Here is a 43782-nt window from a genome sequence, read left to right on the forward strand (position 1 = left end):
CCGGTGGTGCCTTGGCCGGTGGTGCCTTGGTGGGTGGCGCCCTGGTCGCCGCCTACGGGCGCGGAGCCGTTCTGATCTCTCGCGACGGACTCTCTCGCGATGGCGGAGGCGGAACGTCCCCTGGTACGCAGGTCGAGGTCGAAGCCCTCACGGCGCATGCGCCTGTCCATGTAGAGGAGGGCGATCACACCGGCGTCGAAGGGGAGCACCACCGACCAACTGACGATGCGGCCCACCGTGTCGACCGCGAGAGCGCCCATCGTCGCGTCGCTGCCAGAGGAGTCGCCGAAAAAGATCAGTTGGACGACGAGGAACGGGATCCGCAGTGCGAAGAAGCCCATGAACACGGTGATGAGCATGGCGAGCAGCAGCGTCCCGAACGTGCGGAACCAGCGCCCCTTGGACAGCGCGACGGCCCGGCGCAGCGCGCCCGTCACCGTCTGCCGTTCGAGGACGACCGCCGGGACGGCCTGGACGAACAACAGGTAGAGCCACACCATCAGCCCGATGCCGATGGGGAAACCGAGCACGCCCGCGAGCACGTCCAGCGCCGGATGCGCCCCGCCCATCACGAGCAGGGTGAACGGGACGACGGGCAACACCAGCGCGCCCAACGAGATGCCTATGACGGCGGCGGCCGTGACGATCAGGCGGATCAAGCGGGGCTTGGTGTCTCGCCATACCTGCCTGGGCGCGATCGGCATCCCCACGAGCTCACGGCCAAGGAGCGGTGCGAGCATTCCCGAAAGGAGCAGAATCCCGTAGGCGGACAGGACAAGGCTCATCACAGTAAGGGTGAGCTGCGCGCCCAGCGACTCCAGCAGCACGTCCGGGGTGACCTCGTCGCGGGCCTCGTCCCCGATGAAGAAGTAGGCGGCGACGGAGCTCGCCACCTGGATGACCGTGCTGATCGCCGCCGCCAGGCCCAGGGACGTGCGCGGACGCCGCCGGATCCCGGCGATGGCACCGTCCAGCATCTCGGACATGGACATGGGACGGAACGGGACGCCCTGCACGCCATCGGCGTCCATGTCGTCGTCCCAGCCGTCCGGTCCCGGCATCTCGGCTCCCTGCGGTGTGTGGCGGGGGTCTGCCGGCGCGTCCCCCTGGGCCCCCGCGGGCCCCGGCGCCCTCGCCGGTCACGTCATCCTGTCACGGGCGAGGTGCCGGGTTTGCCGTCTACCAACCTGTGGATAACGTTCCGGGACGCCACGGGCCCCGAGGGACGTCCGGTTCATGCCGATCTTGTCCCATCCCGCGCGGGTTTCGGGAGCACCCCCTACAATTCCGTGCGCCCACCATCCTGGGAGAGCCATGTACGACACAAACGCGGGTAACCTTGCACGCCAAGGCATATCTCTCCCTGGCGAGGTGGGGCCGAGCCATCGCGCCTCCGAGGACGTACCGTCCGCCGCACCGCGCGCCGGCGCCCGCCAGCCATGGCGGAGCTGAAACGTGCTCACTCCACCGAACCCCGACTTTGCGACGATGAGGGCCATGAGAGGACGTGTACTGGTCGTCGACGACGACCTCGCGCTCGCCGAGATGCTCGGCATCGTGCTGAGGGGTGAGGGTTTCGAGCCCTCCTTCGTGCACGATGGCGACAAGGCGCTTGAGGCGTTCCGGGAGACCCGGCCCGACCTCGTGCTGCTCGACCTGATGCTGCCGGGGGCGGACGGGATCGACGTGTGCCGCCAGATCCGCGCAGAGTCCGGCGTGCCGATCGTCATGCTGACCGCCAAGAGCGACACGGTGGACGTCGTCCTCGGCCTGGAGTCGGGCGCCGACGACTACATCGTCAAGCCGTTCAAGCCCAAGGAGCTGGTGGCGCGTGTGCGCGCGCGCCTGCGCCGCACCGACGAGCCCGCCCCCGAGACCCTGCAGATAGGCGACATCACCATCGACGTCGCCGGACACTCCGTGAAGCGCGGAGACAAGCACATCCCGCTGACGCCGCTGGAGTTCGACCTCCTGGTGGCCCTCGCCCGCAAGCCCCGCCAGGTGTTCACCCGTGAAGTCCTCTTGGAGCAGGTCTGGGGTTACCGGCACGCCGCCGACACCCGCCTGGTGAACGTCCACGTGCAGCGCCTCCGCGCCAAGATCGAGAAGGACCCGGAGCGCCCCGAGATCGTCGTCACCGTCCGCGGTGTCGGCTACAAGGCGGGGCCGGCCTGACGCCGGACCACCCATGAACGGCGGCATGGCGAGGGCGAAGCGGTCCGTCCGGCGTGGGCTCGGCGCCGTCCACCGCGCCCTGCGCAGCGCCGTCCGGACCGGGTACACGCGGTGGCGCCGCTCGATCCAGGTGCGCATCGTCACCTCGACGCTGTTCATCTCCGCGATCGTGGTGGCGATCCTGGGCGCGTTCCTCATGCAGCAGGTGTCGTCCGCCCTGATGGACGGGAAGGTCAAGGCCGCACGCCTCCAACTGGACGACGGTCTGGCGCAGGTACAGCGCGACCTGGGCAACTCGCCCGGGGACGGCAGCATGCTCAACGCGACCATCGACAGGTTGAAGTCCCGTAGCGGGCCGTCCGGTCTGTACGAGGTCTATATCCGCGACACCACGGAACAGTACTTCGACGGGTATACGACCAATGAGCTGCGGGAAGAGAGCGTCCCGCGACGGCTCCGGGAAGAGTTGAAGAACGCTCCGGCGGGTGCGAGCGCCTACACCTACGGAAAGCTCTCCTATGTCGGCGACCGTCCGTCCGAGCGCGGCCTCATCGTGGGCGGCAAGACCGGCCAATTCGAGCTCTACTACCTGTTCCCCCTGGAAGAGGAACAGCGGACGCTGACCAACGTGGGGCGGTCCCTGGCCGGGGTGGGCGTCGTCCTGGTGCTGCTCTTGGCGGCGATCGCGGCGCTGGTGACGAGACAGGTCGTCCTACCGGTGCGGCTGGCCGCGCAAGGGGCGCAGCGGCTCGCCGCCGGACGCCTCGAAGAGCGCATGAGGGTCCGCGGAGAGGACGACCTGGCCCGTCTCGCCCGTTCGTTCAACGACATGGCCGCGAACCTGCAAGAGAAGATCGGGGAACTGGAAGACCTGTCGCAGGTGCAGCGCCAGTTCGTCTCGGACGTGTCCCACGAACTACGCACGCCCCTGACCACCATCAGGATCGCGGCGGACATGCTCTACGAGAACCGCGACACCTTCGACGATCCCGCGGTCGGACGCTCCGCGGAACTGCTCCAGAGCCAGTTGGAGCGGTTCGAGTCCCTCTTGGCCGACCTGTTGGAGATCAGCAGGCACGACGCGGGGGCGGCGACGCTCGACGCCGAGTCCCTGGACATGCGCGACCTCGTCCTGCGCGTGGTCGGGGACATCCAGGGCCTGGCCGAGCGCAAGGGCAGCAAGGTCGTCCTGCAACTGCCCGGCGAGCCTTGCATGGCCGAGGTGGATCGGCGCAGGGTCGAACGCATCCTGCGCAACCTGCTCGTCAACGCCGTGGAGCACGGCGAGGGCGAGGACATCGTCGTTTCCGTGGCCGCCGACCGCGACGCCGTCGCGGTGGCCGTCCGCGACCACGGCGTCGGGCTCAAACCGGGAGAGGGGCAGATGGTGTTCGACCGGTTCTGGCGCGCGGACCCCGCGCGCGCCCGCACCACCGGCGGCACCGGCCTCGGCCTGTCGATCTCCCGGGAGGACGCGCAGCTGCACGGCGGATGGCTGCAGGCGTGGGGAGAGCCCGGCGCGGGCTCCCAGTTCCGCCTCTCGCTGCCTCGCGTGGCCGGGGCCGAACTCAGGGGCTCGCCGCTTCCGCTCGTCCCTCCTGGGGCCGGTGACGCCCGTCCGCTGTACGCGGAGCTGGAGGCCGGGGAGTGATGAAGCGGGGCACGTGTCTTCTCGCGGGAGGGCTCTTCGTGCTCGGCGGCGCGGGGTGCGCGACGGTCCCGAGCGGGGGCCAGGTCGTGACCGGCAGGCCCGCGGAACGCGCGGAACGCGTCGACGACCCGTACGTGCGGCTGATCCCGGTGAAACCGCGCCCGGAGTGGGGACCGGCCCAGATCGTCTCCGGGTTCCTCGCCGCGTCCGCCAGCTTCGACGACAACCACCACGTCGCGAAGACGTACCTCAGCCCGCAGACGTCCTGGAACCCGGGCCTGCGCCCGTTCGTGACCGTCCTGTCCAGCCGCGTCATCGCCCCGCAGGTGGTCAAGACGGCCGGTGACCAGGCGACGGTCAGGGTCAGCGGCGACGAACTGGGCACGATCACGTCCGACGGGCAGTACACCGCGTCCCCGAAGAGGCTCGACACCACGTTCCAGTTGGCCAAGACCCAGCAGGGCGTATGGCGCATCACCGGGATGCCGGGCGACGACAAGGGCGGGCTGCTCCTCTCCAAGGACGACGTCGAGCGCGCCATGCGCACCGTCAACCTGTTCTTCTTCGCTCCCGATCAGCAGACCCTCGTCCCCAACGGAATCTTCCTGCCGGTGGTCAACAGGCAGACGCTGCCTACGCAGCTCGTCCAGGCGTTGCTGGCGGGGCCCACGTCCTGGTTGAACGGTGCCGTCCGTACCGCCTTCCCGCCTCGCACGCGGCTGCGCCATGGCGTCCACATCGAGAAGGACGTCGCCACGGTCGATCTCTCCGGAGAGGCCCACGCGGGCAACATCGAACGGATGTCCGCGCAACTCAGCTGGACGATGCGGCAGCTCTCGGAGATCAAACGGTGGCGGCTCCAGATCGACGGTGAGACCGTCATCGCCCAGGACATGGAAGCCACGCAGCCCGTGCACGCATGGGAGGGCAACTCCCCTGACGGGCAGGTGCCGCACGGCGAAACCCACCAGAACGCCTACGTGGTGGGCCCGTCCGGGTACCTGGGCACGTTGCAGGGCGACCGTGCGCAGCCCATCGTGACGGGCTCCGGCGGTCGTCTCTCCCGTCCCTCCATCGCCCCCGACTACCAGGAGTTCGCCGGGCTCAGCGCCACGGCCCGCCAGGTCTACGTCGCGGCCCCCGTCACTGGAGCGCCCGCCCCGCGCGTCCTGCTGACCGCGCAGAACGGGGCTCATTTCACCGCTCCGTCCTGGAGCAACGACGGCACCCTGTGGGTCGTGGAGACCCGGCGGGACGAATCCTGGCTGTGGGTACGCCCGCGCGGCCGTCCAGCCGTGCGAGCCGCCCACTGGGGCCTGGGCGGACGTGAGGTGCTGGCCTTCCGCGTCGCCCGCGACGGTGTCCGCGCAGCCGTCATCGCGCGGATCGACGGCCGTCCCCAGGTGCAGCTAGGCCGCATCGCCCACGCTCCGGACGGTTCCCTCGACGTCGGCTCGTTCCTGCCGGTGAGTTCCGAACTCCAGGACGCGGTCGACCTCGCCTGGCGTGACTACAACACCCTCGCCGTCTTGGGGCGTGCCAAGCGCGACTCGCAAACACTGCCGTTCCTGATGCCGATCAGCGGTAGCGCCATCACGTCCCTGGGGGTCGGCTCCCTGGGCGAGCCCCGCACGATCGCCGCCGCGCCCGGTGCCCCGATCCTCATCGGCACACGCTCGTCCGGCAGGGACCAGGTCTGCCGCCAGCGCGCCCCGAGCAACTCCTACAGCCCCTGGATCTGCCCCACCGCGGCCAAGGACCCGAGCTACCCCCGCTGACGCGCCGCCGACGCGCCGCCGGCGAAGTTATCCACAACTCGCGGATCTTGGGCTCCGGGCGCCTCGGGGGCGGCATCGTCGAGGCCATGAGCTTCTTCGCCGACCTGATCGAGCTGCTGCTCCCCGACCGCTGCGCCGGCTGCGGCGCGGCCCCCGTCCTGCTGTGCGAGAGGTGCGGGGCGCCGCTGCTCGCCCCCGCCAGACCCGCCAGGACGGCCCCGGACGGCCTGCCGCCTCCGTGGGCCGTCGCCGCCTACGAGGGCCCTCTCCGCGCGATCCTGTCCGCCTACAAGGAACACGGCCGCACGGCCTTAGCCGTCCCCTTAGGCGAGGCCCTGGCCACCGCCATCCGAGCCGCCCTGAACCCCGCGCCTTTCACCCCGTCGCCCAAGGCGGGCCTTGCCACAACCCGTCCAACGACAGCCACCCTCCCCACCCCCACGGAAGGGGCCCGTACCGCGCGGGCGTCCGACCGGAGACCGGCGCGGGCCGTTCGGGCGCCCGACCAGCCGGTGGCCGTCGTCTGGGTGCCGTCGGCGCGCGGGGCGGTGCGTCGACGCGGGCACGACCCCTTGCGGGGAGCGGTCGCCGTCGCGGTTCGGCGCCTGCGCGCGGAGGGCCTGCCGGTGACCGCCGTCCCCGCCCTACGGCAACGCGGCCGCGTGGCCGATCAGGCCGGGCTCACGGCCACGCAACGAATCGCCAACCTGAAAGGAGCCCTGGAAGTGACGCCGGCCACGGACCTCACCGGCCACCGCATCGTCCTGGTGGACGACGTGATGACCACAGGCGCCTCCCTCGCGGAGGCGGCCCGCGCCCTCCGCAACGCCGGAGCGGACCCGTCAGCCGCCGCCACGATCGCCACCACCCCGCGCCGCCACAGACAGCGCTAGCACCCGGGGCGTGGCGGTGGGGCTGTCGCTTTCGATGGTTCGAAGGGGGGCTTTGTGAATTGGGGGTGGTGTAGGCGGCGGTGTGACGGGATGGGTTGGGGCGTTCCGGGCCTTGGGGGTGGTTGGTGACTTTCTTCACGTTGGGGAGAAGTGCGGGCAGGTAGCTACCTTCCGTAGTCGGCGATTTGGGGGACGCAAGGCCGGTGTATGGGGCACGTCTTGATGGCGGGGCAGCGGAGATTTCTCAAACTCGCCGGAGGGAGAGGCTCGTCTGACCTGCGAGGGCGGAGGGGGTGCGACAGGCGCGTCCTTGGGGGCTCGCGGCGATCGGTGGGGTGCTTGAACCGGGGCGGGGTACCCGATGCGACAGTCTCCGATGACGGTCCGTGAGTTTTTCCTCCGTCCACCCCCCTGACATTCGTGGCGTAAGGGGTTAGCGTTCCTGACATGGCACCCGCCCGGGTCCGTGGTTGCGTTGGATCGCAGCGCTCGTCAGGAGCGCGTCAGCCGGTCCGGCTAGCCGATGCCAGGCGCAGGCGAAACGGCCCACGTAAGGCGACTTCTCGTCGACCGATCACGGTGCGCCTTAGAGGTAAGTCCTGCCCCGGCGGGGGATCCGACATCCCCCGCATAGGGAGAAGGGCAGTAGTGGCGAAAGCGCCGCGAGGCCTTCAGCAGGCGGATGTGGGGACGAAGACCAGGTCGGCCGGGCGGGTGCGACCCACCGTCCTGTGGTGCCGTCCGGGGGCGGACAGGAGATCCCCGGTCGGCCGGAACACAACCGGGAGAAGGGGGGTCCCCGCGTGAACATCACCGTTAGGGGCCGGCACACCGATGTCAACGACAGGTTCCGTCGGCATGTCGACAACAAACTGGCCAAGATCGAGCGGCTCAACCAGAAGGTCATCCGCGTGGATGTGGAGGTGTCCGAGGAGCGCAACCCACGGCTCGCCGACCAGCGCGAAAGGGTGGAGCTGACGATCCGCTCCCGCGGCCCGGTGATCCGGGCCGAGGCCGCCGCCGACGACCGGTACGGCGCCCTCGACCTCGCGCTCGACAAGCTGGAGTCACGCCTGCGCCGCGACTCCGAACGGCGCAAGGGGCACGGCGGGAAGGGACGTGCCAAGCTCGCGACCATGGAGCCGCTCCCGGAGGCGCTCCCCGAACCCCCGGAGCCCGTCACGCGGCCCGCCCCGCCCGCCAGGGACGAACCCGAGGCCGTGAAGGTCTCGCCGGACGAGAACCTCGTCCCGATCCCCATGGACGGCGACGGCCCCGTCGTCGTCCGCGAGAAGTTCCACAAGGCCGAACCGATGGGCATCGAGCAGGCACTGTTCGAGATGGAGCTCGTCGGTCACGACTTCTACCTGTACCGCGACAAGGCCACCGGTCACCCGTCCGTCGTGTACCGCAGACGAGGCTGGGACTACGGGGTCATCAGGCTCGTCGAAGAGTGATGCGGCACTCGCGTCACGTCACCGTCCGAACCATGCCATGATCTGAAAAGGCGTACCAGCCGAACCGCGGACGCGGTGGTCCGGGGGAGGGTCCGGTGCGGCGCCGAGCGCCACTCGGCCGTCCCGGAGCCGGCCCGGCCCCGCGCCGCGGCGGCGGTCCCGCCGGGTCCCCGGACCCGCGGCGGCCACCCCGGGAACCTCCCGGGACGCACAGCAGTTCACCGGAGGACACCCCGGCCCGAAATCCCCCGGGTCCGTCCCCGGAACCCGTAGGTTCCCCAGAACGACACCGTCGGAGAGCAGCCAACCCTCCGGTGGTCGCAGATCGCTGAATGCTGAATATTGAAGATTGAAGGGGGGAAGCGGCGTCTTCTCCACGCCGCGACTCTGGTGAGCGAGAATCCCGAGGCTCGCGACGCCGCGGCGGTACCCCGTCAGGCCGGCGCAACCCCCGCCGGCCCTGAGGCGGCCCAGCCCGCCGACCCGATCCGCGTGCTCATCGTCGACGACCACGCGCTGTTCCGCCGCGGGCTGGAGATGGTCCTGCAGGCGGAGAGCGACATCGAGGTCATCGGCGAGGGCGGCGACGGGCACGAGGCGGTCGAGATGGCCGGCGACCTGCTGCCCGACGTCGTCCTGATGGACATCAGGATGCCCCGCCGCAGCGGCATCGAGGCGTGCACCGCGATCAAGGACGCGGCGCCCAGCGCCAAGATCGTCATGCTGACGATCAGCGACGAGGAGGAGGACCTCTTCGAGGCGATCAAGGCCGGGGCCAGCGGCTACCTGCTCAAGGAGATCTCGATCGACGAGGTGCCGCAGGCGGTCCGCGCGGTGCACGGCGGGCAGTCGCTGATCAGCCCGTCCATGGCGTCCAAGCTCATCACCGAGTTCGCCGCGCTGGCGAAGCGCAGCGAGGAGCGGACGCAGCAGGTCCCCGCGCCGCGCCTCACCGAGCGCGAGATGGAGGTGCTGCGGCTCGTCGCGCGCGGCCTCGGCAACCGGGAGATCGCCCGGGAGCTGTTCATCTCCGAGAACACGGTGAAGAACCACGTCCGCAACATCCTGGAGAAGCTGCAGCTCCACTCCCGGATGGAGGCCGTGGTGTACGCCGTCCGGGAGAAGCTGCTGGAGATCACCTGAGTCCGTCGCGACCGGCAATCCGCTTTTGTCGGTGTCGTGTCGTAGCATCGCCCACGTGATCGAGGCAGAGCTCACCGCGGACGAGGCACGACGGCTCCAGCTGCGTGCCCAGGGTTTCATCGGCGCGCGCTCGAAGGGCGGCGTCCCGGCGATGCTGGAACGGCTGGGCGCCGTCCAGCTCGACACGATCTCCGTCCTCGCCCGCTCCCACGAACTCGTCCCCTACGCCCGCCTGGGCCCAATCGGCCGAGGCACGATAGAAGCCGCCTACTGGGGCAACGGCCACCCCCCAGGCACCACAACCCCACCCACCCAACCCCCCACCCCCACCCCGCCCGGACACGCTGGCGCGCCCGCTTTGGACGGGCGCGCCGCCACCCCGGGCGGACACGCCGACGCCGCCGCCCCGGCGGGAGGCGCGGGTGCCGCCGCCTCGGCGGAGGGTGCAACTGCGCCCGCTCTTGGTGGACGCGCTGACGCCGCCACCCCTGGCGGAGGTGCTGGTGCTGGCGCTCTGGCAGGGGGCGGGGGTGCGTCTGCTTCGGATGGGCGTGTTGGTGTCGCGCCTTTGGTGGCGGGTGCTGCCGTCCAAAGTGGACTCGGTGGTGGCGCTGTTTCGGGGTCTTCTGGTGGACGGGGTGTAGGCGCGGCCAAGGGCGAGCGTGTCGGCGGCGGTGGGTTCGGGACGTTTGAGTATTGGGCGCATGCGGCTTCGTTGCTGCCGTTGGGCGACTGGCCATTGTTCGCATTTCGTCGACGGGCGTACATACAGCGGGGGTGGCGTTGGCACAAAGTGCCCGAAGGGGTCTGTGACGAGATCCGTGCCCGGTTGAGGGCGGACGGTCCGCTCACCACCAAGGAGCTCGGCGGGGCCAAGGCGAGCGCCGAATGGTGGGACTGGAGCGACCACAAGATCGGCATCGAGTGGCTGCTGGACATCGGCGAGGTCGTCTGCGTCCAGCGCGTCGGCTGGCGGCGGGTGTACGACCTGGCGGAGCGGGCCGTCCCGGCGGAGCTGCTCGCGCAAGAACTCGACGACGACGCGTGCCTGACCGCGCTCGTCGCCCGCGCCGGGCGGGCCCTCGGCGTCGGAACCAAGGCCGATCTCGCCGACTACTACCGGCTCAAGCAGGACCAGGTGGAGCGGGTCGTCGAGGCGACCGGACTGGTGCCGGTCAAGGTCGCGGGCTGGACGCAGCGGGCCTGGGCCGACCCCGACGCGCTGGCCGAACTGCCGGGCCTGCGCGGCAGGCACGCCACCACGCTGCTGTCACCGTTCGACTCGCTCGTCTGGGACAGGGCCCGCACGTCCCGCGTGTTCGGGTTCGACCACCGCCTTGAGGCGTATGTCCCGAAGGCGAAGCGCGTCCACGGCTATTTCGCGATGCCGCTCCTGGCCGGGGGCCGTCTGCTCGGACGTGTCGACCCCGCCAGGGAGGGCCGCACCCTCATCGCCCGGCAGGTTTCCATGGAGGACCGGGCGACCAGCACGCCGTCGCGGACGGAGTCGTCCGCCGCGGCCCTCGCCACGGCGCTGTGGCGGGCCGCCTCCTGGGTCGGCTGCGACGACGTCCGCGTCGAACGGTCCGATCTGCCGCGGGACGTCCTCGACTCCGCCCTGAAGAACGCCACCCCGTCCTGACCCACCCTCCCCGAGCCACCGAAACGACGAACCCCTCCAGCACGGCCCGTCGCGAGCGCCCCGGACCGGCCACGCACGCCTCGGCTTGTTGTGTTTGCTTGGTCGCTGGGGCTGGTGCCGTTGGTTTGGTGTGGCTGGGGTGGGTGTCGGGGTGTCGGGGTGTTGGGTGGGGCGTTGGTGACGCTTTGGCGTAGGGGTGATTGCTTGGAGTGACGTTCCCGGGGCGGCTTGGGGGCCTTGGGAATGGGGCTGGTTTCGGGCTTGTTGTTATGCGACGAAAGAGATGCTCCAATTCCGGGGAATTCTGATCTTCGTTCGGAACGTCAGCCGTGCGGGGTGTGCTGGGGATCGGTCGCGATGGGACGGTCCAACGCCTCGCCCTGCACCCCGCCGCGCCGCTTCGCCGTCCGCCTGCCGAACAGCGAGTAGTCGACGATCTCCGGGATGACGCGGGGCGCGTCCACCACCACGTCGGCGAACAGGTGGACGAAAGCGCTGATGACCATGCCCAGCACGACCACGCCGACGCCCACCCAGAACATGATCCACTGGGGGCCGAGGCACAGCGCGACGCCGCCGACGACGAACCCGGCGAAGATGACGGCCACGGCGAACCACGACTTCAGCGCGCCCGCGTGCGAGCCGTGCGGCTCGTGGGTCGCGTGCGAACCGTGCGACGACCGCGCGTCCGGCGATTTCTGAGATCCGCCGGAGCCGTCCCCTCCGGCCGTGCGCGGCTCTCCTGACTGCGATTCTTCGGACACAGCGCCTCCCTCCGACTGCTGTTGGGGATCCTCTCCGGCACCCGGAATGTCAAACGGGGGCCGTTGTGGATTGCGCTGTGGAGTGACCTAGACCATTCTGGGTCTCGCCTACGATGGGCATCGTACGTGTGGTGTGCGCGCCGCCTGGAGCGGTGAACCACGATCTGCAAGGAGCCTTCGAGAGTGCCGCCAGTCATCGACAAGATCCTTCGTGCGGGCGAGGGAAAGACCCTGCGCAAGCTCAAGAAGCTCGCGGATCAGGTCAACTCGATCGAGGAGGACTTCCTCGAGATGAGCGACGCCGAGTTGCGCGAGCTGACCGACAAGTACCGAGAACGGCTCGCCGACGGCGAGACTCTGGACGACCTGCTCCCCGAGGCGTTCGCGACCGCTCGCGAGGCCGCCAAGCGCGTGCTCGGGCAGCGCCACTTCGACGTCCAGATCATGGGCGGGGCCGCGCTGCATCTCGGCAACATCGCCGAGATGAAGACGGGGGAGGGCAAGACCCTCACCGCCGTCCTGCCGGCCTATCTGAACGCCCTGTCCGGCGACGGCGTCCATGTGGTCACGGTCAACGACTATCTGGCCAAACGTGACGCCGAGTGGATGGGCCGCGTCCACCAGTTCCTCGGGCTGGAGGTCGGCGTCGTCCTGGCGCAGATGACGCCCGAGGAGCGGCGCGCGGCCTACGAGGCCGACATCACGTATGGCACGAACAATGAGTTCGGCTTCGACTACCTGCGCGACAACATGGCGTGGAGCCTGGACGAGTGCGTCCAGCGCGGCCACAACTTCGCCATCGTCGACGAGGTCGACTCCATCCTGATCGACGAGGCCAGGACCCCGCTGATCATCTCGGGACCCGCCGAGCAGAACTCCAAGTGGTACGGCGAGTTCGCCAAGATCGCCCCGCGCCTGAAGCGCGCCGAGCTGGTCAGCACGGCGGGCCAGGTCGACGAGTACGGCCCGGGCGACTACGAGGTCAACGAGAAGAAGCGCACGGTCGGCATCACCGAGTCGGGCGTCGAGAAGGTCGAGGACTGGCTCGGCATCGACAACCTGTACGACTCGGTCAACACGCCCCTGGTCAGCTTCCTGAACAACGCCCTGAAGGCCAAGGAGCTCTACAAGCGCGACAAGGACTACGTCGTCATGAACGGCGAGGTCCTGATCGTGGACGAGTTCACCGGCCGAATCCTCCACGGCCGCCGCTACAACGAGGGCATGCACCAGGCCATCGAGGCCAAGGAGGGCGTGGCGATCAAGGACGAGAACCAGACGCTGGCCACGATCACCCTGCAGAACTACTTCCGCCTCTACTCGAAGCTGTCCGGGATGACCGGTACCGCCGAGACCGAGGCGGCGGAGTTCAACAAGACCTACAAGATCGGCGTCGTGCCGATCCCGACGAACAAGCCGATGATCCGCGAGGACGTCGCGGACGTCGTCTACAAGACCGAGCAGGCCAAGTTCGAGGCCGTCGTCGACGACATCGCCGAGCGGCACGAGAAGGGCCAGCCGGTCCTCGTCGGCACCACGTCCGTGGAGAAGTCCGAGAAGCTGAGCAAGATGCTCAAGCGGCGCGGCATCCCGCACCAGGTGCTGAACGCCAAGCACCACGAGCAGGAGTCGGCGATCGTCGCGGAGGCGGGCCGCAAGGGCGGCGTCACCGTCGCGACGAACATGGCCGGTCGCGGCACCGACATCATGCTCGGCGGCAACCCCGACTTCCGCGCCGACCTGGAGCTGCACCAGCGCGGGCTGTCCCCGCTGGAGACGCCCGAGGAGTACGAGGCCGCCTGGCCGGAGGCGCTGGAGAAGGCCAAGGAGGCCGTGAAGGGCGAGCACGAGGAGGTCGTCGAGATCGGCGGCCTGTACGTCCTCGCGACCGAGCGGCACGAGTCGCGGCGCATCGACAACCAGCTCCGCGGCCGCTCCGGCCGCCAGGGCGACCCGGGCGAGTCCCGGTTCTACCTGTCCCTTGAGGACGACCTGATGCGGCTGTTCAACTCCGCCCGGGTCGAAGCGATCATGAACCGGCTGAACATCCCGGACGAGCAGCCGATCGAGTCGAAGATCGTCTCGAACGCGATCAAGTCGGCGCAGAGCCAGGTCGAGCAGCAGAACTTCGAGATGCGCAAGAACGTCTTGAAGTACGACGAGGTGCTGAACCGGCAGCGCAAGGTCATCTACGCCGAGCGCCGCAAGGTGCTGGAGGGCGCCGACCTCCACGAGCAGGTCCGCAACATGATCGACGAGGTCGTCGCGGGCTACGTCGCGGGCGCCACCGGCGAGGGCTTCGCCGAGGAGTGGGACCTCGACAAGCTGTGGAAGGCGTTCAAGCAGCTCTACCCGATCTCCATCACGGTGGACGAGCTGGTCGAGGACGCCGCCGACGGCGACATCTCCGGCCTGGACGCCGAGACCCTCGCGGCGAAGATCCGCGAGGACGCGCACGCCTGCTACGACAAGCGCGAGGAGGAGCTCGGCACCGAGGTGATGCGGGAGCTGGAGCGCCGCGTCGTGCTGAACGTCCTCGACCGCAAGTGGCGCGAGCACCTCTACGAGATGGACTACCTCCAGGAGGGCATCGGCCTGCGGGCCATGGCGCAGCGCGACCCGCTGGTCGAGTACCAGCGCGAGGGCTACGACATGTTCAACGCGATGCTCGACGGCATCAAGGAGGAGTCGGTCGGCTACCTGTTCAACCTGGAGGTCCAGGTCGAGGAGCAGCCGGAGGCCCCGGTCGTCGGCGCCGCGCCCGTGTCGGTCGCGAAGTCGGCGGGCGACGTCGAGACCCTCTCGCTGGACGACGTCGAGGAGGTCGAGGAGGCCCCCGCGGAGGCCCCGGCCATCAAGGCGAAGGGGCTGGAGAAGCCGTCGCGTCCGTCGAAGCTGGAGTACTCGGCCCCGACCGTCGACGGCGAGGGCGGCGTCGAGCACCACAGCGAGGAAGTCGACGACGAGTACGCGGGCGTGAACCGCAACGACCCGTGCCCCTGCGGCTCGGGCAAGAAGTTCAAGCGCTGCCACGGCGACCCGCGCAGCCGCGCCAAGTAGCCACGTAGCACCGCTTCGACGGCGGCCTCCCGGAGAGATCCGGGAGGCCGCCGTCGTTTACTGGGCGGTCGTTTCGAGGGCGGTGCAGCGCCAGCGGCCCCGGGTGTGGTCGAGGCGCAGCGCCAGGGCGTGGACGCGTCCGGCGACGACCACGACGGCGGTCGTCTCGGCGACCGCCGGTGCGGGACGCTGCGTCCGGCACGACAGGACCCTCGGCGGGGCGACCCGTCGTCCGGTGCGGCCTGGCGCGGTCCGGTGGAGCAACTCGCGGCAGACCGCCGGGACGGCCACCAGGGAGAGCTGGTGCGCCGGACGGGTGCCCGCGAGGACCTCCACGACCACCCGTACGGCGGCGTCCGCGACGGCTCTGACCTCGGCTTCCACACCGTCCGCCGGACGGACCAGGCGCAGCCCCGGCGGCCGTGCCGGGCGCGCCTCGGGCGTCGCGGGCCGCAGCGCCAGCGCGCCCCGCGTGGCGGGCATCGGACGGTACCGGACGAATCGCACCGCAGCCTGCTTGTCCGTACGTCGCCGCATGAAAGACCTCCTGTCTCGGTTCAGTGACAGGAGTCGCGAGAGCCACGAAAAATACGTCCTGGCCGAATTAGGACTGATATCTCCGAACAGGCCGGATATCCACCACCAAAGCGATAAGCGCCCTACCCGCACGCCAAGACGACCCGGAACCGAAAGCCAACCCCAACAAACCAACCGCCGAAGGCGAAGGCGAGGGGACGGCGAGGGCAGGGCCGAGAGCAAGGGCGGGATGAAGGTGAAGGCGGGGCGAGGGCGGGGCAAGAGGTGGGGGCTTGGGGGGAAGGAGAAGGCGGCGGGACGCTGGGGCGTCCCGCCGCCTTCTTGGAGCGGGCCCCGGACGGGTGCGGGGGCGCCGGGGCCCGGGAGCGGGGCCGGTGGGCTGACCGGCCCGGGGAGGGGGCCGCCGCGGGCGCGCGGCGACCCGGGGGCCGTCAGCCGGTGGCGGCGGAGCCCTGCGGCTTGCCGCGCTTCTTGCCGCCGCCGGTCCCGCCGGTGCCGCCGCTTCCGGCGAGCTCCGGGTCGGCGGTCGGGTCGGCGATGCTCGACTCCTCGCCCTCGGGTTCGCGTCCCGGCGTCGCGAAGTTGAACTTCACGATCATGAACTTGAAGACGAAGTAGTAGATGAAGAAGTACAGGACTCCCATGCCGAGGATGAGCGGGAGCCCCTTCGTGTTGTCCTTCGAGGCGTTGAGCAGCAGGTCGATCCCGCCCGCCGAGAAGCCGAAGCCGAGCTTGGCCCCGGCGGCCTCAAGGACCGCCATCGAGATGCCGGTGAGGATGACGTGCACCCCGTACAGGACGGGCGCGACGAACATGAACGCGAACTCGATCGGCTCGGTGACGCCGGTGACGAACGCGGTCAGCGCGGCGGAGACCATGATGCCGCCGACGGCGGGACGGCGGTGCGGCGGCGCGGCCCGCCAGATGGCGAGCGCGGCGCCGGGCAGGCCGAACATCAGGACGGGGAAGTACCCGGCGAGCAGGCCGCCCGCGTGGGGGTCGCCAGCGAGGTAGCGGTTGATCTCGCCGTGGACGGTGCCGTCCGGGCCGTTGTAGGTGCCGAAGACGAACCAGATGAGCGAGTTCGGGATGTGGTGCAGGCCGAACGGGATCAGCAGCCGGTTGATGACGCCGTAGACGCCCGCGCCGAGCGCGCCCGCGCCGGTGATCCAGTCGCCGAAGTCGGTGAGCCAGCCGCCGAGCACCGGCCAGATGAAGCCGATCAGGACGCCGAGCACGAGGCCGGCGAGCGCGGTGACGATCGGGACGAACCGGCGGCCGCCGAAGAACGCCAGGTAGGTGGGCAGCTTCACGCGGTAGAAGCGCTGGTAGAGCAGCGCCGCGGTGAGGCCGATGAGGATGCCGCCGAGCACCTGGGTCGGGTTCGTGGCGCCCCAGTCGATGGTCGGCGTCGGCTTGCCGTCCTTCAGCTGCGTGATGAGGACGGTGCCCTGGAGGTCGTCGGAGTGCGAGAACATCGTCTTCGAGACGTGGTCGAAGACGAGGTACCCGACCACCGCGGCGAGGGCGGTGGAGCCGTCGGACTTCTTGGCGAAGCCGATCGCCACGCCGACCGCGAAGAGCAGGGGCAGGCTCATGAACAGCGCGTTGCCGGCGTTGCCGACGACTTCGGCGACGCGGTTCCATTCGAGGCCGTCCTTGCCGAGCATGTCGGGCTGGCCGAAGCGGAGCAGCAGTGCGGCGGCGGGCAGCACGGCGATCGGCAGCATGAGGCTGCGGCCGATCCGCTGCAGCACCGCGAGGATGCTCGACCCGCGCCGTGGCGCGGAGTCCACTGTCGTGGCGGTCATCGCGAGGTTCCTCCTCAGGGGTTACAGGAGTTCTCAGGGGTGGTCGGGGCGGAACTATTCAGGGGCCGGACTTTCAGGGGCCGGGCTATTCAGGGGTGAGACTTCTCAGAGACTGAGACTTCTCAAGGGCTGAGACTTCTCATGGACGGGGCTCTCAGGGGTGGGGATGTTCAGGGGTGGTTTCGCGGGGCTGGGTCAGGGCTGCTGCGCCGGGGGGTTCCCCAGGGCGGTGTGGATCTGGTACCGGTCCGCCCGGTAGGTCGACACGCCCAGTTCGGCGCACACGCCTCCGGTGTAGGAGCGGCGTTGCAGGTGCAGGACGGCACTGCCGCGGGGGATCAGCAGGTGCCTGGCGTCGGTCGCGTCGGCGAGACCGGCGTCGATGGTCTGGTCTCCGGCGTCGAAGACCAGCCCGTAGACCGCTTCGAGCACGCCGTAGAGCGATCGGTCGGCGAGCCGGCGGTCCAGCAGGTCGGGAGCGAGCGAGGCGAGGATGTGGGCACGTTCCAGCGCCATCGGCTCCCCGTCGGCGGTGCGCAGGCGCTCGACGACGTGGATCTCCGTCCCGGGTTCGATCTCGAAGATCCGGGCGAGCCTCGCGTCGGCCGGGACGGTCCGGCGGTCGAGGTCGATCGCGCCCGGGCGCAGCCCGCGGCTCAGCATGTCCTCGGTGAAGGAGACGAGCCGGAGCGGCATCTCGATCTTCGGTCTGGCCACGAACGTGCCCTTGCCCGGGACGCGGTACAGCCGTCCTTCTGAGACGAGCTGGTCGACGCCCTGCCGGACGGTCATCCTGGACAGTTCGTACCTGACGCACAGCTCGCGCTCCGAGGGGATCGGGGCGTCGACGGGCAGCTCGGCGCTCTCGATGAGGTCGAGGAGGATCGCGCGGAGCTGGAAGTACTTCGGGACGGGACTGTGCGGGTCGATGGTCGTCACGGGGGTTTCCTCGATGGCCGGGGGCCGGATCGACTGGATTCGCCGGGGTACGACGGGTATGTGGGCTAGACAGTAGTTCAGGGCTATTCGATTTGGTTCGTACCGGTCTAGGCCGGACTAGACCACAGGTTCAAAACCCGTGTCAATGCACGAATTCGTAACGACGGCATCACGGCGTCCGTCCGGCAAGATCGGCGAACGCGCAGGTCAGGGGCCCCGTGCGGAGGGCGTGTCCGGCTGCCGGTCCGGTGGCGCCTCGGGTGGCATGTCCTCTTCCGGCTCCCGTCCGGGCGTCGGCAGGTCGAATCTCGTGATGACGAACGTGAAGATCGCGTAGTACAGGACGAAGTACACCCCGCCGAGCGCGACGACCATCCACAGATGGCGGGTGTTGCTCTTGGTCGCGTTCAGGAGCAGGTCGACGAGCCCGGCGGAGAAACTGAATCCGAGCTGCGCGTCCGCCGCCGCGAGCAGGGCCATCGACACGCCGGTCAGCACGACGTGGATCCCGTACAGCAGCGGCGCGACGAACATGAACGAGAACTCGATCGGCTCGGTGACGCCGGTGACGAACGCGGTCAGCGCGGCGGAGAACATCAGGCCGCCGACGGTGGCGCGGCGGTGCGGCGGGGCCGTCCGCCAGATGGCGAGGGCCGCGCCGGGCAGGCCGAACATCAGCACGGGGAAGAACCCGGCGAGGAGCGTCCCGGAGTGCGGGTCGCCCGCCAGGTACCGGTTGATCTCGCCGTGGACGACGCCGTCCGGCCCCTTGTAGGAGCCGAACACGAACCAGATCAGCGAGTTCAGGATGTGGTGCAGGCCGAACGGGATCAGCAGCCGGTTGGCGACGCCGTAGACGCCCGCGCCGAGCGCGCCCGCGCCGGTGATCCAGTCGCCGAACGCGTCGATGCGCCCGCCGAGCACCGGCCAGACCAGGCCGAGGACGACGCCGAGCACCAGCGCGGCCCCGGCGCTGACGATCGGGACGAACCGCCGCCCGCCGAAGAACGCGAGCCAGGACGGCAGCTTGACCCGGTGGAACCGCTGGTAGAGCAGGGCGACCATGATCCCGACGGCGATGCCGCCGAGGACCTGGGTCGGGTTCGTCAGCCCGTAGCCGATCGTCTCCTTCAGCGAGCCGTCCTCCTGCCGGACGAGCTGGACGACCGCGCCCTTCAGCTCGGGGCTGTGCGCGAACAGCGTCTTCGAGACGCGGTCGAACACGAGGTAGGCGACGACGGCGGCGAGCGCGGTCGACCCGTCGGCCTTCTTCGCGAACCCGATGGCGACGCCGACCGCGAACAGGATCGGCAGGTTGTCCAGCAGCGCCCCGCCCGCGGCGGCGAAGACCTCGGCGATCCGGTCCACGCCGAGGCCGTCCGCGCCGAGGAGATCGGGCTGGCCGAGCCGGAGCAGGATCCCGGCGGCGGGCAGGACGGCGATCGGCAGCATGAGGCTGCGGCCGATCCGCTGCAGCACGCCGAACACGGGCGTCCCGCCGCCGCCGACGCTCGTCCGTTCCTGACGAGTTCCGGACGACATTGTCATCTCCATCCGATTCGTGGAGTATGGTGCCTACTGGTCTAGTCCGGACTAGACCAGTTAATTCGGACGTTAACGACCAGCGATCGCTGCGTCACAGAGAGTGCGCATCCATGGCATCACTTCTGATCACGGCCAACCGCATGATCATTACCCCCGCGGGCAGTTCTACCCGCGTACTCTCGCCGGGATACGTCCGCGTCGTGGACGGTGTCATCGCCGAGGCCGGGCAGGGTCCGCCGGACGAGGCGTCCGACGTCGACCTCCCGGACGGGCTGCTCGCCCCCGGACTCGTCGACCTCCAGGTCAACGGCTTCTTCGGCCACGACATGGTGGACGCCGACGAGGCCGCCTGGCACACCGTCGTCGGCCGCCTCCCCGAGACCGGCGTCACCGCGTTCCTGCCGACGTTCATCACCGCCCCGGTCGCGACGCAGGCCGCCGCGCTGCGCCGCACCCGCGACCTCCTGCCCCGGCTGCCGCTCGGTACCCGCGTCCTCGGCGTCCACCTCGAAGGCCCGTTCCTGTCGGAGAAGCGCAAGGGCGCGCACAACGCCGTCTACCTCACCGACCCCGAGCCCGAGGCGATCGCGACGCTGCTGGAGACCGGGCTCGTCAAGCTCGTGACCCTCGCCCCCGAACGGAACGGCGCCCTTTCCGCGATCCGCACCCTCACCGCCGCGGGCGTGCTGGTCAGCGTCGGGCACAGCGACGCCACCGCCGCGCGGACCGCCGAGGCCGCGGACGCGGGGGCGCGCATGGTCACCCACATCTTCAACGCCCAGTCCGGCGTCCACCACCGCGACCCGGGCGTCGCCACGCAGGCGCTCATCGACGACCGGCTGAGCCCCGGGCTCATCCTCGACCTGCACCACGTCGGGCCCGAGGCGGCCGAGCTCGTGTTCCGCGCCGCGGCCGGACGGGTCGTGCTCGTCACCGACGCGGCGGCGTCGGCCGGGATGCCCCCCGGCACCTACGAACTCGGCGGCGAGCCCATCACCATGCCCGAGCAGGGCCCGCCGCTGCGCGCCGACGGAACCATCGCCGGGTCCGGCCTCCGGCTGGACGAGGCCGTCGGCAACGCGATCGGCCTCGGGATCGGCACGGCCGCCGCGGTGGACGCGGCGACCCGGATCCCGGCCGAGCTGATCGGCCGGCCGGACCTCGGCCGCATCGCCCCGGGCGCCGCCGCGGACCTGGTCTGGCTGGGGCCGGACCACCGGGCGCGTACCACGTGGGTCAACGGGCAGAAAGTCTTCGGAGGGGGATCATGACCAGCAAGATGCGCGCCGAGATCGGCGAGCAGCCGGACGCGCTGCGCCGGACGATCGACGCGCTGCTGCCGCGCACGCCCGACATCGGGGCGCTCGCCCGGGACACGCGGCAGGTGCTGTTCATCGCGCGGGGGTCGTCCGACAACGCCGCGGTGTACGGCCGCTACCTGGTGGAGTCGCGGGCCGGACGGCTGTCCACGCTCGCCGCCCCGTCCATCGCGACGACCTACCGGCGCAGGCTCGACCTGTCCGGCGTGCTGGCCGTCGCGATCAGCCAGTCCGGCAAGACCGAGGAGATCGTCGAGACGCTCGACTGGGCGAAGGACTGCGGCGCCCGGACGGTCGCCGTCACCAACGGCGCCGGGTCCCCGCTCGCCGAGGCCGCCGAGGTCGCGCTGATCACGCTCGCGGGCGACGAGGTCGCCGTCCCCGCGACCAAGACCTACACGACGCAGCTCGCCGCGCTGTCGGTGCTGGGCCTCGGGCTCGGCGCGGACGTCGCCGCCGACGACCTGCGCCGCGCCCCCGACGAGGTCGCCCGGATGATCGAGGTGGCGGAGGCGGCCGCCGCGCTGCCGGAGATCGTCGAGGCGCTGGCGAAGGTCCCCGGCGCGGTCGTGTCCGGGCGCGGCATCGCGTTCGGCACCGCGCTGGAGCTGGCGCTGAAGATGAAGGAGGCGTGCTACCTGCACGCCATGGGCCTGTCGTACGCCGACCTGCAGCACGGCCCGATCGCCGTCGTCGACGACCAGACGCCCGCGCTGCTCGTCGCGGCGGGCTCCGGGCCGACGCTCGCCGGGACGGTCTCGCTCGCGCGCCGCGTGGAGAGCGCCGGGGCGCACGCCTACGGCCTCGGCGGCGGCGACGACCTCGCGGCCGCGTGCACGGCGGCGCTGCCCGGACCGGCACTGCCCGAATGGGTGGCGCCGCTCGGTCTCATCGTCCCCGGTCAGCTTCTTGTGGAGAACCTGGCCCGCCGACTCGGCATCGACCCAGATGTACCCCGTGGCCTCAACAAGGTCACCCAGACGGACTGAGCCGTCCAGACCCAGCGATCCCCGAGCGGCCCGCGACGCCGGGCCCGGCCCGACAGGAGAAACGACATGGACAAGGCCGAGGCGATCGTCGCCGCCCTGGGCGGCGCCGAGAACATCGTCGAGATCGAGCCGTGCGCGACGCGGCTGCGCACCGAGGTCGCCGACCCCGGCAAGGTCGACGACGCCGCGCTGAAGAAGGCGGGCGCGTTCGGCGTCATGCGCAGCGGCACCGTCGTGCAGGTCGTCGTGGGCCCTGAGGCCGACACCATCTCCAGCGACATCGAGGACATCCTCGACTGACCCCGTCCCACCGAGCCACTCCCATCGACCCAAAGGACCCCCTGATGACCCGAGTACTGTCACCGGTCTCCGGCCGGGTCGTCGGCCTGGCCGGCGTCCCCGACCCGGTGTTCGCCCAGGCCATGGTGGGCCCGGGCACGGCGGTCGACCCCGAGCGCGGCCCGGGCCAGGCGATCGCGCCGGTCACCGGAAAGATCGTCAAGCTGCACCCGCACGCCTACGTCGTCGTGGACCGGGAGGGCCACGGGGTGCTCGTCCACCTCGGCATCGACACCGTCAAGCTGAAGGGGGAGGGCTTCGACCTCCTCGTCGGCGAGGGCGACGAGGTCGTGTCCGGGCAGCCGGTCGTCGGCTGGAACCCGGCCGTGATCGAGGCGGGCGGGCGCTCGCCGGTCTGCGCGGTCGTCGCCCTGGACGCGGGCGCCGACGCCCTCTCCGACGTGGTGGAGTCGGGCGAGGTGACGAAGGGGGCCGAGCTGTTCACATGGAGCTGATCGGATGGCGGTGATCGACCTGGACGCCGCCGTGTTCGACCTCGACGGCACCCTCATCGACACCGAGCCGCGCAACCGGGTGATGTGGTCGCGGCTGTTCGACGCGCACGGCGCCCCCTACGACGACGCGGTGATCGCGTCGTTCGCCGGGCGCCGCGGGCGCGAGGTGCTCCAGGAGCTGGCGCACCTGTTCCCCGGCCGGACGGTCGAGGAGCTGTTCGAGCAGGCGCTGTCCTTCGGGACGCTGCCCGGCCTGCCCGCCGCCGCGCCCGTGCCCGGCGCCGTCGGCCTCGTCCGGTCGCTGGCCGGGGCCGGGGTGCCGCTCGCGGTGGTGACGTCCGGGCAGCGCGCCTACGCCGAGGACCTGCTGGCCGAGCTGGGCGTCCGCCACCTGCTCGACGTCGTCGTGACGGCGGGCGACGTCGCCACCGGCAAGCCCCACCCGGAGGGCTACCTGGCCGCCGCGCGGGACCTCGGCGTCCCGCCGGCGGCGGCGGTCGGGTTCGAGGACGCCCCGGCGGGCGTCGCGGCCGTGAAGTCCGCGGGCATGACCTGCGTGGGCGTCGGCACCACGCAGCCCCCGGACGCGCTGGCCGGGGCCGACCACGTGGTCGCCGACCTGAACGAGGTGGACGTCGTGCCGGGCCCCGCGCTGCGGGTGCGCGGCCCGCGTCCCCGTGAACACCAGAGTTGACCCGTGAACACCAGAGTTGACCAGGGACAAGCTGAGAGGGAGTGTGCCGTGACCGAGCGCAAGGTCAAGATCGAGTCGAGGGTGGGGCTGCACGCGCGGCCGGCCGCGCTGTTCGTCCAGACGGCGGCCAAGGCCCCGATGGAGGTGACCGTGGCCAAGCACGGCGGCGCCCCGGTGAACGCCAAGAGCATCCTCGCCGTGCTGGGGCTGGACGCCCGGCACGGGGAGGAGGTCGTGCTGTCCGCCGAGGGCGCGGGCGCCGACGAGCTGCTCGACGACCTGGAGCGGCTGCTCGCCACGCCGGAGCCCGAGGGGGCCTGACGTGGGTTCGTCGCAGGACGGGAAGCCGTCGCAGGCCGGGGCTCCGCTGCGGGGCGCCGGGGTCAGCCCCGGCGTCGGCGTCGGGCCGGTGCGGACCATCGCCGGGGCCGTCCCGGAGCCGCCCGCCGGGGCGCGGCACGGCGGGGACGCCGCCGCCGAGCGCGCCGTCGCGGCGGCCGCGCTGGAGGCGGTCGCCGCCGACCTTGAGGACCGCGGCGACCGCGCCGCGGCGGTGGGCAACACCGACGGCCGCGACGTGCTGAACGCGCAGGCCCTGATGGCCCGCGACCCCGGCCTCGCCGAGGGCGTCGCCGCCCGGATCGAGGAGGGCGCCGCCGCTCCCCGCGCCGTCTTCGAGGCGTTCGGCGTCTACCGGGAGATGCTGGCCGGGGCGGGCGAGTACATGGCCGCCCGGGTCACCGACCTGGACGACATCCGGGACCGGGCGATCGCCCGGCTGCTCGGCCTGCCGATGCCCGGCGTGCCCGCCTCCGACGAACCGTTCGTGCTGGTCGCCCGCGACCTCGCTCCCGCGGACACGGCCGTCCTCGACCCCGCGCGGGTCGTCGCGTTCGTGACCGAGGAGGGCGGGCCGACCAGCCACACCGCGATCCTCGCCCGGACGATGGGCGTGCCCGCCGTGGTCGCGCTGCCGGGCGCGACGTCCCTCGCCGACGGGACCCGCGTCCTCGTCGACGGCAGCGCCGGGACGGTCGTCGCGGACCCGTCCGACGCCGAGGTCGCGGCGGCCCGCGCCGCCGTGGCCGCCCGCGCGGCCGCGCTCGCGGACTCGTCCGGGCCCGGCGCCACCAAGGACGGCCACGCGGTGCCGCTGCTCGCCAACATCGGCGGCCCGAAGGACGTCGAGGCGGCGCTGGAGCACGGCGCCGAGGGCGTCGGCCTGTACCGCACCGAGTTCCTCTTCCTCGACCGCTCGACGCCGCCGGGCGCGGACGAGCAGGAGGACGCCTACCGGCGGGTCCTGGAGGCGTTCCCGGACGGCCGCGTCGTCGTCCGCACCCTGGACGCCGGCGCCGACAAGCCGCTCGCCTTCCTGCCGCCGCCCGCCGAGGAGCCCAACCCGGCGCTCGGCGAGCGCGGCCTGCGGATGACCCGGCTGCACCCCGAGGTGCTCTCCGCGCAGCTCGCGGCGCTCGCCCGCGCGGCGTCCGGGCTGCCGGCGAAGCTCCAGGTCATGGCGCCGATGGTGGCGGACGCCGACGAGGCCGCCTACTTCGCCGGGGTCTGCCGGGACGCGGGCATCGAGCACCCCGGCGTCATGATCGAGATCCCGGCGGCGGCGCTGCGCGCCCGCGACCTCGCGGCGGAGGTCGAGTTCTTCAGCATCGGGACGAACGACCTCACCCAGTACGCGTGCGCGGCGGACCGGCAGGTCGGCGCCCTCGCCGGCCTCCAGGACCCGTGGCAGCCCGCCGTCCTCGACCTGGTCGCGCCCGCGGCCGGGGCGGGCGTCCCGTGCGGCGTCTGCGGCGAGGCGGCCGGGGACCCGGCGCTCGCCTGCGTCCTGGTCGGGCTCGGGGTGACGTCGCTGTCGATGAGCGCGCCGTCGCTGCCGCTGGTGCGGGCCGCGCTCGCCCGGCACACGCTGGACGAGTGCCGCCGGGCCGCGTCCGCCGCCCGCGCGGCCCGCACCGCCGCCGCGGCCCACGAGGCCGCCCGCGCCCACCTGCCGTACCTCGCCGACCTGGGCATCTGACCCTGTTCGTCAGGGGGCCAGTCGCCAGTAGGGGCCGGTCTTGCGGAGGGTGAAGGAGGCCGCGAGGAGGCCGCCGGGGCGGGCGGGCTCGCCCGCCCACTCCAGCTGCTCGAAGCGGACGGTGTACTCGCCGTCCGCCGGGCCGTCCTCGCAGGCCGGGACGGTCACGCCGCGCAGCGCCGCCACGTCCCGCGGGCGCAGCCTCGCGCGCGCCCGCAGGAACCCGGCGCGGCAGCCGCCCGCCCGGCCGAACGCGGCCCGCTCGAACTCGGGCGTCAGGTAGGCGCAGGCCCGGACGTTCCCCGCCGCGACGCCGCGCAGGTACTTGTAGAGCGCCAGCCGCGCGGGGAAGCTGTCCGCGGCGGCCTCCGTGGTGGTCTCCGCGGTGGCGCCGTCGACCAGCCGGGAGTCGCCGGGCTCGGGGGTGAGCGGCGGCATCGACAGGTCCGGCTCGCCGCCGCACGCGGTGGACGCCGCGAACAGGGACACGACCGCGAAGAGCGCGCGGACACGCACGGGAACCTCCTGGGGGCCGAAGGCGCGCCGATCCTCCCAGGAGACGGGCGCCCCCGTCCACACGGTCCGGCGCTACCCGTAGGCGAGGCCGTGGCCCGCCCGGCGCCCGCCCGCCGGGACGGGCAGCCTCCCGGTCGGCTTCACCGCGCCGCTCAGCACCCCGGCGAGCGCCCCGACCGACACGGCGCCGGACGAGTACGTCGCGAGCGCCGCCCGCGCGCCGCCCGCGGCGTCGAGGTCGTAGGGGCGTCCGAGCGCGGCGACCACGACCGGCTTGTACCCGGCGGCCCGGATCCGCGCGGCGGTCGCCGCCCCCGCGTTCTCCGTGGTCAGCACGATGACGTCGGCGGAACCGGCGGCGGTGACCGCGACGCCGCGGCGGCGCAGCGCGGTGCTGAGCGCCGCGCTCGCGGGCCCGGCCACCGCCACCTTCCGGCCCTTGAGCGGCAGCAGGCCCCGGTCGTTGCGGACCAGCGTCACCGCCCGCTCGGCGACCCGCCGCGCGGCGGCGCGGTGCGCGGGCGTCCCGATCGCGGCGGCGGCCTTCGCCGGGTCGGCGGCCGTGCCCTGGAACAGCCCGCGCCGCTGCTTGAGCCTCAGGATCCGCGTCACCGACTCGTCCAGCCGCCGCCGCGAGATCTTCCCGGACCGGACGGCGGCCACCACCGCCCGGTAGGCGCGCGGCAGGCTCGGCGGCATCAGCACCTGGTCGGCGCCCGCGAGGATCGCCCGCACCGGCACGGCCGCGTCGCCGTACTTCTGCCGGACGCCCGCCATCTCCAGCGAGTCGGTGGTGATCACGCCCTGGTAGCCGAGGGTGCCGCGCAGCAGCCCGGTCAGCACGGTCTTCGACAGCGTGGACGGGTCGCCCGACCGGTCCAGCCTCGGCACCACGATGTGCGCCGTCATGATCATGTCGGCCCCGGCGGCGACCGCCGCCTGGAACGGGGGCGCGTCGAGCCGCTCCCACGTCCGCCGCGAATGCGTGATCACCGGCAGCCCGGTGTGGCTGTCGGTCGCCGTGTCGCCGTGCCCCGGGAAGTGCTTCGGGCTGACCGCGACCCCGGCGTCCTGGTAGCCCTGGATCGCGCCGGTCACCATCTTCGACGCGAGCGCCGGGTCGGCGCCGAACGAGCGCAGCCCGATCACCGGGTTGCGCGGGTTCACGTTGACGTCGGCGTCCGGGGCGTAGTCGAGGTTGATCCCGACCGCGCGCAGCTCGGCGCCGGTGACCCGGGCGGCGGCGCGGGCGTCCGCCGGGTCGCCGGTCGCGCCGAGCGCCATGTTGCCGGGGAAGCGGGTGATGAACGGGGTGCGGGACACGATGCCCTGCTCCTCGTCCACGCCGAGCAGCAGCGGGACCTTCGACGCCTTCTGCAGCGCGTTCGACTGCGCCGCCGTCCGGGCCGGGGACGAGAAGTTCTCCGGGAAGTAGATCAGCCCGCCGACGCGGTACTTCCTGATCTTGGCGAGGCCGTCGGCGCGGCTGGAGAAGCGTGTCACGAACAGCTGGCCGACCTTGTCGGCGACCGACATCCTCGCGACGTGGCCGGGGATCCAGGCGTCCGGCGCGGGGGTGGGCCGTCCCGCCGGACCGGGCGATCCGGAGCGGCCCGCCGCCGGGCGGTCGCCGCCGTCGCCGCCACCGCCGCACCCCGCGGCCAGCGCCAATGCGAGGACCGCGGCCGCTACGGGACGTGAAGCGCGCACCCGGTCAACGCTACGGCATCACCGGGCGCGGCCGTCACCGTGGTCACAGCGAGATCACGATGGACCCCAGGATCGCCGTCTCGCGGATCGGGTGGGGTCCATCGCGATGACCCCGGACGGCCTCGATGCCGTCTGCCAGGGATCGGCCGGGCCGGTCGGCGGCCGGGCCGGGCGCCGGGCGGAGCGCTGTCGGCTCAGCCGGGCAGGGGGTGGCCGAGGCGGCGCAGCGCCATCCCGGCCGCGCCGACGGCGCCGTCGCCCGCGCAGCGCGGCGCCGCGGCGAAGCGGTCGCGCAGCCCGGTCCGGACGGCCTCGGCGACGGGTCCCTCGCGCAGCACCGAGCCGTGCATCACGACCGGCGCGCGGGGATCGGACAGGGCCGGGCGCACCGCGTCCACGTCGCGGAGCAGCCACTGCGCGGCCTCATCGGTGATGCGCCGCGCCACCGGATCACCGGCGGCCGCGGCGGCGGCGACCACCGGGCCGAGCCGCCCGAGGGCCGCGGGCGGACGGCCGTACACCTCCTTGATGATCGCCTGGGCGAGCCGGGGATTGGGCGGCGCGCCGGGCATCTCCGGATGCCCGCGCGCGCCGGACGGGCCGTTGCCGTGGCCGCCGCCGGGCGGCTGGCACGGCCCGTTCCCGGATGGGGGACTGGGCGGATCGGAGAGCAGCACGGCGGTTCCCGTGCCGCCTGGTGCGGGGGTGCCTGCTCCGGAGGCGAGCGCGCCGGGCCCGGACAGGACCGAAGCGCCTTGTGACGACGAAGGGGCGCCGGCCAAGGCCAGCGCCCGCGGAGAAGGACGAGGTCTTCGCCGTTCTCCGTCGATCTCCGCCACCACCGTGGCGCCGAGCAGCGCCCGCGGGACCGAGTCGGTGAGCAGCGTCGGGGAGCCGCGGCCGTCGTAGGCGGCGAGCGCCGCGCGGACGGCCTCCTTCCCGAGCCACACCGCCGAACCCTCGTCCCCGACCAGCCAGCCGTAGCCGTCCGCGCGCTGCACGATCGCGCCGTCGTTGATGACCGCCGCGCCGGCGCCCGTGCCGGAGAACACCACGATGCCCTTGGGCTCGGGTGTCCCGGCGGCGAACGCCACCGCGATATCGGTCACCACCGCGGGCGAGCCGCGCAGGCCGACGGCCTGCCACGCCTGCCGCGCCGCCGCGACGGCCGCGGGCCGTCCGGCGGAGCCGGCGCCGGCGATGCCGAACACGCCGGTGAGGATGTGGGTTCGGTCCAGGTCCCCGAGTGCTTCCCGCAGGGCCGTGGTCAGGGCCCCGGCGGTGTCGCCTCCAGAGTTGGGGTTGGCCCCGGGGCCGGTGCCGGAACCGGCCAGAGCACCCCCCAGCGTCAGTACTACGCAGCGGGTCTTCGTGCCACCCGCGTCGATACCGACCACGTAAGGACCGGCCAAATGGGTCAACACATGGCGACCGTAGCCTTTTCTACCGTTGACGTGACATCTCGCGCGTAAGAAAATTTCCGCCATGAGGAAACCGATCGGCTCCGAGCGGAGCCCTGAGCAGGGCGCCGAGCGGGGGATCACGGGGGAGCCCGGTGCGCCACGAGAGGAGGCGGCGTCGCACGTGCAGACAAACGACAGGGACAGGGACTCGACGCCGCTGAGCACCGTGGTGCGGGTCCGCTCGCTGCTGCCCTCGCTGCCCCCCGCCGAGCGACGCGTCGCTCAACGTGTCATCGACGATCCCGAGGGGGTCGCCAACTCCACCATCACCGAACTCGCCCAGACTTGCGGCACGTCCGAAACCACGGTCATCAGGTTCTGCCGGGCGATCGGGTTTCACGGCTACCCGGAACTGCGGCTGACCCTCGCGACCGAGGCGGGCCGCGCGCAGAGCGCCGCCGGCGGGCGGGTCATCGGCAGCGACATCAGCCCGGACGACTCGCTTGAGCAGATCGTCGAGAAGGTGACCTTCGCCGACGCCCGCGCCGTCGAGGAGACCGCCTCGCAGCTCGACATCAAGATGCTCGAACAGGTCGTGGACGCGGTCGTCGCCGCCGACCGGGTCGACGTCTACGGGGTCGGCGCCAGCGCGTTCGTCGCGGCCGACTTCCAGCAGAAGCTGCACCGGATCGGCCGCGTCTGCTCGGCCTGGGCCGACGCGCACATCATGCTGACCAGCGCCGCCGTCCTGAAGCCGGGGGACGTCGCGATCGGCATCTCGCACACCGGCGCGACGGTCGAGACGATCGACGCGCTGGAGGTCGCGAAGAGCAGGGGCGCGAAGACCGTCGCGCTCACCAACTTCCCGAAGTCCCCGATCGCGGAGGTGTCCGACCTGATCCTGACCACGGCGGCGCGGGAGACGACCTTCCGCTCCGGCGCCACCGCCAGCCGGCTGGCGCAGCTCACGGTGGTCGACTGCGTCTTCGTCGGAGTGGCGCAGCGCACCTACGGGCCGACCCGCAAGGCCCTGGAAGCCACATTCGAGGCGGTCCGCGGCCGGACCGTGCGACCCGACCGGAGGCGTCGGTGATCGACTGCGAGCTCCCCACCGAGGGCCGGAACCCCCGGACCCTCGACGTCGACACGCTGCCGACCCTGGAGGTGCTGCGCCTGATCAACTCCGAGGACGCGACGGTGCCGATGGCGGTGGCCGCCGTCCTGCCGGAGGTCGCCCGGCTGGTCGACATCGCCGTGGACTCGCTGCGCTCCGGCGGGCGGGTGCACTACTTCGGGGCCGGGACGTCCGGCCGGCTGGCCGTGATCGACGCGGCCGAGCTGCCCCCGACGTTCGGCATCTGGGGCCGCGTCGTGGCGCACCACGCGGGCGGGCCCGGCGCCCTGTCCCAGGCGATCTCCGACGTCGAGGACGACGTCGAGCTCGGCCGCCGGGACGCGCGCGACGTCCAGTCAGGGGACGTCGCCGTCGGGATCGCGGCGAGCGGCCGCACCCCGTACGTGGTGGGCGCGCTGCGCGCCGCCACCGCGCTCGGCGCCCGCACCGCACTGATCAGCTGCAACCCGCACACCCCCTACGGCGACGAGGTGGAGGTCCACATCGGGCTCGCCACCGGACCCGAGGTGATCACCGGGTCCACCCGGATGAAGGCGGGCACGGCGACCAAGCTCGTGCTGAATTCCTTCTCCACCACATTGATGATCAGGATGGGCCGGACCTACTCCAACCTGATGGTCAGCGTCAACGCGCTGAACTCCAAGCTGCGCGCCCGGCTGGTGCGCATCCTCACCGAGGCGACCGGGATGGACGCCCGGACCTGCGAGAACGCCCTGACCGAGGCGGGCGGCAACACGCGGGTCGCGCTGGTGTCGCTGCTCGGCGAGGTCCCCGCCGCGCGCGCGACGGTGGTGCTGGAGGAGACCGACGGCGGCGTCCGCGAGGCGCTGCAGCGGCTCAGGTCGGCGTGAGCGAACCCCGGTGGAGAGCGCACCGGAACGGACGGCCCGGCGAGGGAGACGCCGGCCGCTAGGAACCCTCCGTGATCATGCGATCGTCCCCGCACCGGTCGCATGATCACGGGCCCCGGGCCCCGCGCCGCGGGCCGGGACAGAACGTGGTTCGGTGAATCGCCCGGAATCGCCTACGATCTGGGACGTGTCCGACGAACGACCGGTCAAGGCCGTGATCACCGACTGGGGCGGCGTGCTGACGTCCCCCCTCAACGACGCCATCGACGTTTGGCTCGCCGCCGAGCGCATCGACGTGGAGCGCTACAAGGACGTCATGCGCGCCTGGGTCAAGCAGGCGTACGACGGCGGCGGCGTCAACCCCATCCACGGCCTGGAGGACGGCTCGCTCCCCGTCGCGGAGTTCGAGGCGCTCCTCGCCGCCGAGCTGCGCACCGTCGAGGGCGACCCGGTCGAGGCGGCGGGCCTGATCGCGCGGATGTTCGGCGCGTTCGCGCCCGTCCACCCGATGTACGACGCGCTCCGCGCGGCCCGTGCGGCCGGTGCCCGCACCGCGCTGCTGTCCAACTCGTGGGGCAACGACTACCCGCACGACCTGTTCGCGGACCTCTTCGACGCCGTCGTGATCTCCTCCGAGGTCGGGCTCCGCAAGCCCGACGAGCGCATCTTCCGGCACGCGCTCGACCTCCTCGGGCTGGACGCCGCCGACTGCGTCTTCATCGACGACATCGAGCACAACGTCCGCGCGGCGGAGGCGCTCGGCATCCGGGGCGTCCACCACACCGCGCCGGACGCCACGATCGCCGAACTGCGGAGCCTGCGCGTCCTGCCGTGACGGTCTGGCAGACTGGCTGACCTCATGCGCGTCTACCTGCCGTCCACGCTCACGCTCCTCGCCGCCGCCCACGCCGCGCGGGAGGTCGGCCCCGCCCCGCTCGCCGCGCACGCGGTCACGCCCGCGCTGCGCGAGTGGTACGTCGGCGGCGACCTGGAGGAGCTGGAGTACGCGGCCATGTCCGCCGCCGCCCGCGCCTCGCTGCGGCTGCTCGCCGCCGACCCGGCCGCGCCGCGCCGCCGCGTGGTCCTCGCCGCCGAGATCGCCGACGACCTGGTCCGCCGGACGCCCGGCGACGCCCGGCTCGCCGACGACGACCGCGCCCTGGTCGAGGTCACCGCGGTGATCCCCTGGCAGCGGATCGCGTCCGGGCACGTCGACGACGAGGACGCCGCCCCCGACGTCGCCGCGGCCGTCGAGGCCCTCCCGGCCGCCGACGCGGGCGACGACGACGCCCGGTTCACGGTCGACGGCGCCGAGGGCCACGACCTCCTCTGGTACGCCACCCAGGAACTCCCGCACCTCCTCGACTGACCGCCCCGCGATTCGCCGCCCGGGCGGTATGGCCGGACGTGGGCGGGTAGGGCCTGCGACAACGCCGTCGTATTCGCAGTGTCGTCTTCGCAGGGGGCCGTCAGATGGACGCCGTCACCACCGTCCCGGAGCCGGTGAACGAGCCGGTGCGCGGCTACGCGCCCGGCAGCGGCGAGCGCGCCGCGCTGGAGGCGCGGATCAAGGAGCTCGCGGGCGCGCAGACCGAGCTGACCATGACGATCGGCGGGGAGCGGCGCATGGGCGCGGGCACGCCGGTCGACGTGGTCGAGCCGCACAACCGCCGCCACGTCCTCGGCCGGATGGGCAACGCGAGCGAGGCCGACGTGATCGAGGCGATCGCGGCGGCCCGGGAGGCGGCGCCCGGCTGGCGCGCCATGTCCTTCGCCGACCGCGCCGCGATCTTCCTGCGCGCCGCCGACCTGCTCGCCGGGCCGTGGCGGCCGACGCTGAACGCCGCGACGATCCTCGGGCAGTCCAAGTCGGTGCAGCAGTCCGAGATAGACGCGGCCTGCGAGCTGATCGACTTCTGGCGGTTCAACGTCCGGTACGCGCAGCGGATCCACGAGATCCAGCCGCTGTCGTCGCCGGGCGTGTGGAACCGGCTGGAGTACCGGCCGCTGGAGGGGTTCGTCCTCGCGATCACCCCGTTCAACTTCAGCGCGATCGCCGGGAACCTGCCGACCTCGCCCGCGATCATGGGCAACGTCGTGGTGTGGAAGCCGTCCCCGACGCAGCAGCTCGCCGCGCACTTCACGATGCGGGTGCTGGAGGCCGCCGGGCTCCCGCCCGGCGTGATCAACCTCGTCACCGGGGACGGCCAGGCCGTCTCCAGCGTCGCGCTGCGCCACCCCGACCTCGCCGGGCTGCACTTCACCGGCTCCGCCGCCACCTTCCAGAACCTCTGGCGGACGATCGGCGAGAACATCTCCGCCTACCGGGGGTACCCGCGGGTCGTCGGCGAGACCGGCGGCAAGGACTTCGTCGTCGCGCACCCGTCCGCCGACCCGGCCGTGCTGAAGACCGCCCTGGTCCGGGGAGCGTTCGAGTACCAGGGGCAGAAGTGCTCCGCCGCGTCCCGCGCCTACGTCCCGCGCTCGGTCTGGGACGGCGTGCGCGACGACTTCCTCGCCGAGACCGAGGCCCTGACCATGGGCAACGTCGCCGAGGACCTGTCGCTGTTCATGGGCGCGGTGATCGACGACCGCGCGTTCGCCAAGCACAAGCGGGCGATCGAGCGGGCCCGCGTCACCACGTCCATCCAGATCCTGGTGGGCGGCACGCTGGACGATTCGGACGGCTACTTCGTCCGGCCCACGGTGCTGGAGGCGTCCGACCCGACCGACGAGGTCTTCACCGACGAGTACTTCGGGCCGATCCTCGCCGTGCACGTCTACGACGACGGCGACTACGAGAGCGTCCTGCACCAGATGGAGGGCGTCTCGGAGTACGGGCTGACCGGCTCGATCATCGCCGAGGACCGGGACGTGATCACCGCCGCCACCGAGACCCTCCGGTTCGCCGCCGGGAACTTCTACATCAACGACAAGCCGACCGGGTCGATCGTCGGGCAGCAGCCGTTCGGCGGCGCCCGCGCGTCCGGCACCAACGACAAGGCGGGCTCGGTCTTCAACCTCACCCGCTGGACGAGCGTCCGCTCCATCAAGGAGACGTTCGTCCCGCCGACCGACTACCGCTACCCCCACATGGGCTAGCGCGTAGCGCCCCGGTTGCGCGCGGCGCGTGGGAAGGCCGACGATAAGGTCGCCCCATCCACGCTCAACTAGCCGCGCATGGGAACGGGATGTCGACGCTGAACCGTCTGGTGCTGTGGAACATCGATCAGACCCTGGTCGACGTCGGGCGGGTCACCCGGGACGCCTACGCCGAGGCGTTCCAGCGGACCATCGGACGGCCGCTCGTCCGCCTCGCGCCCACCCCCGGCCGCACCGAGTCCGAGATCATCTTCGAGACCCTCGCGTTCAACGACGTCGTCACCACCGACGACCACCTGCCCGCCTTCTTCACCGCGCTGGCCGAGGCGTTCGCGAGCCGCCGCGCCGACCTGCGCACGCACGGCCGCGTCCTCGCGGGCGCGCGCGAGGCCGTCGAGGCGCTCGCGCACGTGCCCGGCGTCGTCCAGTCGGTGCTGACCGGATCGATGCAGCCGAACGCCGTCCTGAAGGTGACCGAGCTGGGCCTCGCGCCCCGGCTCGACCTGGACGCGGGCGGCTACGAGAACGGCGTCTACAGCAAGGCCGCCCTCCTCGAACTCGCCCGGACCCGCGCCGCCGAGCGGCACGGCGCCCGCTACCCCGAGTCGGCGACCGTCTACATCGCCGACTCGCCCCGCGACGTCCAGGCCGCGCGCATCGCGGGCTCGCCGATCATCGCGGTCGCCACCGGCAGCGCCACCGAGGCCGAGCTGCGCGCGGCGGGCGCGGACCGCGTCGTCGCGACCCTCGCCGACACGAACGCCGTGGTCGGCGCGGTCGCCGAGCTGACCCGCATCTGACCCCCCGCCGAGGCCGTGAGCTGCGGGTCGGGTAGGTTGCGCGGGATGCGGGGCGGGCCCGATATTGGGATGGCCGCGCGGCGCCGCGCGGCGGGGAGGGAGTGAGATGTCCCGTGAGGTCAGCGAGGGCTCGACGCTGTGGGAGCCGTCCGAAGAGGTCGTCTCCAACGCGCGGGTGACCCACTTCGTCCACTGGCTGTGGGACCGGGGCGTCCTCACCGAGTCCTACGACGACCTGTGGCGCTGGTCGGTCACGGAGGTCGACGCGTTCTGGGACGCGATCTGGTCGTACTTCCAGGTCGTCGGCGAGCGGGGCGACGGCCCCGTCCGGACGGGCGGCCCCATGCCGGTCGACGGCCTGAAGTGGTTCCCCGGCGCCACGCTCAACTACGCGGCGAACGCGCTGCGCCGCGCCGAGGAGGCGCCGGACGAGACGGCCGTGGTCTTCCGCTCCGAGGCGGGCGGGCACCGCGTCATCTCGCACCGGGAGCTGGCGCTGCACGTGGCGGAGGTCCGCGCGGGCCTGGTCGAGCTGGGCGTCGGCAAGGGCGACCGGGTCGCCGCCTACGTCCCGAACATCCCCGAGGCGCTGATCTGCTTCCTCGCCACCGCGTCGCTCGGCGCGATCTGGTCGTCGTGCTCCCCCGACTTCGGCTCCTCCTCGGTGATCGACCGGTTCGCGCAGATCGAGCCCAAGGTGCTCATCGCCGTGGACGGCTACGCCTACAACGGCAAGCGGTTCGACCGCAGCGGCGTCGTCGCCGAGATCGAGGCCGCGCTGCCGACCCTCGCCGCCACCGTCCTGATCCCCTACCTCGACCCGGCCGCCACCCCGGACGGCCTGCGGGTCGGCATGCACTACGGCGACCTGCCCCGTCCCGGGCACGACACCCTTGAGTTCGAGGCCGTCCCGTTCGACCATCCCCTGTGGGTCGTCTACTCGTCCGGCACGACGGGCTTGCCCAAGCCGCTCGTGCACGGGCACGGCGGGGTCGTCCTTGAGCACCTCAAGGCACTGTCCTTCCACCAGGACCTCGGGCCAGAGGACGTCTTCTTCTGGTACACCACGACCGGCTGGATGATGTGGAACTACCTCATCGGCGGTCTCCTGGTGGGTTCGACCGTCGTCATGTACGACGGCGCCCCCGTCGAGCTGTGGAAGCTCGCCGCCGAGAGCGGCGTCACCTACATGGGGGTCGGCGCGCCGTACATCATGGCGTCCGCCAAGGAGGGACGGCGCCCGGGCGAGGAACACGACCTGTCGGGGCTGCGCGGCATCGGCTCGACCGGGTCACCGCTCCCGCCCGAGGGGTTCGCGTGGGTGTACGACGCGGTCGGCGGCGACCTGCTGCTCGGCTCGTTCTCCGGCGGCACCGACCTGTGCACCGGGTTCGTCGGCCCGTCGCCGCTGCTGCCGCTGCGCGCGGGCGTCATCCAGTGCCGCGGCCTCGGCGCGAAGGTGGAGGCGTTCGGCGACGACGGCAAGCCCGTCGTGGACGAGGTCGGCGAACTGGTCATCACCGAGCCCATGCCGTCCATGCCGGTCTTCTTCTGGAACGACGAGAACGGCGAGCGCTACCGCGAGTCCTATTTCGACATGTTCCCGGACACCTGGCGGCACGGCGACTGGCTGAAGATCCTCCCGGACGGCGGCTGCGTCATCTACGGGCGGTCCGACTCCACCCTGAACAGGGGCGGCGTCCGGATGGGGACGTCCGACTTCTACCGCGTCGTCGAGGCGTTCGACGAGATCGCCGACAGCCTCGTGATCGACACCGGACGGCTCGGCCGGGAGGGCAGGCTGCTGCTGTACGTCCAGCTCGCCGAGGGCGCGTCGCTCGGCGACGAGCTGCTCGGACGGCTCAAGCGCGAGCTGCGGACGGCGCTGTCGCCGCGGCACGTCCCGGACGAGATCCACGCCGTCCCCGGCATCCCGCGCACCCTGTCGGGCAAGAAGCTGGAGGTCCCCGTCCGCAAGATCCTCCAGGGCACCCCGGTGGACAAGGCGGCCAACCGCGACTCCATGGCCAACCCGGAAGTCCTCGAACACTTCACCCCCTAGTCGGATTCTGCCCGCATTAAGGTTGTCCTCCGGCCATACGTGGCCGAGGGGACGCGGTGCTCCAGAACACACCGTAAGGTCGCATGACCGGGTGAACTTCACGCGGGCCTCAGGCGTCTCACAGTCGGAGGGGTGATCCGGGCCGAGGGGGCATCACGCGGCCCGTCGATCGAGGAGAGGGACGGTTCCACGCATGGAGGTTGGGGCGCTGCGGTCCGGTGACCCGGATCGGCTGGGGAGGTACGCCCTGATCGGCCGGGTGGGCGAAGGCGGCCAGGGCACCGTCTTCCTCGGCACGGACGACGACGGCAGGCAGGTCGCGGTCAAGCTGCTGCACGCCGAGCTGACGTCCGACGACAAGGCCAGGGCGCGGTTCCTGCGCGAGCTGGAGGTCGCCAAGCAGGTCGCGCCGTTCTGCACCGCGCAGGTGATCGACGCCGACGCGACCGGCGAGCGGCCCTACATCGTCAGCGAGTACGTGCGCGGGCCGTCGCTGAACCAGCAGGTCCTGGAGCACGGCCCGCTGGACGGCGCGGCCCTCGACCGGCTCGCCGTCGGCACCGCGACCGCGCTCGCCGCGATCCACCAGGCGAAGATCGTCCACCGCGACTTCAAGCCGCACAACGTGCTGATCGGCCCGGACGGCCCGCGCGTCATCGACTTCGGCGTCGCCCGCGCGATCAGCGCCGGGACGACGCTCACCAGCCGGGTGATCGGCACGCCGTCCTACATGGCGCCCGAGCAGATCGGCGGCGACGAGGTCGGCACGCCCGCCGACGTGTTCTGCTGGGCGGCGACCCTCGTGTTCGCCGCCACCGGCGAGCCCCCGTTCGGCCAGGACACGATCCCCGCCGTGATCAACCGCATCCTGAACGAGGAGCCCGACCTCGGCGACCTCGGCGGCGCGCTGCGCGAGCTGGTGCTCGACTGCCTGGAGAAGGACCCGGCCGACCGGCCCGGCGCCCGGCAGGTGCTGATGCGGCTGCTCGGCCACGACGACGCCTCGCTGCACGGGCCGCGGCGGCGCGACGCCCGCCCCGCCGACGACACCGACGAGAACGCGATGCTGGCCGCGGGCTCGGTCCGCGCCGCCGAGGCCGTCACCGGCGACGTCTTCGACCCCGACCCGGTGTTCGGCGACGACCCCGTCTTCGACGACGACGCCGCCTACGACGACGAGCCCGTCTTCAACGACCCGGAGGCGTCCCCGGCCGCGGCGGCGTTCCACAGCGCGTCCGGGCGGTCCGGCGACGACCCGGACGACGACCTCCTGCAGACCCCGACCGAGTGGGCCGCCGGGAACACGCTGCCCCGCGACCTCGACCCGGCCGGGCCCGGCGACGACCCCGAGCGCCGCCGCGGCCTGCGCGGCGTGCTCGCGGGCTCCGGCCGCTCGGCCGTGCTCGCCGGGGCCGCCGCGCTGTTCGTGGCGATCGTCGTCGTGTCGTCGGTCCTCGCGCTCAGCTCCGGCGACAAGGGCAAGGCGGGGCAGAAGGTCGCCGACCCGAGCGCGCCGCCCACCTCGTCCGGCTCCGTCCCGAGCATGGAGCTGCCGACGACCCGCAAGCCCGCGCACACCCAGACCGCGCCGACGTACCAGCCGACGCCGTCCTCGGAGTCGCCGTCCGACAGCCCGACCCCGACCAGCCCGACCCCGACCGGCACCAAGCCGACCAAGCCGACGCCGACCGACTCGCACGAGCCGCCCGACCCCTCAAGCGGCCCGGGAGACCCCTCGGGGCCGCCCGACCCGTCGTCCAAACCCGGTCCCTAGCAGGGCTTTCACAAGATCCGTCCCAACCCCTGGGACGAGTTCGGCGATCCTCGACGGGCCCCCGCGACGGCCTGGCAGGCTGGGATGGGCAGGGTGGGGCAGGCCACGCCGCCGTCCCGGCCGGGCAGGTCGGCTTTGCGGCGTTTGGTAGCTACGCTCGTGCAGTGAGCGTCGCCACAACGGGGTGGCGAAGGTTCTTCAGGGGAGTTGTTGGTGATGGGCGGCATGCTCGATCAAGCGAAGGACGACCTGCTCAGGCGGGCCGCGGAAACGTGCGCGCGGCGGCCGGGGGCGCGCGGGGAGGACCTGGAGGAGGCCGTCGCCTACCTCCGGCTCTACTACCGCCACGTCGACCGCGAGGACCTGCTGTCCCGCGACCCGGCCGACGTCTGCGGCCCGGCGATGGCGCACCGCGCGCTCGGCGAGGAGCGGCCGCAGGGGCGCGCGAAGGTGCGCGTCTTCACGCCGACGCTGGAGGAGGACGGCTGGGACCCGGGCCACACGGTCGTCCAGGTCGTCACCGACGACATGCCGTTCCTCGTCGACTCGGTGACGATGGAGCTGTCCCGGCACCAGCTCGCCACGCATTTGATCGTCCACCCGCTGCTCGGCGTGGACCGCGACGTCGCGGGCCACCTGCGCGCCTTCCGCGGCAAGCTCGACAGCGACACCGACATCGACGAATCATGGATGCACATCGAGGTCGACCGGACGAGCGACCCGGCCGCCCTCGACCGGCTTGAGAAGGACCTGCTGCGCGTGTTGCAGGACGTCCGCGTCGCCGTCGAGGACGAGCCGAAGATGCGCGCCCGCGCCGGGGAGGTCGCCGCCGCCATCAAGGCGGCCGCGCCGCCGCTGCCGGACAAGGAGCTCGCCGAGGGCGTCGAGCTGCTCGACTGGCTCGCCGACGGCCACTTCACCTTCCTCGGCTACCGCGACTACACCCTCACCGAGGGCGAGGACGCGGAGGGGCGCCACGGCCTCGCCCTGCGCCCCGAGCCGGGCACCGGCCTCGGCCTGCTGCGCAGCGACAAGCGCGAGTCCGACAGCTTCGCGGCGCTGCCGCCCGAGGTGCGCGCGAAGGCGACGGAGAAGCGCCTGCTCGTCATCACCAAGGCGAACTCGCGCTCGACCGTCCATCGGCCGCTGTACCTCGACTACATCGGGGTGAAGAAGTTCGACGCGTCCGGCGCGGTCATCGGCGAGCGGCGCTTCCTCGGCCTGTTCACCCACGTCGCCTACAGCGAGTCGATCGCGCACGTGCCCGTCCTCAAGCGCAAGCTGGAGGAGGTGCTCGACCAGGCCGGGTTCACCCCCGACAGCTACGACGGGCAGGACCTCGTCGAGACGCTGGAGGGCTACCCGCGCGACGAGCTGTTCCAGATGTCGGTGGACGACCTGCTCCCCATCGCGCTCGGCGTGCTGCGGCTGCGCGAGCGCCGCCAGCTCAAGCTGTTCCTGCGCAAGGACATGTACGGCCGCTACATGTCCTGCATGGTCTACCTGCCGCGCGACCGGTACACCACCAAGATCCGGCTGCGCATCCAGGAGCTGCTGAAGGAGGCGTTCGAGGGCGTCAGCGTCGACTACAGCGCGAACGTCACCGAGTCGAACCTCGCGCGGCTGCACGTCGTGGTGCGGGGCGAGCGCGGCCATCCGCTGCCCGACGTCGACGTGTCCAACCTGGAGGACCGGCTCGCCGCCGCCATCCGCTCCTGGGAGGACGACCTCGCCGACGCGATCCTCGACCAGTGCGGCGAGGAACGTTCCGGGACGCTCTCCCGCCGCTTCGGCGAGGCGTTCCCCGAGGGCTACAAGGCCGACTTCCCCGCCCGCACCGCCGTCGCCGACCTGCGCCGCCTGGACGACCTGTCCGGCGACACCGACACCTCGATCGACCTGTACGAGCCGGACGGCGCCGAGCCCGGCGAGCGGCGCCTGAAGATCTACCGGCTGGGCGAGCCGATCTCGCTGTCGCGGGTGCTGCCGCTGCTGCACAACATGGGCGTCGAGGTGATCGACGAACGGCCCTACGAGATCACCTCGGCCGAGGGCCGGCGCTACTGGATCTACGACCTCGGCCTGCGGTACCGGCAGCCCGCCGACGTCGCGGAGGAGTCGGTCAAGGACCTGTTCCAGGAGGCGTTCACCCGGCTGTGGCGCGGTGAGATCGAGAACGACGGGTTCAACGCGCTCGTCCTGCACGTCGGGCTGAACTGGTGGCAGGCGATGATCCTGCGCTCCTACGCCCTGTACCTGCGCCAGGCCGGGACGACGTTCTCCAAGCGGTACATCGAGCAGGTGCTGCTGCGGAACTCCTCGATCACGCGGCTGCTCGTCCGGCTGTGGGAGAGCCGCCTCGACCCGTCCCTGCAGGGCGGCGAGGAGGAGCGCAGCGCCGGGATCACCGAGGAGCTGCAGGGCAAGCTGGACGAGGTCGCGAGCCTCGACGAGGACCGCATCCTGCGCGCCTACCTGTCGCTCATCCAGGCGACGCTGCGCACGAACCACTACCAGGGCAAGCCGTACCTGGCGATGAAGTTCGACCCGCAGGGCATCCCCGACCTGCCCGAGCCCCGCCCGAAGTACGAGGTGTTCGTGTACTCGCCGAAGGTCGAGGGCGTGCACCTGCGGTTCGGGTCGGTGGCGCGCGGCGGGCTGCGCTGGTCCGACCGCCGCGAGGACTTCCGCACCGAGATCCTCGGCCTGGTCAAGGCGCAGGCGGTGAAGAACACGGTGATCGTCCCGGCGGGGGCGAAGGGCGGGTTCGTCGGCAAGCAGCTGCCCGACCCGTCCGTCGACCGCGACGCCTGGTGGCAGGCCGGGATCGCCTGCTACAAGGACTTCATCTCCGGTCTGCTCGACATCACCGACAACCTGGTGGACGGGAAGGTCGTCCCGCCGCCGAACGTCGTCCGGCACGACGGGGACGACACCTACCTGGTCGTCGCGGCCGACAAGGGCACCGCGACGTTCTCCGACATCGCGAACGGGGTCGCCGCCGAGTACGGCTTCTGGCTCGGGGACGCGTTCGCCTCCGGCGGGTCGGTCGGCTACGACCACAAGGGCATGGGCATCACCGCCCGCGGCGCCTGGGAGTCGGTGAAGTACCACTTCCGCGCGCTGGGCAAGGACGTCCAGAACGAGGAGTTCACCGCCGTCGGCATCGGCGACATGTCCGGGGACGTGTTCGGCAACGGGATGCTGCTCTCCGAGCACACGCGCCTCGTCGCGGCGTTCGACCACCGGCACATCTTCGTCGACCCCGACCCCGACCCGGCGGTCTCCTTCGCCGAGCGCCGCCGCCTGTTCGAGCTGCCGCGCAGCAGTTGGGGCGACTACGACACCGCGCTGATCTCCAAGGGCGGCGGCGTGTTCCCGCGCACCGCCAAGTCGATCGCGCTGACCCCGCAGATGCGCGCCGTCCTCGGCATCGCCGACGGCGTCAAGGCGCTCGCCCCGTTCGAGCTGATCAGGGCCGTCCTCAAGGCGCCCGTCGACCTGCTGTGGAACGGCGGCATCGGCACCTACGTCAAGTCGTCCGCCGAGAACCACGCCGACGTCGGCGACAAGGCCAACGACCCCGTCCGGGTGGACGGCGGCGAGCTGCGCTGCAAGGTGGTCGGCGAGGGCGGCAACCTCGGCGTCACCCAGCTCGGCCGGATCGAGTTCGCCCGCGGCGGCGGACTCATCAACACCGACTTCATCGACAACTCCGCCGGGGTCGACACGTCCGACCACGAGGTCAACATCAAGATCCTGCTCGACCAGGCGGTGCGGGACGGCGAGCTGACCGGCGAGCGGCGCGACGGCCTGCTCTACGAGATGACCGACGAAGTCGGACGGCTCGTCCTGCGCGACAACTACGCGCAGAACGTCGTGCTGGCCGCGGCCCGCGCGCAGGCGCCCGCGATGCTCCACATCCATGCCCGCTACATGCGAAAACTCGAACGGGAGGGCCGCCTCCAGCGGCGCCTCGAATTCCTCCCGGACGACAAGGCCCTCGCCGAGCGGCGGCAGTCCGGGCTCGGGCTCACCAGCCCCGAGTTCTCCGTCCTGCTCGCCTACGCCAAGCTCGCCCTCGACCACGACCTGGTCGCGTCCGACCTGGCCGACGACCCCTACCTGGAGTCGTGGCTGGTCGACTACTTCCCGACCCCGCTGCGCGAGCGGTTCCGCCCCTACATGGACCGGCACCCCCTGCGCCGCGAGATCATCACCACCGCCGTGGTGAACGACCTGATCAACGCCAGCGGCTCCACGTTCGTGTTCCGGATGAACGAGGAGACGGGCGCGTCGTCGTCCGACATCGCCCGCGCCTACCTCGTCGCCCGCGACGTGTTCGAGATGCCGAAGTTCTGGCGGTCGGTCGAGGAACTGTCCGGCCAGGTGGACGAGTCGACGCAGATCGCGATGCTGCTGGAGGCGCGCAAGCTCACCGAGCGCGGCGCCCGCTGGCTGCTGCACAACCGGCGCCCGCCGTTCGACATCCGCGAGACGATCGACTTCTTCGCGGGCAGCGCCGCCACGCTCAGCACGCACCTGTCGAAGCTCCTCGTCGGCCTGGACCTGTCCGCCTTCGAGCAGCGCCGCGACGGGTTCGCGCAGCGCGGCGTCCCGGACGAGCTGGCCGAGCGGTGCGCGACGTTCGTCCCCGCCTTCTCCACGTTCGACCTCGTGGGCATCGCCCACGACACGGCACGCCCGGTGGAGGAGGTCGCGGAGGTCTACTTCGACCTCGCGGACCGGCTGCAGCTGTCCCGGCTCCGCGAACGGATCATCGCGCTGCCCCGCGACGACAAGTGGCGCTCGATGGCCCGCTCCGCGCTCCGCGACGACCTGTACACCGCCCACGCGGCCCTGACCAGGGACGTCCTCGTCACCAGCGAACCCGGCGGCCAGCCGGAGGAGCGCATGGTGCACTGGGCGGAGAAGAACAGGCCGGCCGTCCAACGCGCCCAGCAGACGCTCAGCGAGATCTGGGAGAGCGACAGCTTCGACCTGGCGACCCTCTCCGTCGCCCTGGGCGCGATCCGCACCCTGGTCACCGCCAGCTCCCTCCCGGCTGATTAACCCAGGGGGGGCGACCCCCCTGGAACCCCCCGTTACGAGCCGGTCGATCCTCACGCCACCGTTGCGGTTGGTGTGACCGTGCGGGTTTGTGTGTGGCGCTGCGGTCGACCGGCTCGGCGGGGGGGGG

At 71.9% G+C, this 43782-nt stretch carries 33 protein-coding genes and 1 pseudogene; 25 read left to right on the top strand and 9 right to left on the bottom strand.

Going from position 1 to position 43782, the window contains the following annotated elements; translation table 11 throughout:
- On the bottom strand, positions 1-1061 hold a 1061-nt coding region (locus ACH01S_RS38280), incomplete at its 3' end, for a hypothetical protein (protein WP_157406356.1).
- A 436-nt stretch (positions 1062-1497) separates the two neighbouring features.
- On the opposite strand from ACH01S_RS38280, the gene mtrA reads away from it, so the two are divergent.
- The 8 genes and pseudogenes from mtrA to ACH01S_RS42950 all read left to right on the top strand — a co-directional run.
- On the top strand, positions 1498-2175 hold the full coding sequence (gene mtrA, locus ACH01S_RS38285; RefSeq protein ID WP_067453668.1) for an MtrAB system response regulator MtrA: 678 nt from the start codon (positions 1498-1500) through the stop codon (positions 2173-2175).
- Between the two features lie 25 nt (positions 2176-2200).
- Positions 2201-3826 (top strand): MtrAB system histidine kinase MtrB, encoded by a 1626-nt coding sequence (mtrB, locus tag ACH01S_RS38290; protein WP_067904309.1) that lies wholly within the window; start codon positions 2201-2203, stop codon positions 3824-3826.
- Positions 3826-5604: an LpqB family beta-propeller domain-containing protein gene (locus ACH01S_RS38295; RefSeq protein ID WP_067904242.1), complete on the top strand. Its 1779-nt coding sequence runs from the start codon at positions 3826-3828 to the stop codon at positions 5602-5604. Before mtrB ends, ACH01S_RS38295 begins: the two co-directional genes overlap by 1 nt.
- 86 nt (positions 5605-5690) lie before the next feature.
- Complete coding sequence (locus ACH01S_RS38300; RefSeq protein WP_067904313.1) at positions 5691-6497, top strand: ComF family protein; 807 nt, start codon at positions 5691-5693, stop codon at positions 6495-6497.
- Positions 6498-7300: 803 nt separating this feature from the next.
- Positions 7301-7954, top strand: coding sequence for a ribosome hibernation-promoting factor, HPF/YfiA family (gene hpf, locus ACH01S_RS38305; protein WP_067904244.1), 654 nt, complete (start codon positions 7301-7303; stop codon positions 7952-7954).
- A gap of 492 nt (positions 7955-8446) precedes the next feature.
- Entirely contained in the window at positions 8447-9097 is a 651-nt protein-coding gene (locus ACH01S_RS38310; protein ID WP_425458274.1) for a response regulator, read from the top strand.
- A 464-nt stretch (positions 9098-9561) separates the two neighbouring features.
- Complete coding sequence (locus tag ACH01S_RS46400; protein ID WP_246236565.1) at positions 9562-9741, top strand: hypothetical protein; 180 nt, start codon at positions 9562-9564, stop codon at positions 9739-9741.
- Positions 9742-9797: 56 nt separating this feature from the next.
- Positions 9798-10739, top strand: a pseudogene (locus tag ACH01S_RS42950) (winged helix-turn-helix domain-containing protein); the annotation flags it as partial.
- 323 nt (positions 10740-11062) lie between these two features.
- Here ACH01S_RS42950 and ACH01S_RS38320 read toward each other — a convergent pair.
- Entirely contained in the window at positions 11063-11503 is a 441-nt protein-coding gene (locus ACH01S_RS38320; protein WP_246236416.1) for an HGxxPAAW family protein, read from the bottom strand.
- Positions 11504-11686: 183 nt separating this feature from the next.
- Here ACH01S_RS38320 and secA point away from each other — a divergent pair, with 183 nt between their 5' ends.
- The gene (gene secA, locus ACH01S_RS38325; protein ID WP_067904247.1) at positions 11687-14563 is read left to right on the top strand and encodes a preprotein translocase subunit SecA; all 2877 of its coding nucleotides are present in this window, start codon (positions 11687-11689) and stop codon (positions 14561-14563) included.
- Positions 14564-14620: 57 nt separating this feature from the next.
- Here secA and ACH01S_RS38330 read toward each other — a convergent pair whose 3' ends face one another.
- From ACH01S_RS38330 to ACH01S_RS38345, 4 genes are all read right to left on the bottom strand, one after another.
- Entirely contained in the window at positions 14621-15100 is a 480-nt protein-coding gene (locus tag ACH01S_RS38330; RefSeq protein WP_148344072.1) for an Rv3235 family protein, read from the bottom strand.
- 431 nt (positions 15101-15531) lie between these two features.
- On the bottom strand, positions 15532-16911 hold the full coding sequence (locus tag ACH01S_RS38335) for a PTS transporter subunit EIIC (RefSeq protein WP_083981624.1): 1380 nt from the start codon (positions 16909-16911) through the stop codon (positions 15532-15534).
- Positions 16912-17106: 195 nt separating this feature from the next.
- Positions 17107-17850 (bottom strand): GntR family transcriptional regulator, encoded by a 744-nt coding sequence (locus ACH01S_RS38340; RefSeq protein ID WP_067904250.1) that lies wholly within the window; start codon positions 17848-17850, stop codon positions 17107-17109.
- Positions 17851-18057: 207 nt separating this feature from the next.
- Positions 18058-19398 carry a PTS transporter subunit EIIC gene (locus ACH01S_RS38345; RefSeq protein ID WP_174564941.1) on the bottom strand — a complete coding sequence of 447 codons (1341 nt, stop codon included), beginning with the start codon at positions 19396-19398 and terminating at the stop codon, positions 18058-18060.
- Between the two features lie 137 nt (positions 19399-19535).
- Between ACH01S_RS38345 and nagA the strand changes: the two genes are divergently transcribed.
- The 7 genes from nagA (at position 19536) to ptsP (ending at position 25229) form a co-directional block, all read left to right on the top strand.
- Complete coding sequence (gene nagA, locus ACH01S_RS38350) at positions 19536-20666, top strand: N-acetylglucosamine-6-phosphate deacetylase (RefSeq protein WP_255220384.1); 1131 nt, start codon at positions 19536-19538, stop codon at positions 20664-20666.
- Positions 20663-21703, top strand: coding sequence for an SIS domain-containing protein (locus ACH01S_RS38355; protein WP_083981625.1), 1041 nt, complete (start codon positions 20663-20665; stop codon positions 21701-21703). The genes nagA and ACH01S_RS38355 overlap by 4 nt, the downstream gene beginning before the upstream one ends.
- Before the next feature lie 66 nt (positions 21704-21769).
- Positions 21770-22003, top strand: coding sequence for a PTS sugar transporter subunit IIB (locus ACH01S_RS38360; RefSeq protein ID WP_067904258.1), 234 nt, complete (start codon positions 21770-21772; stop codon positions 22001-22003).
- 44 nt (positions 22004-22047) lie between these two features.
- Entirely contained in the window at positions 22048-22497 is a 450-nt protein-coding gene (locus ACH01S_RS38365; RefSeq protein ID WP_067904262.1) for a PTS sugar transporter subunit IIA, read from the top strand.
- Between the two features lie 4 nt (positions 22498-22501).
- Complete coding sequence (locus ACH01S_RS38370) at positions 22502-23191, top strand: HAD family hydrolase (RefSeq protein ID WP_067904265.1); 690 nt, start codon at positions 22502-22504, stop codon at positions 23189-23191.
- Between the two features lie 48 nt (positions 23192-23239).
- Positions 23240-23512 carry an HPr family phosphocarrier protein gene (locus ACH01S_RS38375; protein ID WP_067904268.1) on the top strand — a complete coding sequence of 91 codons (273 nt, stop codon included), beginning with the start codon at positions 23240-23242 and terminating at the stop codon, positions 23510-23512.
- A 1-nt stretch (position 23513) separates the two neighbouring features.
- A complete protein-coding gene (ptsP, locus tag ACH01S_RS38380) occupies positions 23514-25229 on the top strand; it encodes a phosphoenolpyruvate--protein phosphotransferase (protein WP_067904271.1) in 1716 nt (571 codons plus the stop codon).
- Between the two features lie 9 nt (positions 25230-25238).
- Here ptsP and ACH01S_RS38385 read toward each other — a convergent pair whose 3' ends face one another.
- The 3 genes from ACH01S_RS38385 to ACH01S_RS38395 form a co-directional block, all read right to left on the bottom strand.
- The gene (locus ACH01S_RS38385) at positions 25239-25745 is read right to left on the bottom strand and encodes a hypothetical protein (protein WP_067904274.1); all 507 of its coding nucleotides are present in this window, start codon (positions 25743-25745) and stop codon (positions 25239-25241) included.
- 72 nt (positions 25746-25817) lie between these two features.
- Positions 25818-27455, bottom strand: a complete 1638-nt coding sequence (locus ACH01S_RS38390; protein WP_067904278.1) for a glycoside hydrolase family 3 protein — start codon at positions 27453-27455, stop codon at positions 25818-25820.
- Positions 27456-27649: 194 nt separating this feature from the next.
- On the bottom strand, positions 27650-28879 hold the full coding sequence (locus tag ACH01S_RS38395; protein ID WP_306303277.1) for an N-acetylglucosamine kinase: 1230 nt from the start codon (positions 28877-28879) through the stop codon (positions 27650-27652).
- A 61-nt stretch (positions 28880-28940) separates the two neighbouring features.
- Between ACH01S_RS38395 and ACH01S_RS38400 the strand changes: the two genes are divergently transcribed.
- From ACH01S_RS38400 to ACH01S_RS38440, 9 genes are all read left to right on the top strand, one after another.
- Positions 28941-29951: a MurR/RpiR family transcriptional regulator gene (locus tag ACH01S_RS38400; RefSeq protein WP_246236414.1), complete on the top strand. Its 1011-nt coding sequence runs from the start codon at positions 28941-28943 to the stop codon at positions 29949-29951.
- The gene (murQ, locus tag ACH01S_RS38405; RefSeq protein WP_067904287.1) at positions 29948-30844 is read left to right on the top strand and encodes an N-acetylmuramic acid 6-phosphate etherase; all 897 of its coding nucleotides are present in this window, start codon (positions 29948-29950) and stop codon (positions 30842-30844) included. Before ACH01S_RS38400 ends, murQ begins: the two co-directional genes overlap by 4 nt.
- Before the next feature lie 187 nt (positions 30845-31031).
- Positions 31032-31679 carry an HAD family hydrolase gene (locus tag ACH01S_RS38410; RefSeq protein ID WP_067904290.1) on the top strand — a complete coding sequence of 216 codons (648 nt, stop codon included), beginning with the start codon at positions 31032-31034 and terminating at the stop codon, positions 31677-31679.
- Positions 31680-31703: 24 nt separating this feature from the next.
- A complete protein-coding gene (locus tag ACH01S_RS38415; RefSeq protein WP_067904293.1) occupies positions 31704-32213 on the top strand; it encodes a DUF6912 family protein in 510 nt (169 codons plus the stop codon).
- A gap of 104 nt (positions 32214-32317) precedes the next feature.
- The gene (gene pruA, locus ACH01S_RS38420; protein WP_067904295.1) at positions 32318-33946 is read left to right on the top strand and encodes an L-glutamate gamma-semialdehyde dehydrogenase; all 1629 of its coding nucleotides are present in this window, start codon (positions 32318-32320) and stop codon (positions 33944-33946) included.
- An 89-nt stretch (positions 33947-34035) separates the two neighbouring features.
- Positions 34036-34746: an HAD family hydrolase gene (locus tag ACH01S_RS38425; RefSeq protein WP_067904298.1), complete on the top strand. Its 711-nt coding sequence runs from the start codon at positions 34036-34038 to the stop codon at positions 34744-34746.
- 106 nt (positions 34747-34852) lie between these two features.
- On the top strand, positions 34853-36808 hold the full coding sequence (locus tag ACH01S_RS38430; RefSeq protein ID WP_067904301.1) for an acetoacetate--CoA ligase: 1956 nt from the start codon (positions 34853-34855) through the stop codon (positions 36806-36808).
- A gap of 193 nt (positions 36809-37001) precedes the next feature.
- Positions 37002-38582, top strand: coding sequence for a serine/threonine-protein kinase (locus tag ACH01S_RS38435; RefSeq protein WP_067904304.1), 1581 nt, complete (start codon positions 37002-37004; stop codon positions 38580-38582).
- Positions 38583-38798: 216 nt separating this feature from the next.
- Positions 38799-43655, top strand: a complete 4857-nt coding sequence (locus ACH01S_RS38440; protein WP_067904307.1) for an NAD-glutamate dehydrogenase — start codon at positions 38799-38801, stop codon at positions 43653-43655.
- Positions 43656-43782: the final 127 nt, after the last annotated feature.

It is taken from the genome of Actinomadura chibensis NBRC 106107, assembly GCF_001552135.1.
GTDB lineage: Bacteria > Actinomycetota > Actinomycetes > Streptosporangiales > Streptosporangiaceae > Spirillospora > Spirillospora chibensis.

Coding starts and splice junctions, on each gene's coding strand:
- ACH01S_RS38300 (WP_067904313.1), top strand. CDS start 5,691: ATGAGCTTCTTCGCCGACCTGATCGAGCTGCTGCTCCCCGACCGCTGC.
- ACH01S_RS38355 (WP_083981625.1), top strand. CDS start 20,663: ATGACCAGCAAGATGCGCGCCGAGATCGGCGAGCAGCCGGACGCGCTG.
- ACH01S_RS38335 (WP_083981624.1), bottom strand. CDS start 16,911: ATGACCGCCACGACAGTGGACTCCGCGCCACGGCGCGGGTCGAGCATC.
- ACH01S_RS38295 (WP_067904242.1), top strand. CDS start 3,826: ATGAAGCGGGGCACGTGTCTTCTCGCGGGAGGGCTCTTCGTGCTCGGC.
- ACH01S_RS38365 (WP_067904262.1), top strand. CDS start 22,048: ATGACCCGAGTACTGTCACCGGTCTCCGGCCGGGTCGTCGGCCTGGCC.
- ACH01S_RS38440 (WP_067904307.1), top strand. CDS start 38,799: ATGGGCGGCATGCTCGATCAAGCGAAGGACGACCTGCTCAGGCGGGCC.
- ACH01S_RS38345 (WP_174564941.1), bottom strand. CDS start 19,398: ATGACAATGTCGTCCGGAACTCGTCAGGAACGGACGAGCGTCGGCGGC.
- ACH01S_RS38435 (WP_067904304.1), top strand. CDS start 37,002: ATGGAGGTTGGGGCGCTGCGGTCCGGTGACCCGGATCGGCTGGGGAGG.
- ACH01S_RS38330 (WP_148344072.1), bottom strand. CDS start 15,100: ATGCGGCGACGTACGGACAAGCAGGCTGCGGTGCGATTCGTCCGGTAC.
- ACH01S_RS38430 (WP_067904301.1), top strand. CDS start 34,853: ATGTCCCGTGAGGTCAGCGAGGGCTCGACGCTGTGGGAGCCGTCCGAA.
- nagA (WP_255220384.1), top strand. CDS start 19,536: ATGATCATTACCCCCGCGGGCAGTTCTACCCGCGTACTCTCGCCGGGA.
- ACH01S_RS38415 (WP_067904293.1), top strand. CDS start 31,704: ATGCGCGTCTACCTGCCGTCCACGCTCACGCTCCTCGCCGCCGCCCAC.
- ACH01S_RS38425 (WP_067904298.1), top strand. CDS start 34,036: ATGTCGACGCTGAACCGTCTGGTGCTGTGGAACATCGATCAGACCCTG.
- ACH01S_RS38400 (WP_246236414.1), top strand. CDS start 28,941: ATGAGGAAACCGATCGGCTCCGAGCGGAGCCCTGAGCAGGGCGCCGAG.
- mtrA (WP_067453668.1), top strand. CDS start 1,498: ATGAGAGGACGTGTACTGGTCGTCGACGACGACCTCGCGCTCGCCGAG.
- pruA (WP_067904295.1), top strand. CDS start 32,318: ATGGACGCCGTCACCACCGTCCCGGAGCCGGTGAACGAGCCGGTGCGC.
- ACH01S_RS38370 (WP_067904265.1), top strand. CDS start 22,502: ATGGCGGTGATCGACCTGGACGCCGCCGTGTTCGACCTCGACGGCACC.
- mtrB (WP_067904309.1), top strand. CDS start 2,201: ATGGCGAGGGCGAAGCGGTCCGTCCGGCGTGGGCTCGGCGCCGTCCAC.
- ACH01S_RS38360 (WP_067904258.1), top strand. CDS start 21,770: ATGGACAAGGCCGAGGCGATCGTCGCCGCCCTGGGCGGCGCCGAGAAC.